At 48.4% G+C, this 57,671-nt stretch carries 34 protein-coding genes (2 of these 34 only partly in view); all 34 read left to right on the forward strand.

Features of this window, described 5'->3' with window-relative positions; all coding sequences use genetic code 11:
* On the forward strand, nt 1-83 hold the final stretch of the coding sequence (locus tag JOE49_RS06075) for an FtsB family cell division protein (RefSeq protein ID WP_013308137.1). 247 nt of this gene lie to the left of the window's left edge; 83 of the gene's 330 nt are visible here — the last part of the coding sequence; the start codon falls outside the window, past its left edge; its stop codon occupies nt 81-83.
* A 123-nt stretch (nt 84-206) separates the two neighbouring features.
* The gene (locus JOE49_RS06080) at nt 207-731 is read left to right on the forward strand and encodes a S1 domain-containing RNA-binding protein (RefSeq protein ID WP_014279051.1); all 525 of its coding nucleotides are present in this window, start codon (nt 207-209) and stop codon (nt 729-731) included.
* Nucleotides 732-737: 6 nt separating this feature from the next.
* Entirely contained in the window at nt 738-944 is a 207-nt protein-coding gene (locus JOE49_RS06085) for a hypothetical protein (RefSeq protein WP_023986442.1), read from the forward strand.
* A 292-nt stretch (nt 945-1,236) separates the two neighbouring features.
* The gene (gene spoIIE / locus JOE49_RS06090) at nt 1,237-3,744 is read left to right on the forward strand and encodes a stage II sporulation protein E (RefSeq protein ID WP_209940734.1); all 2,508 of its coding nucleotides are present in this window, start codon (nt 1,237-1,239) and stop codon (nt 3,742-3,744) included.
* 126 nt (nt 3,745-3,870) lie between these two features.
* Nucleotides 3,871-4,620, forward strand: a complete 750-nt coding sequence (locus tag JOE49_RS06095; RefSeq protein ID WP_023986444.1) for a vWA domain-containing protein — start codon at nt 3,871-3,873, stop codon at nt 4,618-4,620.
* Entirely contained in the window at nt 4,604-5,542 is a 939-nt protein-coding gene (locus tag JOE49_RS06100; protein WP_023986445.1) for a protein kinase domain-containing protein, read from the forward strand. Before JOE49_RS06095 ends, JOE49_RS06100 begins: the two co-directional genes overlap by 17 nt.
* Before the next feature lie 66 nt (nt 5,543-5,608).
* Nucleotides 5,609-7,057 (forward strand): tRNA lysidine(34) synthetase TilS, encoded by a 1,449-nt coding sequence (gene tilS / locus JOE49_RS06105; protein ID WP_023986446.1) that lies wholly within the window; start codon nt 5,609-5,611, stop codon nt 7,055-7,057.
* Between the two features lie 47 nt (nt 7,058-7,104).
* On the forward strand, nt 7,105-7,644 hold the full coding sequence (hpt, locus tag JOE49_RS06110; protein ID WP_023986447.1) for a hypoxanthine phosphoribosyltransferase: 540 nt from the start codon (nt 7,105-7,107) through the stop codon (nt 7,642-7,644).
* Between the two features lie 97 nt (nt 7,645-7,741).
* Complete coding sequence (gene ftsH, locus JOE49_RS06115) at nt 7,742-9,781, forward strand: ATP-dependent zinc metalloprotease FtsH (protein WP_028542511.1); 2,040 nt, start codon at nt 7,742-7,744, stop codon at nt 9,779-9,781.
* Between the two features lie 277 nt (nt 9,782-10,058).
* The gene (nadB, locus tag JOE49_RS06120) at nt 10,059-11,672 is read left to right on the forward strand and encodes an L-aspartate oxidase (protein WP_209940735.1); all 1,614 of its coding nucleotides are present in this window, start codon (nt 10,059-10,061) and stop codon (nt 11,670-11,672) included.
* Nucleotides 11,662-12,552: a carboxylating nicotinate-nucleotide diphosphorylase gene (gene nadC / locus JOE49_RS06125; RefSeq protein WP_209940736.1), complete on the forward strand. Its 891-nt coding sequence runs from the start codon at nt 11,662-11,664 to the stop codon at nt 12,550-12,552. The genes nadB and nadC overlap by 11 nt, the downstream gene beginning before the upstream one ends.
* Nucleotides 12,553-12,558: 6 nt before the next feature.
* Nucleotides 12,559-13,326: a type III pantothenate kinase gene (locus JOE49_RS06130; protein WP_023986451.1), complete on the forward strand. Its 768-nt coding sequence runs from the start codon at nt 12,559-12,561 to the stop codon at nt 13,324-13,326.
* 218 nt (nt 13,327-13,544) lie between these two features.
* A complete protein-coding gene (gene hslO, locus JOE49_RS06135) occupies nt 13,545-14,429 on the forward strand; it encodes an Hsp33 family molecular chaperone HslO (RefSeq protein ID WP_028542509.1) in 885 nt (294 codons plus the stop codon).
* A 20-nt stretch (nt 14,430-14,449) separates the two neighbouring features.
* A complete protein-coding gene (locus JOE49_RS06140) occupies nt 14,450-15,394 on the forward strand; it encodes a peptidyl-prolyl cis-trans isomerase (RefSeq protein ID WP_028542508.1) in 945 nt (314 codons plus the stop codon).
* A gap of 240 nt (nt 15,395-15,634) precedes the next feature.
* Nucleotides 15,635-16,573, forward strand: coding sequence for a cysteine synthase A (gene cysK, locus JOE49_RS06145; protein ID WP_028542507.1), 939 nt, complete (start codon nt 15,635-15,637; stop codon nt 16,571-16,573).
* Nucleotides 16,574-16,699: 126 nt separating this feature from the next.
* Entirely contained in the window at nt 16,700-18,322 is a 1,623-nt protein-coding gene (locus JOE49_RS06150; protein ID WP_209940737.1) for an anthranilate synthase component I family protein, read from the forward strand.
* A 5-nt stretch (nt 18,323-18,327) separates the two neighbouring features.
* Entirely contained in the window at nt 18,328-18,903 is a 576-nt protein-coding gene (pabA, locus tag JOE49_RS06155) for an aminodeoxychorismate/anthranilate synthase component II (protein WP_013308153.1), read from the forward strand.
* Between the two features lie 3 nt (nt 18,904-18,906).
* Nucleotides 18,907-19,803, forward strand: a complete 897-nt coding sequence (locus JOE49_RS06160; protein ID WP_160788571.1) for an aminotransferase class IV — start codon at nt 18,907-18,909, stop codon at nt 19,801-19,803.
* Nucleotides 19,800-20,666, forward strand: coding sequence for a dihydropteroate synthase (folP, locus tag JOE49_RS06165; RefSeq protein ID WP_023986456.1), 867 nt, complete (start codon nt 19,800-19,802; stop codon nt 20,664-20,666). Before JOE49_RS06160 ends, folP begins: the two co-directional genes overlap by 4 nt.
* A 457-nt stretch (nt 20,667-21,123) precedes the next feature.
* Nucleotides 21,124-21,486 (forward strand): dihydroneopterin aldolase, encoded by a 363-nt coding sequence (gene folB, locus JOE49_RS06170; protein WP_023986457.1) that lies wholly within the window; start codon nt 21,124-21,126, stop codon nt 21,484-21,486.
* A 9-nt stretch (nt 21,487-21,495) separates the two neighbouring features.
* On the forward strand, nt 21,496-22,044 hold the full coding sequence (gene folK / locus JOE49_RS06175; protein ID WP_209940738.1) for a 2-amino-4-hydroxy-6-hydroxymethyldihydropteridine diphosphokinase: 549 nt from the start codon (nt 21,496-21,498) through the stop codon (nt 22,042-22,044).
* Entirely contained in the window at nt 21,996-22,196 is a 201-nt protein-coding gene (locus JOE49_RS06180) for a helix-turn-helix domain-containing protein (RefSeq protein ID WP_209940739.1), read from the forward strand. Before folK ends, JOE49_RS06180 begins: the two co-directional genes overlap by 49 nt.
* Nucleotides 22,197-22,241: 45 nt before the next feature.
* On the forward strand, nt 22,242-23,270 hold the full coding sequence (dusB, locus tag JOE49_RS06185) for a tRNA dihydrouridine synthase DusB (RefSeq protein WP_209940740.1): 1,029 nt from the start codon (nt 22,242-22,244) through the stop codon (nt 23,268-23,270).
* Nucleotides 23,271-23,484: 214 nt separating this feature from the next.
* A complete protein-coding gene (gene greA / locus JOE49_RS06190) occupies nt 23,485-23,961 on the forward strand; it encodes a transcription elongation factor GreA (protein WP_013308160.1) in 477 nt (158 codons plus the stop codon).
* Between the two features lie 110 nt (nt 23,962-24,071).
* Nucleotides 24,072-25,592 carry a lysine--tRNA ligase gene (gene lysS / locus JOE49_RS06195; RefSeq protein WP_023986460.1) on the forward strand — a complete coding sequence of 507 codons (1,521 nt, stop codon included), beginning with the start codon at nt 24,072-24,074 and terminating at the stop codon, nt 25,590-25,592.
* 90 nt (nt 25,593-25,682) lie between these two features.
* Nucleotides 25,683-27,020 carry a TrkH family potassium uptake protein gene (locus JOE49_RS06200; protein WP_023986461.1) on the forward strand — a complete coding sequence of 446 codons (1,338 nt, stop codon included), beginning with the start codon at nt 25,683-25,685 and terminating at the stop codon, nt 27,018-27,020.
* A 293-nt stretch (nt 27,021-27,313) separates the two neighbouring features.
* A complete protein-coding gene (locus tag JOE49_RS06205) occupies nt 27,314-27,847 on the forward strand; it encodes a hypothetical protein (protein ID WP_025719307.1) in 534 nt (177 codons plus the stop codon).
* 467 nt (nt 27,848-28,314) lie between these two features.
* Entirely contained in the window at nt 28,315-29,085 is a 771-nt protein-coding gene (fabI, locus tag JOE49_RS06210) for an enoyl-ACP reductase FabI (RefSeq protein WP_209940741.1), read from the forward strand.
* A gap of 12 nt (nt 29,086-29,097) precedes the next feature.
* The gene (locus JOE49_RS06215) at nt 29,098-30,558 is read left to right on the forward strand and encodes a class I adenylate-forming enzyme family protein (RefSeq protein WP_209940742.1); all 1,461 of its coding nucleotides are present in this window, start codon (nt 29,098-29,100) and stop codon (nt 30,556-30,558) included.
* 44 nt (nt 30,559-30,602) lie between these two features.
* On the forward strand, nt 30,603-31,826 hold the full coding sequence (locus JOE49_RS06220; protein ID WP_209940743.1) for an aldehyde dehydrogenase family protein: 1,224 nt from the start codon (nt 30,603-30,605) through the stop codon (nt 31,824-31,826).
* Complete coding sequence (locus JOE49_RS06225) at nt 31,823-33,523, forward strand: thiamine pyrophosphate-binding protein (RefSeq protein WP_209940744.1); 1,701 nt, start codon at nt 31,823-31,825, stop codon at nt 33,521-33,523. Before JOE49_RS06220 ends, JOE49_RS06225 begins: the two co-directional genes overlap by 4 nt.
* Nucleotides 33,524-33,546: 23 nt before the next feature.
* Nucleotides 33,547-34,788: a beta-ketoacyl-ACP synthase II gene (gene fabF, locus JOE49_RS06230; RefSeq protein WP_209940745.1), complete on the forward strand. Its 1,242-nt coding sequence runs from the start codon at nt 33,547-33,549 to the stop codon at nt 34,786-34,788.
* A gap of 4 nt (nt 34,789-34,792) precedes the next feature.
* Nucleotides 34,793-35,200 (forward strand): 3-hydroxyacyl-ACP dehydratase FabZ family protein, encoded by a 408-nt coding sequence (locus JOE49_RS06235; protein WP_071559525.1) that lies wholly within the window; start codon nt 34,793-34,795, stop codon nt 35,198-35,200.
* Between the two features lie 93 nt (nt 35,201-35,293).
* Nucleotides 35,294-57,671, forward strand: partial view of a non-ribosomal peptide synthase/polyketide synthase gene (locus tag JOE49_RS06240; protein ID WP_209940746.1) — the 5' portion only. The gene runs 1,349 nt beyond the window's last position; 22,378 of the gene's 23,727 nt are visible here — the first part of the coding sequence; the start codon lies at nt 35,294-35,296; its stop codon lies off the right edge, out of view.

The raw sequence follows: 57,671 nt of genomic DNA on the forward strand, positions 1-57,671 counted from the left end.
CTGAGTACATTGGCGAGATTGCCAGAAGCAAGTACGGTCTTTACAAACCGGAAGAGACGCCAATCATCGGAGATCAGAAATAGGAACATTATCGGACCAATGCTTAGTTGACCTTGGTTCCGCCATTTTGTATAATCAAATCACCACAGCGGGATTTTTTTGCAAAAAAATCGGTTGTATATTTTAAGGGAGGATCATTTTATTCTATGGCAATTGAAGTGGGCACCAAGTTAGAGGGCAAAGTGACAGGCATCACGCATTTTGGAGCATTTGTGGATTTGTCTGGAGGTGTCACGGGTCTCGTTCACATCTCGGAAATCGCCGATAACTATGTTAAGGATGTTAACGACCACCTGAAGATTAATGATGTTGTGACGGTGAAAGTCATTAATGTTGACAAAGATGGCAAAATCGGACTTTCCATTAAGCAAACGATTGACAAGCCGGCAAGTGAAGCCCGTCCCCCAAGAGCTCCAAGACCGGAGCGTACAGGAGGACCAGGCGGAGGCGACCGTTTCGGCGGTGGAGGTTCAGGTCCAAGTCAAGGACGCGGTGGTGGTGGCGGTGGTTTCAACCGCGATCGTGGAGGCCGTTCTTTCAAGCCTGCACCGGGTAAACCTTCATTTGAGGATAAAATGTCACGCTTCCTGAAAGATAGTGAGGAACGCATTTCGTCGCTGAAAAAGAACACCGAAGGTAAACGCGGAGGACGCGGCGCGAAGCGTGTTTAATTCACTTTGACAACCGTATCAATCATACACGGAAAACCGTACAGTCGAGAGACTGCTACGGTTTTTTTGCGTTCTACCGACAACAGATGCGATAAGCAGCGTCTGTCGGCGCTGAATCCAGTGGTTAGTCGTACGGGCATTTATGAGATTCGCAATTTTGGCGAAGAAGATAAGAGCTACGATGCTGGAAAGTGGATGTTTTTTTTGTCGTGAGGACATAATCGTCCGACAAACTCCAACGGTTTTCCGTCTATCTTCTGTGCGAATCGCTAGTTTGGACATCAGGATGAACGACATCGAGAGGTTATGTAAGGAGTAGCGGGACGTTTCTTTCATCGGCTTCCATACGGGCGTAGCTTGATGTTCAGAGTGATGCTCTGTCCTTTCGCGCAGAACGTTTTTTTGTCGGAAATTTCTTGGAATAAGACGTGAGGTTCTGACAAACTTTCTCAATCGTTCTGGTTTAAGATGGGAACATCAAATTGATGAATGGGGTGCCTGACGCATGATGGAGAAATGGAACGTGGTACATTTTCCGGGGTTAAAATCTAGAAAGTCCAAATCCAAAGAGCGTACGGAAGGTTGGTCTTCCAGACTCAAGAAACGGCTGGATTCACATAAAGTGGTGCAATGGGTAACGGCGCAAAGATGGATGCTGCTATTGTCAGCTATGGGAGTTCTACTGGGACGCGCCACTATTTTGGACGAGCTTTCTCCCTTTGCCCTCGCTTATTTTGCGGTCATAACGTTTCTTCGGCGTGATCTGATGCTGCCTGTAGCTGTATCAGTTGTGTTAGGCAGCCTGTTAGCTCCTTACCCATCGTTATTTATGATTGGTGGTGAGCTACTGGTATTTTATCTCCTGTATCGCGGGCTACGAGCCTTCGACCGTCTGGAATTATCCTATGCCCCGCTTATGGTTTTCTTGTCGGTGTTTATGGTCAATTTATTTAACACCGTGATGGCTCCAACTTTCACATGGTATGAGCTTATCATTGTGGGAACGGATGCGGTTCTCAGCTTTATGCTTACGCTGGTGTTCACGCAGGCCATACCGTTGTTTACGTACCGCAAGAAGACAAGCCAGCTCAAAAATGAGGAAATTTTATGTCTTATTATTTTATTAGCCTCTGTGATGACGGGAGCAGTAGGCTGGACTGTTCATTCATTGTCTGTCGATCATGTGCTGTCGCGATATTTGGTCTTGGTGTTTGCTTTGGTGGGAGGTGCTTCGCTGGGTGCATCAGTCGGTGTAATTACTGGTTTAATTTTAAGCTTGGCCAATATGTCTGCAATTGTGCAGATGAGTTTACTCGCTTTTGCAGGTTTGCTGGCAGGAATGCTGCGTGAAGGGAAAAAAGGCGCTGTTGCGCTTGGGATGCTGCTAGGCTCCTCAATTCTGACGATCTATTTGGACGGGACCGGAGACGTGCTGACGTCAACCTGGGAGAGCTGTGCGGCAATTCTATTATTCTTAATGACCCCAAAAAGTTTCTTTAAAGCGGTTTCTACCTATGTTCCCGGTACGCAGGACCACGCCAAATCTCAGCATGAGTATGCCAAAAGGGTCCGCGACCTCACCGCAGAGCGGGTAACGAAGTTTTCTCGTGTATTCAGTCAGCTATCCCGCAGCTTTCATCAGATATCTGCGAGTGAGAGCACGAAGTCGGATGGTGAAATCGAACACTTTATGAATGCGGTGGCGGAAGGGACATGTGCCTCCTGCTTCAAGTGTGAGCAGTGCTGGGACGGCAAGTTTATGCAAACTCATCAGTATATGACGGAAATGATGAGCGCCATTGAGGATAACCCGGATTTGGAACCAGAGCAGATACCGCCGCAATGGAGCAAGGCATGTGCTAAAACGGGCGCTGTCCTGCAAGTGATGAAGCAGCAGTATAGCCTCTACCAACATAATATGCAGTGGAAGCGCCAAGTATACGATAGTCGTCAGCTTGTTGCTGACCAGCTATCGGGTGTATCACAAATCATGGAGGATTTAGCGCGAGAAATTCAGCGGGAAGGGCAGACCATGCATCGGCAGGAGGAGCAAATACGGGAGGCTCTTGATAGACTGGGCTTGTCCATTCAATCCATTGAGATCATTAACCTGGATGCAGGTCAGGTAGAAATTGAGATTGTCCATGCCTATACAAGGGGATTTGATGAATGTCGGAAAATCATTGCTCCACTTCTGTCGGACATACTGGACGAGCATATAGCTGTGATGCGCGAAACGGAGGCAGATCGCCGCCAAGGCTTGGCTACAGTCATGTTCGGCTCTGCTAAAACGTATGAGATTGCTACAGGAGTAGCTAGTGCCGCCAAAGGAGGCGATTTTTTCTCAGGAGACAGCTACAGCATGATGGAGCTAGGGAACGGGACTTTTGCAGTCTCTTTAAGCGATGGTATGGGGAACGGAGAGCGCGCGCAGCAAGAGAGCAGTGCAGCACTTAACATTTTGGAGGAATTACTGCAGTCGGGTATGGACGAAAAATTGGCGATCAAGTCGGTTAACTCTGTCCTGATGCTGCGATCACCTGAGGAAATGTATGCTACGGTCGATATGGCGCTGATTGATCAGTACACGGCCCAGACAACCTTTATGAAGATTGGGTCTACGCCGAGTTTTATTAAAAGAGGGGAGGAGGTCATTCCCGTATCTGCCAGCAACTTGCCGATTGGCATTATACAGGATATTGAAATTGATCTGGTATCACTGCAGCTCCAGCCGGGTGATATTCTCATTATGATTACAGACGGTATATACGACTCACCGGGTTATGCGGTTAATAAGGAAATATGGATGAAACGCATGATTCAGGAAATTGAAAGCGAAGATCCACAGCAGTTGGCCGACTGCTTACTAGAAAGGGTTATTCGATACCAACAAAATCAAATCTATGATGATATGACAGTAGTCGTTAGTAAAATAGATCACTTCCGCCCAGAATGGGCAACTCTCCATGTACCTGGCATGAGGTGGTTGGAACGTCCACGGACGGTGAGCTAATCCGACATTGCCCGGGAAATTCCTTATTCGTTTTTAAAAATCCGCATCCTTCGTTTGAATCGTTCCGGATTAGGCAAAGATAGAATCTATCGGGATAGATTAAGAGGAAGCGGAGGTCAAAAAACGATGAAGCAAATTTTGATCATTACAGACGGATGCTCTAATGTAGGTGTTAGTCCAGTCATGGCGGCTGCCCAAGCTTTACGAGAAGGTATTACAGTGAACGTCGCCGGAGTCATAGATTATGGAACTATTGGCGAGCTTGGCAGCGCGGAGATTCAAGAAATTGCTAAAGCAGGGGGAGGGTTTAGCCAAATCGTTGGGACGAAGCAGTTGGCTCAGACCATGCAGATGATGACGCGCAAAACGGTGGTTCAAACCATTCAGCAGGCGGTTAATAGAGAGTTAACGCACATTCTGGGTGAGGGTGGCGCCAAACATATCGGTGAACTTCCTCCGGCAAAACGAGCCCAAGTGGTTGAGGTAATGGATGAGCTGACAGAAACAAGCACCCTGGAGATTGCTTTGCTCATTGATGCAAGTGCGAGCATGAAGCCCAAGCTGCCTGCTGTAGAGGACAGCATTCGTGATTTGCTGCTCAGTTTACAGTCCAGAAGCGGACACAGCCGTATATCTGTATTTCATTTTCCGGGCGGAAAAATGGGAGAAGACGCAGTCATGGATATCGGTTGGACCTCTGAGCTTAACCAGATCAAATCGATATTTGGACGCTTGCGGATGAAAGGGGCAACACCGACAGGTCCTGCCATTTTACAAGTGATTGATTATTACCGATATGTTACACTAGGAGAACAGAAAGATCTGGAAGAATCCTATGGCAAAGGAGAAGGGATGCTCGGTGACTACGTCGTCTGATCCCGTTCTTGCACCCGGAACGGTCATCAAGGGCAAGTGGAAGCGGAGCAGCTATGTCATCCAGCGCTTGCTGGGCCGGGGAGCGAACGGAACTGTATATTTGGTAAAAGAAGCACAGGCCGATCGGCAATTTGCTCTGAAAATGGGGAAGAACACGCTTGATCTGCAATCAGAGATTAATGTGCTAACCACATTGCAGTCTCAGGGGACTCAGGCCGCCCTTCAGCGAAATGGAAATCCTTCCTTTTTGTTTGAGGTGGATGATGTAGTGTTACGCAGCGGAGAAATCCCCTTTTATGTTATGCGATATGTTAAGGGTGATCCGCTTCATCGTTTTGTGGCAGCCAAAGGGCCGGAATGGTATGGTGTGGCTGGAACCGGTATACTGAATCGTCTGGCGGATCTCCATCAGGCAGGATGGGTGTTTGGCGACCTGAAGCCGCAGAATATTTTGGTCAATGCCTATGGAGAGGCTGAATTAATTGACTACGGTGGGGTGTCTCTTGCTGGTCGGAGTGTTAAACAATTTACAGAATGGTATGACAGGGGATTCTGGAATGCTGGCAGCCGAAATGCCGATTCCCAGTATGACCTGTTTGCCTTCGCTCTTCTAACGATTCATATATTGGAGAGCGAATCGTTAAAGGCGGCTGCGAGCAGGTTGCCACAGTTGCGTAATACGGCAGAATTGACGGTCATCATTCGCCGCAGCCGTGTATTACGCCCCTATGCCGAATGGCTACTGGGTGCAGTGCGTGGAGAATATTCCGATACTCGTGCAGCGGCCCGATCTTGGTCACGTTTGGCTTCCGCACATGTCAGGCAATCGTCGGTCAAAAGAGGGAACCCACGCTGGCTGGGATATGCTTTTACGGTATCGCTTTTGCTGCTTGCCGGAGCGCTCTGGATTGCGTTAAGGTAGCAGCATGACTTACATAAGATAACAGATGATCATCATTTTTACGGTCGGGAGAAAAGAGGGTCGTGAATGGGAACAACAAAACCGACCGGTGTTGTACAGGAAGTGCTCGCCTTGGCGCGAGATCATTCACTGTGGAGCCCCGGAGACCGCATTGTGGTTGCTGTATCCGGGGGGCCGGATTCGGTGGCCCTTTTGCACATTTTACATGAAATATCCGTTATACATATGCCTTTACAACTCGTCTGCGCTCACGTTCATCATGGCTTCAGACCAGAGGAATCGGATGCGGAGGCTGAAGAGGTACGCAATATTGCCCGAAAGCTTGAACTTCCATTTGAAATGGCTCGGGTGGATGTACCCGCTTATATGAAGGAGAGCGGGAAGGGGCCACAGGAAGCAGCCCGCGAGCTGCGCTACAGCTTTTTACATGATATGGCTACAAAGTGGGAAGCGCAGCATATTGCAATGGCCCACCACGGCGACGATCAAGCCGAAACGGTTCTCTTGCACTTGCTGCGTGGTAGCGGCCCAGCAGGTTTGGCGGGTATGCGTTTGGCGCGCAGGGAAAAAAATGTGCAACTCATTCGCCCGCTACTACGTATGTACAAGGCTGACCTGATTGAGTTTTGTAACTTTTATGGTCTTTCCTATGTGATAGACAGCACTAATTTATCTTCCAAATACCGTCGTAACGCCATTCGCATGGATGTGCTTCCTTTTTTGGGGCAATATAATGAGCGACTGACACCGTCCCTAAACCGGCTGGCCGAAACGATGGCTGACGAAAATGACTTTATGGAGGCATCCACACTGTCGGCATACGAGAAAATGGTGCGCTTGGATAATGGCAGGTACATGTTTCCCATCGCTTCATACCGTAAGCTATCCGTTGCTTTACAACGGAGGTTGATTAAACTAATATTAAATTATCTGCCTTCGGACAGTGAAAATTTTGATTTTCGTAAAATTGAGACCGTTCGACTAAGACTTCTCCAAGAGGCATCGTCTACATGGAGTTTGGATTTGGGAGGCGGTGCGGTTGGAGTCCGCGAATATGACCAGGCGGTTTTGTTTGACCGTACGCAAGTCGTTATGGGCGAATGGTGCTATGGACTAAGTGTATTGCCTATTTCCGGTGAGCTAGAGTTGCCTGAGGCAGGTGGTATACTTCGGTGGCGAAGGGCTTCCTATTCGGATGCGGACCATCCGGTGAATAAGGAGGAAGCGTGGTTCGACGCAGATCAATTGAGTCTGCCTTTGACTGTACGCTCGCGATTACCTGGAGATACCATGTATGTAATGGGATTAAACGGAAGAAAAAAGGTTAAAGATATTTTTATTGATGAAAAAATACCTCCTTCAATGCGTTCCGTTATTCCCATCGTCTGCGACCACTCTGGGGCTATTCTCTGGATTCCGGGCGTACGACGTTCTGTACATGCCGCGGTGCAAAAGCACACGTCTTCGGTTATATATATGTCATGGCAAAGACGAGAGAGTCCGGGGCACCGGTAATTGCGCAGGAACGGCTTTCATAGTATAAACTTAGGAGGTTTACACCGTTGCAGAATGATATTCAGGAAATATTGATCAGCGAAGAAGAAATTCAGAGTAAAATTAAGGAATTGGGTGCACAGCTCAGCGTAAAATATGAAGGGAAAAATCCATTGGTGATTTGCGTGCTGAAAGGTGCGTTTATCTTTATGGCTGATTTGGTTAAATCCATTACAGTGCCGTTGGAGCTTGATTTCATGGCTGTATCAAGTTATGGAGCATCCACAAAATCCTCAGGTATCATCAAAATCATTAAAGATTTGGACGCATCTGTGGAAGGACGCGACGTTCTGATTGTCGAAGATATTATCGACAGCGGCCTGACGCTGACGCATTTGATTGAATTGCTTAAAAACCGTAATGCCAATTCGGTATGTGTCGTAACCTTGTTCGACAAGCCTGCACGCCGGACAGTTAATCTTGAAGCAGATTATACTGGATTTACGCTTCCAGATGCGTTTGTTGTCGGCTACGGTCTGGACTATGCCGAGCACTACCGGAACCTCCCATACATAGGGATTTTAAAGCCGGAAATCTACACCAGCTAATCTCAGCCTCCAGTCCTAGGACTAAATAAGGCCCTTTGTTGAGAAGGACTTACAGGCTATGGTAAAATAACTTAAGTGTCTCGAGAGGAGGTAGGGGATGAATCGGTTCATCCGGAATTCTGGTTTTTATTTGATTCTTTTTTTAGTTGTGGTGGGTATCGTTCAGTTTGTTAGCAACAGTAACGAAGCCTCCGATCTCCCTAGATATGACCAATTACGGCAAGAGGTTAAAGCTAATAACATCTCTAAAGTAACGGTCCAATTTGACGGTTACGCCTATCTTGTAACCGGTGCATATAAGAAGCAGCCGGCTAATGCTAAATCGACCAATTTTTCCGTATATGTTCCACCAACGGATCAAGCACTAAGTGAACTGGTGAATGCCAGCGAAACGAACGGGTTTGAATACGTGCAGAAGAAAATGGAAGGCGAAAGCATTTGGCTGACGTTTTTGACTTCTATCATTCCTTTGGTGATCATGTTCCTGTTGTTCTTCTTCCTGTTTAATCAGGCACAGGGCGGTGGCGGCAAAGTTATGAACTTCGGCAAGAGCAAAGCCCGTCTGTATAACGAAGAGAAGAAGAAGGTTACGTTCGAGGACGTGGCAGGGGCTGACGAAGAGAAGCAGGAGCTTGTCGAAGTCGTAGAATTCTTGAAGGACCCACGCAAGTTTGCAGCTGTGGGCGCTCGTATTCCAAAAGGTGTTCTGTTAGTGGGCCCTCCAGGTACGGGTAAAACACTCTTGGCGAGAGCTGTTGCAGGCGAGGCCGGAGTGCCGTTTTTCAGCATCTCGGGTTCTGATTTTGTAGAAATGTTTGTCGGGGTCGGTGCTTCCCGTGTTCGTGATTTGTTCGAGAACGCGAAGAAGAACGCACCTTGTATCATTTTCATTGATGAGATTGATGCCGTTGGACGTCAACGTGGCGCCGGATTGGGTGGCGGACATGATGAACGTGAGCAGACGCTCAACCAATTGCTCGTAGAGATGGATGGATTTGGCGCAAACGAAGGTATCATCATCGTAGCGGCTACAAACCGTCCTGATATTTTAGACCCGGCGTTGCTTCGTCCAGGACGTTTTGACCGTCAAATTACGGTTGACCGTCCAGATGTTAAAGGCCGTGAAGCAGTATTGTATGTACATGCTCGCAACAAGCCATTAACGAAGGATGTTAAATTGGACGTAATTGCGAAACGTACAACAGGCTTTACAGGCGCTGATCTGGAAAATCTGTTGAACGAAGCTGCCTTGTTGGCGGCTCGTCGTAACCGCAGAGATATTTCGATGCGAGAAGTAGATGAAGCCATCGACCGTGTTATCGTAGGTACAGAAAAACGCAGCCGCGTAATCAGTGACCGCGAGAAACGAATTGTTGCTTATCATGAAGCAGGCCATACGATTATTGGTTTCTTCTTGGAAAATGCCGACATGGTTCACAAGGTAACGATTATTCCACGTGGACGTGCAGGCGGATATGTCATCATGCTTCCGAAGGAAGACCGCATGCTGACTACCAAGCAGGAATTGCTGGACAAAATCACTGGATTGTTGGGTGGACGCGTATCCGAGGAACTGTTCATTGGTGAGATCGGAACGGGAGCCTATAGCGACTTCCAGCAAGCGACAAGCATTGCACGCAGCATGATCGTAGAATATGGTATGAGTGAGAAGCTTGGTCCAATGCAGTTCGGTACTTCACAAGGCCAAGTATTCCTTGGACGCGATATCGGTCATGAGCAGAACTACAGTGATCAGATCGCTTATCAGATTGACCAGGAGATGAATCGCTTCATCACTGAATCTTATGAGCGTGCTAGAGAACTCCTGACCAAGTATTCCAAAGAGGTTCATTTGATTGCTCAAACCTTGCTGGTAGAAGAAACCTTGGAACTTGAACAAATCAAACGTTTGATCGAGACAGGTTCTTTGGATGGTGGCACGACTGAGGGAGAAGGAACACCGGAAAATGGTGAGCCTGTGATCGACAACATTGGAGACGTCCGTGTACGTATTCAAGGTAAGGATGACGAGCCTAAGAATACAACGGATCAACCGAATGATATCCCTAATCTGCAAAAGCCAGAGGATGATAACAATTCGGGCAACTCCGGTGGTACTCCACCGACAACAACCTAATCATCCGATGGATAGTTGAATAAGCGTATATGTAAGCTCCGGGGAACCAGGTATTATGGGTTTTCCGGAGCTTTTTAAATGGAAGATTATTGCTAACGTGATTTGACAGACACCGGAACGTTGTGTACATTTATTGTTAAATAAACGGCTGTCGTCTTCTTAGCTTATAAAAGCCAACAGCCGCTGCAATCGACTTTCTATCATTTTGAACATATACGTGAGCGCATACTGTAGAACCTATGGTGTGCGCTATTCTTCTGTGAAATCAGGTGAAGGCATGATTCCAAGGTATCTAGTTGATTTTGATGTAGCGGAATTGACCCGATTGGAGGCCGACGTGTTAATAATCGGCTCGGGCATTGCGGGCTTATATACGGCGATTAAGGCTGCGGAGAATCGGAAAGTGTTGCTGATTACCAAGAAGACTTTGATGGAAAGCAACACGCGTTATGCTCAAGGCGGCATCGCTGCTGTCACATCGGACGAGGATACACCAGCTTATCATATGGAAGATACCCTGATTGCTGGTGCAGGTCTGTGTGAATCTGAGGCGGTCAGTACGCTTGTCCATGAAGGTCCAGTTGGCATTCAGGAGTTAATACGTTTGGGAACGGCTTTTGATCGTGTGGATGGTGAACTAGCGTTGACACGGGAAGGAGCGCATAGTCATCGGCGTATTTTGCATGCAAATGGAGATGCTACGGGTTATGAAATTGTTCGTGCGTTGTCAAAGCAGGTTGCTGCCCATCCCGGTATCGAAGTATGGGAAGAGTGCATGGTAATTGATCTGCTGACGGAGCATGGTGAGTGTATTGGGGCCCTCGTCCAAAAGCCAGGTGGGGAAAGGTCGTATATAACCGCTAATGCAACGATTTTGTGCTCAGGAGGTAGCGGGCAATTATACCGGTATACGACCAATCCGGATATTGCAACCGGGGATGGTATCGCTATGGCATATCGTGCTGGGGCGATTGTACGGGATATGGAATTCATACAGTTTCATCCTACGGCGTTGTGCCATCCGGGCGCTCCAAGGTTTCTAATTTCCGAAGCCGTACGGGGAGAAGGAGCCGTGTTACGCAATATTCACGGAGAACGCTTCATGGACAAGTATGATTCCCGGCAGGAGCTTGCACCCAGAGACATCGTAGCTCGTGCTATCATTCATGAGATGGAACGCACCCAAGCTGCGTTTGTATACCTGGATATTACACACGAGCCGCCAGAGCGGGTGATGCAACGTTTTCCAACAATTTATCGGACATGTCTCTCATTTGGTTTGGATATGACGACAGACTGGATCCCCATTGCGCCTGCTGCCCATTATATGATGGGTGGTGTCCAGACCAATTTACACGGGGAAAGCTCCATTGCGCGTTTGTTCGCCTGCGGGGAAACCTCTTCTACAGGAGTTCACGGAGCTAATCGTCTGGCGAGCAATTCGTTATCTGAAGCTATTGTATTTGCCAGCAGGATTATTGAGCGACTGCATTCATTGCCACCGCTGGTCGGCCATACATTGATATCTTATAGCGATAACCGTACAGAGTTCCCGGCTTCATCCGTCACGGAGCAGCGGCATAAGCTGCAAGAAGCAATGGTTCGTTATGCTGGAGTTCGTCGGCACGGCGAGGGGCTGAAAGCAGCATTAGACGAGATGCAAGGGCAAATGCCTATTTTTGAGGCTGTGATCGCTAGCCGGGAAGAGATCGAATTTGCCAATTTGCTCACCTGTGCTTTATTAGTAACAGATGGTGCGCTGCTGCGTGAGGAGAGCCGGGGAGCGCATTATCGCGAGGATTTTCCTGAGACAGATGATAGCGTCTGGCGAAAGCATGTTCAGCAGAGACGTGAGCAAGGGATAACGGAGGAGTACGTTCATGACATCTAACAGCGAGCTTTATGGAGAGTTTAGTGGATATCAGGAAGAACTGACAGCACAAATTCGCAGCTGGCTGCGAGAAGATACGGGCTCTGGCGATGTAACCACGCGCTGGACGATTGAGCAGGGCCACCAATCCAAGGCTGTCATTCATGCCAAGGAGAGCGGCGTGGTTGCCGGTTTACCCGTGGCTGCCCTTGTATTTCAGGTAGTGGACCCTTCCTTGTCGTTCACTCCGCTGGTGACGGATGGACAGTGGATTGAAAAGGGAAGCGTTTTGGCGGAAGTGACGGGTAGTACTCATGCAATTCTGACCGGAGAACGACTGGCGTTAAATTTGCTCCAACGGATGTCTGGCATTGCCACGCGGACTCGGGCTTTTATAGATCAATTGCATGGTTTGTCCACTCGCTTGGTGGATACACGTAAAACAACACCGGGACATCGGCTGCTGGAGAAGTATGCTGTGCGTGTAGGCGGTGGCTCGAATCATCGCTTTGGCCTGTACGATGCTGTTATGATTAAGGATAATCATATTAAGGGTGCAGGTGGGATTGAACAGGCTGTAAGTCGAGCGCGCGCTAATATACCGCATACGATGACGATTGAAGTAGAGACGGAAAACATGAAACAAGTTCGGGAAGCCCTGGAAGCTGGGGCGGATATCATTATGCTGGATAACATGTCTGCCCCAGATATGAAGGAAGCCGTTCGGTTCATTCGGGAACGGGCACCACATGTCAAAACAGAAGCCTCGGGCAATGTATCGCTGGATACAGTGCGTGAGATGGCTGAGAGTGGCGTAGATGTGATCTCTGTAGGCAGGCTGACATACTCTTTTCATAACCTGGATATCAGCCTTGACCTTAACGCAAAGAAAGATAGGTGACACCCATTGATTCTTGTAGTGGATGTAGGTAATACCAATATTGTTCTGGGGATATACGAAGGGCGGGAGCTGTTACACCATTACCGGATCAGTACCTCCAGACAGGCAACCGCAGATGAATACGGCGTACTCATACATAATCTTTTTAGTATGGGTGGCGTATTAAAGGATGACATCCAGGGAGTTATTATTTCCTCTGTCGTTCCGCCGTTGGTCCGTGTATTAGAAGAAATGTGCGATAAATACATAGGCAAAACGCCGTTAATCGTCGGACCGGGAATCAAGACTGGTCTTAACCTGCGTTATGAGAATCCGCGTGAAGTAGGTGCGGATCGGATCGTGAACGCTGTTGCGGCTGTCGAACGGTTCGGCGGGCCGCTGGTTGTGGTGGATTTTGGGACAGCGACGACGTTTGATTGTATTGACGATAAGGGAAACTACTTGGGCGGTGTCATTGTGCCGGGTATCGGGATTTCGACGGAGGCACTGTATCAACGGGCTTCCAAGCTACCCCGCATCGAGTTGGAGAAACCCAAAAAGGTTATTGGTCGTAATACGGTTCATGCCATGCAAGCTGGGATTATCTTCGGTTATGCTGGGCAAGTGGATGGCATTGTGCGGCGCATTAAGGAAGAAATGCAGGCGGAGCCTACAGTTATTGCTACCGGAGGTCTTGCAGAGCTAATCGCATCAGAGGCGGAGAGCATTCAAAAAGTGTTGCCGATGTTGACGCTCGAAGGATTGCGCATCATTTACCAACGTAACGCCGAATAAAAAAGTGGGTATAAGCTGCCGCTGAGTCCAACCGAATGATTTTATCGGTTTGGATTAGCGGCGTTTTTCGTCTATACTGAAATATGTTACGTTTTTGAACAATTCGCGTGATCTGTCGATGCAGGTTGTTTATATAATAGGAAATTATGCTTCAATGATGAGCAATACTAACGAAAATAAGCAGCATAGCTGTCCTGGTGAATAGGGAGGATATCAATATGGAAAATAAGCAGGATCGACTTATTCGTGGCACAGCCATGGATGGGAGGGTTAGAGCTTTTGCTGTTCGGACAACTCAATTGGTAGAGGAATTGCGGAGAAGACACGATACGTATCCAACGGCTACCGCTGCTTTGGGGCGAACCCTCACAGCAGGTGCTATTATGGGTTCTATGCTAAAAGGAAAAGAGCGATTGACCATTCAAGTTAAAGGTGATGGACCGATTGGGCAAATCGTCGTTGATGCCAATGCTGTAGGGGAAGTGCGAGGTTATGTTACTGAACCGCATGTGCATTTGCCAAGCAATAGTATGGGCAAACTGGATGTAGCGGGTGCCGTAGGTACAGAGGGGTTCATTCATATCATCAAGGATTTGGGGTTAAAAGAACCGTATCGCGGCAGTACTCCGATTATTTCCGGTGAACTGGGTGAGGATTTTACCTATTATTTTGCCAAATCGGAACAGACCCCGTCAGCGGTGGGCTTGGGTGTGCTGGTAGATACGGATAACACGGTTATTGTGGCCGGTGGATTTATTATTCAGTTGCTTCCAGGCTTGAATGATGATGAGATTACTGCGATCGAAAATGCAGTCAGCTCCATTCCACCCGTTACTGCTTTGCTGGATCAAGGGTTGGAACTTGATGAAATGCTGCGCTGGATGCTGCCGGACGTTCGGATTCTCGATGAATTGGATATCCATTTTCAATGTGAGTGTTCACGTGAGCGCGTGGAAAAAACATTGATCAGTTTGGGAGAAAGCGAATTAGAGCAGTTAATTGAGGAAGAAGGACAGGCTGAGGTCGTATGTCACTTTTGTAATGAGGCTTATCAGTTTAATAAGGATGAATTGCAAAATCTGTTAGATCAAGCCAAATCCTAACCGGATGGGCGGTGCAAGCGATGACTACACGGGAAAAAGGATTATGGACAGCTGTCATTATTCTGACCGTTAGCGTCGCCGCCTTGGGTGGTCTTATCATGCTTCGGGGGCTGTCAAAGCCGGGTGATGTAAGCAAGGATGACGGCGATCATACTGTGGCGGAGATGGGTCAGGAAGGCATATCGGAGGAACAGTGGGTAGCGGAACTGAAAAAGCGATATGGAACCAATACGCTGTTGCAAATGTTGAATCGTAAAGCCGTGCAGGCTGAAACCAAGCGTCTCGGTATCAAGATCACCCAAGAGGATTTACAGCAGGTGCTGGAGCAGGATAGTAAAGGGTATGACTCAGATCATGCCTACTTTGATGAAATGCAGCGACAGTTTGGCTTAGATCCGGTTGACTTGCGGAATGAAGCGGAATACCGGATTGGTTTGGAGAAAATAGCCACGCAGGGTATTCAAGTTCAGGAAGCTGAGATTGACGAGTATTGGGAACAGCACCCTGAGGAATTTGCCGTCGGTAAGCAGATCCAATTGGCAGCTCTTTATGTGGATAATGCGGAGGAAGCAGAAGCGTTGCTAGATCGGGTCAAGCAGGGGGAGAGCTTCGATGTGCTGATTCAAGAGTACTCAGGTAAGCCTTTTGGCAAGGATAGCAGCGGGCAGTTGGGATGGGTGGATGAATATGATCCATTGCAACCGGAGGCGATCATGAAGGCGGCGAGAGAGCTAAGCTCCGGGGATGTTGCAGGTCCGATCTCTGTTAACGATGGCTATGCTGTCATTTATGTACAGGATGTCCGGTTGAAGAATTCTCCGGATAAGCAGCAGATCCGGCAGCAAATTCGCCGATCTCTTGCGCTTGCACAGGCCGCTCCTTTGGAAGAGGTCGAGAAGAGTCTACGTGATAAATATGGAGCGCGTATTTTATCTGGAAAAGACGCATCCTCCGCTGCTCTGTAACGTTAGTGAAAGAATATTGGTTTGAAGGAAGCACGATGCTGATAACGCGGGTTGACAGCATCGCGGCTTACTCACTCGTATTGACATTGGAATTGAAGATTGTTATGATTAGCGTATAAAACCCACTATTTTTATCGGAAATTAAATGAACGGTACAAAATTAAAGTGATTGGCTAAGAATGATCTACAATATGATTTCGCAATTTTTAATATATCATCTACAGTCAGGGAGGAATTATCATGGCTAAAGTTGTTAACAACATCACCGAACTTATCGGGGAAACTCCCCTCGTTCGGCTCAACCGGATCGTACCGGAAGATAGCGCCGAAATTTATTTGAAACTGGAATATCAGAACCCAGGCTCCAGTGTTAAAGATCGTATTGCGATTAGCATGGTAGAAGAGGCTGAACGTGAAGGTCTGCTTAAGCCAGGCGGTACGATTATTGAAGCAACTAGCGGTAATACAGGAATCGGCTTGGCTATGGTTGCTGCTGCGAAGGGCTATAAGGCAGTGATCGTTATGCCAGAAACGATGAGCATAGAGCGTCGTAATTTGTTGCGTGCTTATGGAGCCGAACTTGTGTTAACACCAGGATCAGAAGGCATGAACGGGTCCGTTAAGAAAATGGAAGAATTGCTGAGTGAAAATCCGGAATATTTTGCTGCTGAGCAGTTCAAGAACAAAGCTAATATCAAAATTCACCGTGAAACGACCGGTCCTGAGATTGTGGAAGCCATTCGTTCCATTGGCGGAACTCTGGACGCTTTTATAGCTGGAATAGGTACTGGTGGAACCATTTCTGGTGCCGGAGAAGTGCTTAAGAAAGAATTCCCTGATATTAAAGTTGTGGCTGTAGAGCCTGCCTCTTCCCCACTGTTAGCAGGCGGTAAGCCAGGACCCCACAAAATTCAAGGACTTGGTGCCAACTTTATTCCTGAAATTTTAAACCGCGATATCTATGATGAAATTATTCATGTAGAAAACGATGAAGCTTTCGAGGTAGCACGTAGAGTGGCCAAGGAAGAGGGCATTTTGTCCGGTATTTCATCTGGCGCGGCTGTTCATGCGGCTTTGAAACTTGCTAAGCAATTGGGCAAGGGTAAACGGATCGTTGTCATTGTTCCAAGTAATGGAGAACGTTACCTGAGCACACCACTATACAATTTCGAGCTGTAATTATGTCGTAATTGTGTATACTATACGTAAGGATTCCCTCATTTCCCTGTTGCAGGGGGGTGGGGGTTTCTTTTTAAGGAGAGAATATAGACTTATTGAAAAGTAGGGAAGGGGAAGCACACACGGATGAAATCGACAGCTAGAGTGACGGAGACGCAGTGGCAGGTTTGGCAGGAGGAAGGCTGGAGCATACTTCCCTATATTGCTGAGTACCCATTACCCGTGGGGGGGCTACCGTCATCGTGGCGGAAGGCTTGGGAGGATTCGTCTCCATATGCCTTTTTGCTGGAGAGCGCTAAAGGTGGGAGGTACACCTATCTGGCCTTAAATCCGGTTGCTATATTGGAGGGCAAGGGAGAACATGCAGTTTGGACTGATTTGCAAAGCGGGAAACATGGAGATATGCATGGTCAACCTTTGAAAGTCATGAGCAACTGGATCGCTCCTTACCGTGCGCCGCGTGTACCTGGCATGCCTTTTTTCTCTGGAGGATTTGCGGGTTATCTTGGCTACGATGTAGCTCGCTCGTTGGAGCGTTTGCCATCTCAAGCTGCAGACGATACAGACATACCTGATTATGTATGGATGAGGGTGGATGAGCTATGGATTTACGATCACGAAAAATCCTCCATATATTGTGCTGTTCATATGCCCGCTCCTGCGCATTCCGATAAAGTCAGCAGTGATACCGATTTGACCAATCGCGTTATGCTGGATGGGCCGAATCCTATACTTTGCGAGCATTACGCGGAAGCTGCCCAACGTGCAGAACGTATGCTGACTCAGTGGAATAACATCATAAATGCAGGAGAGATTGATTCTGCGTACTCTCGTCGTTGTGCTAGGCTCGCCGAAGAAGGGTTAGTGGCTGCTCATCTTGAATCTGAAGGCTGGACAGCGGCATTCAACCAACAAGATTTTGAACAAGCCGTGAAACGTGTGCAGGAATACATTGCCCAAGGGGATGTATTCCAGGCCAACTTATCGATTCGTCAGCAACGTGCGCTTACAGCCCTCCCTGAAAATATATATGAATGGCTTCGTCTGCTGAATCCTTCCCCTTATATGGGTATGCTGCGTATGCCAGATTTACGGATCGTTAGTGGCTCGCCGGAATTGTTGGTGAAGCTGGAGGATGGACGTGTGAGCGCCCGACCAATTGCAGGTACGAGAAGAAGAGGGCTAACACCGGATGAAGATGCCGCTATGGCAGCAGAGCTTCTATCAAGCGAAAAAGAACGCGCCGAGCATATTATGCTCGTCGATCTGGAGCGTAACGATATCGGACGGATTGCCGAATACGGATCGGTGCATGTGCCTGAACTGCTGACGGTCGAATACTATTCGCACGTTATGCACCTGGTTTCTCAGGTTGAAGGAAAATTAGCCTCGGGTCGTACAGCTATAGATGTAATTGCTGCTACCTTTCCAGGCGGAACCATTACCGGGGCACCCAAGGTGCGCACCATGGAAATTATTGAAGAATTAGAGCCCGTTCGTCGGGGGCCTTATACAGGGTCCCTTGGATGGATTGACTATAACGGCAATATGGAATTAAATATTATAATAAGAACACTAGCTGTTAAAGGCAGCACTGCCTATTTACAGACAGGTGCGGGGATCGTCATTGATTCAGACCCGTACAGGGAATATCGGGAATGTCGGAACAAGGCTAGAGCTGTCATGAAGGCGGTACAATGTGGTGAAGAAGAAGCCGCTTTGAGCAGAAGCGGTATCACAGGAGGGTGAGTCGTATGATTTTGGTGATTGATAATTATGATTCGTTTACGTACAATCTTGTTCAATATTTAGGTGAACTTGGCGAAGAAGTAACCGTAAAACGGAACGATGAGATTGATGTGAAAGGCATAGAAGAGCTGGCACCAGAGCATATTTTGATCTCGCCGGGTCCATGCACGCCGAATGAGGCAGGGATATCACTGGATGTGATCAGCCATTTTAAAGGTCGCATTCCGATTTTTGGCGTTTGCCTCGGCCACCAGGCCATCGGACAGGCTTTTGGCGGTAAGGTTATCCGGGCTGAACGACTCATGCACGGTAAAACATCACCGATTCTTCATCACAATACGTCAGTATTTGAAGGCTTGCCTTCTCCGTTCACAGCAACCCGGTATCACTCATTGCTGGTGGAGCGCGAGAGTCTGCCTGAGTGTCTAGAGATTACCGCGGAAACCGCAGAAGGTGAAATTATGGGTTTGCGGCATAAAGAATTTGCCGTAGAAGGAGTTCAGTTCCATCCAGAATCCATTATTACGGATTATGGGCATCAACTGTTACGCAATTTCCTAAAACGCAAGGTAGGCGTCTGATTCATGAAATATATCGGAGTCAACGGCGTCCTCACGGAAGCCGCAAAAGCCGTGATTCACGTAAGTGATCACGGCTTTTTATACGGAATGGGCTTGTTTGAAACATTCCGCACCTACAAGGGTGTTCCATTCTTGCTGGATTGGCATCTGCATCGACTGCAGGAAGGTTGCCGAATGCTCGGCATTCCTTTTCAACCGGATGAGGAGCAGCTTACGAGACACATCCAACATCTGATGGTGGCGAATGGACTGGATGAAGCCTATGTTCGTTACACCGTATCAGCGGGCGAAGAGGTGCTAGGATTGCCGACGGGGGACTATACGCGCCCCAACCATATTTTGTTTGCGAAACCGTTGCCCTCTACCAATACACAAACCGGGCAATCCATTTCCACATCGGCGCTTCAGTTGTTGCGAACCCCCAGAAACACTCCAGAGGGTGAGGTTCGTTTAAAGTCGCTCCATTATATGAATAATATTCTTGCGAAGCGGGAACTTCAGCAGTATGCCGAGGCTGTCCGTTATAAGGCTGAAGGAATGATGCTTACGGCGGATGGTTTTCTGGCAGAAGGAATGGTCAGCAATCTGTTTTTTGTGCGGAATAATACGCTGTATACCCCTGACTTGTCTACAGGAATTCTGCCAGGCATTACGCGTGAATTCATTTTGGAGCTGGCGCATCTGCGAGACATTCCTTGTGAGCAAGGTTTGTACCGCTGGGACGAGCTGAAACAGGCTGATGAAATTTTTATGACCAACTCTATACAAGAAATACGGCCCGTGGATTTGTTGTTGGAGCCGGGTGGAGCAACGAACCATGTATCGGTTCCCTTGACACAGCCCAGGTCCATAACAGCTTTGCTGTTGCACGATTATAGACAGAAAGCAGGGATCAAGTGAACATACCGACCCTTTATCAACGTAGTTACCGAATGGGGGATGCCGAGCTTACGCTCGGACATTCCACACAGATCATGGGCATACTGAATGTGACCCCGGATTCATTTTCCGATGGAGGATTACATTATAGTCCCGAGATTGCTGTTTTACATGCATTGAAGCTGGTGGAAGATGGAGCCGATATCATTGACATTGGTGGGGAGTCTACCCGCCCGGGTCATGACCCAGTAGGTGTGGAAGAGGAACTGGCACGGGTCATTCCGGTCGTCCAAGCCATCCATCGTATTGCACCGCACATTCCGTTATCTGTAGATACTTACAAAGCCGAAGTAGCCAGGCAGGCGCTTGAAGCTGGTGCACATATCATTAATGATGTCTGGGGGTTTAAGGCAGACCCCGATATGGCACGTGTAGCTTCGGAATTCGATTGCCCGGTCATTTTGATGCATAATCGTCATGATCGTAATTATAGTGATTTGGTTTCTGATATGCTGTCTGATTTAAAAGAGAGTATCCGATTAGCGCTGGATGCGGGGGTACGTGAGGAACAGATCATTTTAGACCCAGGTATCGGTTTTGCCAAGGATTACGATGAAAATATTCATGCCATGACTTCTCTCGATACATTGAGTCAGCTGGGCTTTCCGCTGTTATTGGCTACGTCGCGCAAAAGGTTTATTCGTACAGCACTGGATTTGCCTGTGAATGATGTGGTGGAGGGCACGGCGGCTACCGTTGCCTTTGGCATTGCTCAAGGGTGCCAGATTGTGCGTGTACACGATGTGGCGCAAATCAAGCGCACCGTACGTATGTGTGATGCGATGGTGTACGGGTCTAAAAATGCACTGAGTTATGGTGGTTAGAAGACGCTTCATGAATGATTTGATCCTGCGATCGCTGTTGCAACGGGATTCTTTTGAATTGGTAAACATATGACTGTTAGAATCCCGTTGCAAAGGCGAGCGCTTCGCTTCTCCGGATTCAAATCCTTCATTCCGCTACAACGCGCCATAAAGTCACTGTATTTTTAGGGAGTTATTTATTGTGTAAGGTGAACAGAAGAATAGATCAAGTAGAACGAGAACGGAGTAGGCGGAATGGTGCTGTACAAGCAAAGCGGTCGCTTTAAAAGCTTTCCGTAGGAAAGCTCGCTTCGGAAGCATCACTTCCCCGAATTTCTACCTTTATTATAGGTTTTATTCAAGAAATCTGGGGCAGTGGCGATGGGGAGCACCATCCGACTGCGCAATGGCACGATACGAAACTTTTAAGTTGAGCTTATTGAGAAAATCTAATAAAAAACAGGGGGGGATACCCACGATGGATAAAATGGTTTTGCATCGTATGGAGTATTACGGATATCATGGCGTTTTTCCAGAGGAGCGCAAGCTGGGACAACGTTTCTATATTGATTTGGAACTGGAGCTTGATCTGCGTGAAGCGGGTGAGCAGGATGCCTTGGACAAAACGGTTAATTACGCCGAGGTGCATTACACCGTTAAAGATATTGTAGAAAAGGAATCTTACCAATTGATTGAAGCTTTGGGCGAACGTATTGCATCTTCCCTACTGGACACTTATACTAGTGTCAATGCACTGACTGTCAAAGTCACGAAGCCGCATCCGCCGTTTGATATTCATTTTCAGGGCGTGACGGTTGAGCTTTATCGCGCAAGAAAGTAGGAACGATACATGAATGCACATTCGACCTCTGAGGCATCAGAGGCTTATATTGCTTTAGGGGCTAATTTGGGGGAGCGCGAGCATACCCTGTATGAAGCCATTACGGCGCTGGACGAACATCCGGGTATACGGGTGCTTCGGTGCTCCAGCCTGTACGAAACAGAGCCTGTTGGGTATCTGGATCAACCTTCTTTTTTGAACATGACGGTAGCCGTATCCACAACACTTGCTCCAGAGGAGCTTCTGGTATATATGCTGGAGGTGGAGAGTCGTCTGGGGAGAGTAAGACATATTCCTAATGGTCCACGAACCATTGATCTGGACTTGTTATGGATGGGAGCGGCGCAACTGGCTACACCGGATTTGGAGCTTCCTCACCCTCGTATGTTGGAGCGTGCTTTTGTGCTGGTTCCTTTGGCTGACATCGTTCCGAACCAAGATCCGTCCGGTCTGTACAGTATCGTGCATACTGCATTGAATTCTGTGGATGGAAAGGACGGCATACAGCTTTGGAAAACTTGCAGCTGGCGCAACGGCTCCGCGCCTTTCGGAAGCTAAAAGGGTTCACCCAGCAGGAGTTGGCAAACCGAACCGGCATATCTTTGACTGTATTAGGTGCTGTGGAGCGAGGTAATCGTGCAGTAGACCCAGACATGCTGAACATCATCGCCCAAACGCTAGAGATTGAAGTCCGGGAATTGACGGATTGACGATAAGTATACGATATAAAAGAAGGAATAAAGGGGTGAACAGATATGTTGAAAATCGGCGATATTGAAATGAAAAACCAAGTCGTCTTGGCACCCATGGCAGGCGTGTGCAATCCTGCTTTTCGCTTGATCGCCAAGGAATTCGGTACAGGCTTGGTATGTGCAGAGATGGTTAGTGATAAGGCCATCATTCACGGCAACAAGCGTACACGTGAGATGCTGTTTGTAGATGAGCGCGAGAAGCCGCTTAGCTTGCAAATTTTTGGAGGCGACCGCAAATCTTTGGTGGAAGCGGCGAAAGTCGTAGACCAGGAGACGAATGCAGATATTATTGACATCAATATGGGCTGCCCGGTTCCCAAAGTGACCAAATGTGATGCAGGTGCTCGTTGGCTGCTCGATCCAAACAAGATTTATGAAATGGTATCGGCGGTAGTGGAATCGGTAAGCAAGCCGGTTACCGTGAAAATGCGTATTGGTTGGGATAGCGAGCATATTTATGCCGTAGAGAACGCTCGCGCTGTTGAACGTGCCGGAGGTCAGGCCGTTAGCGTACATGGCCGTACACGGGAGCAACTGTATACGGGACATGCGAATTGGGATATTATAAAAGAAGTTAAAGAAGCAGTTTCCATTCCTGTAATTGGAAACGGTGATGTGGCATCACCGGAAGATGCCCGCCGCATGCTGGATCTGACCAATTGTGATGGCGTTATGATCGGACGCGGTGCTCTGGGGAATCCGTGGATGCTCTACCGTACGATTGAGTACTTGCAATCAGGTGAGCTGTTGCCCGATCCTTCACCGGAAGAAAAAATCCGCATTGCCATTCTGCATATGGATCGTCTGGTTGCATTGAAGGGTGAAGCGGTAGCTGTCCGTGAAATGCGCAAGCATCTGGCTTGGTACCTCAAGGGGTTTAAAGGTTCTGCACGTATTAAGGATGTCATTATGGAAGAAACAAAGCGCGACGATATGGTACGTATTTTGGATCAATTTGTATCTCAATTGCACATGGTAGATAACGATGAGCCTTCTACAAGTGCTGCTTCTCCTGCTGCTGTTGCGCAATAAGGAAGCTATTCCGGCCTGCGCACGCGATTGACTTTTCCAATTGCTTGCCCTATAATCGTTCAGTATAAAATCTTGATGTTTGCTACAAATTGTGTGCAGCTCTCAAGACAACAGCAGGAAATGTTCTCATTCCCTCAGAGTGGCATATTATGTTTTGAAAGCGTGCATTCCGATGCACTTTTAAACTTTTCCCATGACAGGAGAATCGGTTAAGATGAGCGATAAAGAAGTCATTCTGACACAGGAAGGTCTTAGAAAGCTCGAAGATGAGCTTGAGAACTTAAAGTCTGTCAAACGCCGCGAAGTGGCTGAACGGATTAAGGTAGCCATCGGATACGGAGATATTAGTGAAAACTCCGAATATGAGGATGCGAAGAATGAGCAGGCCTTTATTGAAGGCCGTGTAATTACGTTGGAAAAGATGCTACGCAATGCCCGCATTATCAATAGTGATGAAATTGACACCGATGTTGTGGGAGTAGGTGCAACTGTGACCGTTGAAGATTTGGAATTCGGAGATATTACAGAGTATGCTATCGTAGGTTCCGCCGAATCCGACCCGCTACAGAATAAGATTTCGAATGAAAGTCCGGTTGGCAAGGCAATTCTCGGTAAGAAAAAGGGAACTGTTGTGGATGTCACCGTTCCAGCAGGCGTTATTCAATATAAAATCGTGGATATCAAGAAATAAGACACGGACTTTGGAATTTAATGTAAAAGCTTCCTTGTGGAAGCTTTTTTTCTCTACACCCGGACGGACCCCGGCCCGTCTATTCATATTGAAGGAGCTGATTTAGCACCATGTCGGATGAAACTACTAACCAGGAAACACAAGAAAATCGCGAGGAATTAAGTGAACTATTACAAATTCGTCGTGCCAAATTGGACGAGCTTCGCGCATTGGGCATTGATCCTTTTGGACGCAAATACATACGCACGGCTGAAGCGGGCGTACTACTGAGCAAGTATGACAGTTTGACTAAGGAAGAACTGGAAGAAAAGAATATTGAAGTTAGCATAGCAGGCCGTATTATGGCTAAACGTGTGATGGGAAAAGCCAGCTTTGCTCATATACAGGATCTTAGCGGACGTATTCAAATTTATGTTCGTCAAGACACAGTACCTGAATCCAAATATAAAGCATTTGGTATTTTGGATCTGGGTGATATTGTTGGTGTTAAGGGTGTGCTCTTCAAGACCAAAACGGGCGAAACGACAATCAAAGTGCTGGATATTGAGGTCTTGTCCAAATCCTTGTATCCATTACCAGAGAAATATCATGGCCTGAAGGATGTTGAATTGCGTTACCGTCAGCGGTATGTCGATTTGGTTATGAACCCTGAAGTACAAAAAACGTTCATTACACGGTCCCGTATTATTCAATCCATGCGTCGTTATCTCGATTCGCTCGGCTATTTGGAAGTTGAAACCCCAACATTACATTCCATTGCTGGCGGGGCGGCGGCGAAGCCATTTGTTACGCACCATAATGCATTGGACATGCAGCTTTATATGCGTATTGCTATTGAACTCCATTTGAAACGACTAATTGTCGGCGGAATGGAGAAAGTATATGAGATCGGTCGTGTTTACCGTAATGAAGGTATTTCGACCCGCCATAACCCTGAGTTTACGATGATTGAGCTGTATGAAGCGTATGCTGATTATAAAGATATCATGCAATTGACGGAAAACATGGTTGCACATATTGCGCAGGAAGTACTGGGCACACAACACATTCAATATCAAGGCCAGGAAGTGGATCTGACGCCGCAATGGCGCAGAGTCTCCATGGTTGATGCTGTTAAAGAAGTAACAGGTGTAGACTTTAGCGTGCAGATGAGTAATGAAGAAGCTCATCGCCTTGCGAAAGAGCATAAAGTTTCGGTTGAACCGCATATGACATTTGGCCATATCCTGAATGCATTCTTTGAGCAGTTCGTAGAGGAAACGCTTATTCAACCTACCTTTATTACTGGACATCCGGTTGAAATTTCGCCGTTGGCCAAGAAAAACGAACAAGATCCGCGGTTTACGGATCGCTTCGAGCTGTTCGTGGTTGCTCGTGAGCATGCGAATGCGTTCACTGAGCTGAATGATCCAATCGACCAGCGCCAACGTTTTGAAGCACAATTGCTGGAACGTGAGCACGGTAACGACGAGGCGCATGAAATGGATGATGACTTTATCCGCGCCTTGGAATACGGGATGCCACCAACAGGTGGACTGGGCATCGGCATCGATCGTTTGGTTATGTTGCTGACAGATGCGCCTTCCATTCGCGATGTGCTGCTTTTCCCGCATATGCGTAACCAACAGTAGAATAACATAACATTATGAATATAGAGGATCAGCCGGGCTTCCCGTGTCTTGTTCCTCTTTTTCATAAGAACGGATGGAGAGAATACTCTAATGAAACGCAGCGTCAAGCTTAGTCGGTTCGCATCGCCTCCTTTTATATTGGTCATCGGATATTTATTGATTATTGCATTGGGTACTTTGCTACTGATGCTTCCTGTTGCCAATCATAGTGGTCATGCTCCGCATTGGATTGATTCGCTTTTTACGTCCGTCTCAGCCGCTTGCGTCACAGGACTGGTCGTTGTTGACGTCGATTCAACGTATACGATGTTTGGCGAAACCGTCATTTTGGTGCTGATGCAGCTAGGCGGGCTGGGGTTTATGACCTTAGCGACCTTGTTTGCGCTGTTGTTGGGGCGGCGATTATCGTTAAAGGATCGGTTGCTGCTTAAGGAGGCTATTAATGCCGATAGCATGGAAGGGATCGTACGTATTATTCGCAAGGTGCTGATCTTTTCTTTTACCATTGAGGCGATAGCTGCCGTCGTCTTAGCTTTGCGGTGGATGCGAGAGATGCCTGTCGGACAAGCGATATATTATGGAATATTCCATTCCGTATCCCTCTTTAATAACGGGGGATTCGATCTGTTCGGGACTAGCTTCCAACAGTACGCTGGAGATTTTGTTTTCAATATGATTGCATCTGTGCTCGTTATATCAGGAGGCTTGGGTTTCCTTGTACTTAGCGATTTGTTCGATTTTCGCCGTACCCGGAGACTGTCTCTACACTCCAAAATGGTGCTTAGCGTGTCGGGAGTGCTCATTGTGGTTGGTGCGCTGGTTTTATTTGTTTTTGAGTTTACCAATGCACGAACCTTGGGTGCGCTGAACTGGGAAGGCAAAGTATATGGAGCTGTCTTTCAATCGGTCTCCACGAGATCATCAGGTACGAGCACAGTCGATATCAGCGGGTTAAGGCAGGCAAGTCAGTTTTTTATTATGTTGCTGATGATTATCGGTGCTTCTCCGGGCTCCACGGGAGGAGGAATTAAAACGACTACGTTTCTGCTTATGGTAGGTGCCCTAATCGCCGTCATGCGAGGACAGAAGGAAATTGTGTTTTTCCGTCATAGGGTCCCCAAAGATATCATGATGCGGGCGCTGACCATTATTGTACTGGCCCTATTTATATTCTCGATTGTGGTTATACTGCTCTTAATGACAGAGGATGCGCCATTTCTCTCCCTTGCATTTGAGGCTGCTTCCGCAATCGGAACGGTAGGGTTGTCTGTAGGAGTGACGCCAGGATTGTCTGACGCAGGCAAGCTGATTATTTGTGTGACTATGTTTATTGGTCGGATTGGTCCTCTTACGATTGCCTATGCCATTCGCCCACGCTCGACCAAGACATTGTACCGTCGTCCCGAAGGTCATATTGTAATTGGATAGTGTATCTGTAAAAAAAGATGTACCCGTGCTGATTAGCATAGGTACATCTTTTTTCATTTCAGATCATCATAATTCTTTATGGGTAGCATATCATGTAAAATGCCCATTTTGAGAACAAGACGAAATGGGCTGAACAGATACTGATTTTCGCAGAAAAAACGGCTATTTGTTTCCTTTTATGTAATTATAGACAAAATACTAGGAATATTATGTATAATATTGTATGATAGTGGGCATGAAAGGGGGATAGTTGAGGTGAATACCAATTTCTAATTTGAAAGGAATCATCTATTATGTATTTATTTATTATTAGTGCTGAAGTTTTATTTTGGGTTTTTGTTGTTGCAGGCTTGATCGCAAGGTATATGTTTGGCTTGAAGAAATTAGGCGGTCTTCTTTTACTATTTACCCCCATTATTGATATCCTGCTACTGATTGCGGTGTTCATCACGGTGAAAAGTGGCATGGAGATTACGACTGCTACTGGCTTGGCGGCCTGTTATTTTGGTATTACAGTAGCATTTGGTCATAGGTTAATTAAGTGGGCGGATGTACGGTTCTCCCATTGGTTTGGTAAGGGACCCAAGCCTGAACGCAAGTATGGTGCTGCTCATGCAAAAGAGGAACGGATAGGTTGGTTGCTTCACCTTTTGGGCTGGGCTATAGGTAATGCTTTGTTGCTCGCCATCATTGTGTATGTTGATGATCCGCAGCGTACGGTGTCTTTGGAGGGCATTATGCAAACATGGGCGATCGTTCTGGCAATCGACTTTGTTGTCTCCTTTAGCTATACTTTAGCTCCCAAAAAACAAAAGCGTAGTCTATAGAGGTTAAGGCTTTACACTTAGATTAGATAAAATCTGGCTGGTCACTCAGGATGTTCAAATCGGAAGACTCATTGTTGTTGAAAATGAAGTGGTTACTTCCGGTAGTGGGGTGAGTCCGTCGTCGAAATGTAAATATTTACAAAAATATGAGGATTTTATGTTTAACTCACTTTGACAGTCACCTTATTTTTGCCTCGCTATCTTTTTTCACACACATGTATCCCTTTCGATTTGAACACAGACCAACAGAAGCAACACAACTATTTTTTGTGAGATGACAGACAGCATGCAAGATGTGTTACACAAATTTTAAAATAAATTTTGTGATTTGCCTAAAACGTCGCCTATCCAAGTTTGGCAATTAACGCGATAATATTCCAGGAAAGATTACATATGTCTATAAATGTAGACATACGCAGTTAAGTTGTTATTTTGTTTAAAAATGTAAAAAAAGAAAGGTGGTTTCTGTGGCAGTACTACTGAGCGGTAAGAACATTTTGATTATGGGCGTGGCTAATAACAGGAGTATTGCCTGGGGGACAGCTCAATCTTTAGCTGCTGAAGGAGCACAGCTCATTTTTACTTACGAAAATGAGAGGGTTGCAGAGCGGGTACTACAGCTCGTTGAAACCATTCCAGGAGCACTGGTCTGTCCTTGTAATGTTCAAAGCAATGAAGAGCTTGATGCATTGGCGGATTTTCTAAAAGAAAAAGTAGGCGTATTACATGGTTATTTTCACAGTGTCGCCTATGCTAAGGCTGAGGATTTGGATGGCTTGTTCGTTGACACTTCTCGTGAGGGATTCGCCGTTGCACAAGAAATCAGTGCCTATTCTCTGGCTGCTGTCTCCCGTCGAGTATACCCACTGATGACAGAGGGTGGAAGTATCGTCACCATGACGTATATTGGCGCAGAACGAGCGATCAAAAATTACAACGTTATGGGTGTGGCGAAGGCTTCACTGGAAGCCAGCATGCGCTATCTGTCGAATGATCTGGGCACATATGGCATTCGCGTAAATGCGATTTCCGCTGGTCCGATACGGACCTTGGCTGCCTATGGCATTAAAGATTTTAACACAATGCTCAAACATATTGAAGAAACTACGCCCCTACGCAAGACGGTTGATACGTCGGAAGTCGGAGATACGGCGTTATTCCTATTTTCCCATTTATCGAGAGGCATTACGGGTGAAGTTATCCATGTAGATGCTGGATACCATATTACGGGGATGTAAGGAGGGAACGTTGTGCTTATTACGCATACGGATTGCCGTATTATCTCACCTGAAGGAGTTATGACTAGGGAGCGTCTGGAGCGAGACGTTACGATCTTCTCCCGGATGTTGACGCTCAGAGGAATTCCCGAAGACGGTAGAGTGATTCTGAAAGCGGCCAATTCCTATTGGTTTGTTGTGTCTCTGTTCTCCCTGTGCAATATTGCTGTTTCGGTGACTGTGGTGGACGAGCAGACTGTGCTCGATGAGGTGGCCCAAATCTATGATGAAGCGGGTGCCTGTTGCATCCTTACGGATTCCGATTTAGAACTTCCTCATGCTCTCGTTATTCTGATTCAAGATCTGATTCAAGAAGAAGCAGTACACCCGGATTGGGTGGGAGAGCCAAAGCTTGAAGCCCTCGACTTTAGCAAGTGGTGCGAGAGGTCAGATGCGCTCATTCTGTATTCTTCAGGTACGACGGGCAAACCCAAGGGAATCGTGAAAGCTGGTTCAGCTTTTATGGAGAATATCAGGCATTCCATACACGCCATGAACTACCTACCGTCTGACCACATGCTCCCCGTTGTGCCTTTTTCTCATTTTTATGGAATCTCACTTATCTTCTCCTGGTGGTTAACTTCATGTTCTCTCATCATCTGCAATCCAAAAAACCTCTGGAGCGTCATTGCAAGTATTACGAAAGACCGGGCGACGGTCGTAGACGCTAACCCCTCTGCTTTTTACACCTTGTTGCGTATGCTAAACCGAAAACCCGAACAACTGGAAATGGTCAAGGAAGCTCCGGTGCGCATGTGGTGCGTAGGCGGTTCCCCACTTACCCAAGACCTTGAAGAGAAATTTAACAACATATTTGGACAGCCCCTGCTGAATGGTTACGGCCTTTCTGAACTGGGCAACGTTACACTGGGGACGCTAGAATGTCCGAAGGGTTGTGGTCTACCCTTACCTGGTGTGGATCTGAAAATACTAGATTCTACAGGCAACCAGCAGGCGGACGGTATCGTAGGCGAAGTGTGGATACACAGTGCTGGACGCATGGAAGGTTACTTGAATCGTCCAGACCTGACGCAATCGGTTCTACAGGACGGCTGGTTCAAGACGGGGGATCTGGGCTATCTGGATGACGGAATGCTGTATGTCATTGGTCGCAGCGGTAAGACGGTCAACCGGATGGGCTATATGGTATCTCCTGTCTATATTGAGGATCGGATTGGTTCGCTAGGTTACCGATCCTGCGTGATCACCTTGGAGGATGAGGCTAAAGGGACATTGCTTGTTGCATTCATCGAAAGTGATTCCTCACAGGTCGTGCCTGTGCTCCGCAAAGAGATGAGTCAGGTACTCCCTTCATACATGTTTCCCGATCTTTTGCTTCCGCTCGATCATTTTCCTTTAAATCGCAATGGAAAAGTAGATCGTCTGGAGATGGAGCGTGTTGCTCTAGAGAAAGCTGCTTCTCGCAAAGCATAACAAGATATATACCAAAACTGCATACAGGAAAGGGAGAATGTGCCATGAGTATAAATCCAGAACTGGCAGAAAACACACTGTTTCTGAAAAGGCATGAATCTATTCTGAAATGCCTCAATTATTTGATTGAAAATCGGCAGGAAGTGATGGATATTCTCACACAATTTTCATCCTATCGGGCTGCCAATGCAGAAATTGACTCCACGATCCTCACACTTCAAGGTGCTCTGCAAGAAGTGCAGACCTATCAGCCAAGCTGGCAACGATCTATGGCTGTATTCATGCCTTCCAACGTCATTTTGTACTCCTATGCATTATACCTCTTGATTCCGTCCCTGTACGTTGAAAATATAGACTTTCGCCCTTCTTCTCACGTAAACGAGTACGTCAACATGCTGCATGAAAAGCTTCAGGCTGTACACGGATTACCCATCTATATTCGTAAGGTCAGTCAAAGGGTTTTTATGGAAAATTCGGTTATGCCAGCTGATATTGTGGTGTTCACCGGGAGCTATGTCAATGCGGAGAAGATCAAAAAACAAATCCGAAAAGACCAACTCTACATCTTCTATGGACAAGGGATCAATCCTTTCGTCATCGGACCCGATGCTGATCTGGAACTGGCGGTTACCGATGTAATCCGAATGAGACTGTTCAACTCAGGACAGGACTGCCTGGGACCCGACATCATTCTGGTACATCAAGATGTGACAGAGAGCTTCAAAAACCTGCTGATTATGCGGCTTGACCAACTTGTGTTTGGAGCCAACGATGATCCGAACGCAAACTATTCCCCTATTTTCTATAAAGATGCGCTGAACTCGGTTTCTGAATATTTTAATACGAACGATAAGTTTATTATTTACGGCGGTGGCATTGATTTCCGTACGAAAAAGATGGAGCCAACGATTGTATATAGCGAGCTAGATCAGGATTTGGAGATTATTGAGTATTTTTCACCGGTCTTCAACGTGGTTAGCTACCGAGACGACGAGCAGCTGATCAAGCGTATTTCCTCCAGTTATTTCAGTGAACGAGCAATGGGTTGCAGCTTATACGGGTCTAGTCACCTGGCGGACGTTCTGCGGAAGAAGCACACGCTGACCATTAATCAGACGCTTGAGGATGTGGATCAAGGCAATAAGCCTTTTGGTGGCTATGGCACGATGTCGAACTATATTTTTTACGATTTCAAGCTCATTTCGAAGCCGATCTTGATTTCAGAAATTGTCGCAGAATATTTGTCGGAAAAGAGGAGTTTGGTATGACTGCGAGTTTATTCCCTTGGGATGCCATCATTGGCTACTTAAAATCGGCTGGGGTTCAGCATCTCTTTGGATTACCAAGTGATGATCTCAAAATCGTATCGTCACTCCCCTCATCCGGTATGGATTTTATTCTGTGCAAAGATCAACGTAATGCTGTGTTCATGGCAGCAGGTTATGCGCTCACCACCAACCAGATGTCCGTATGCGTTGTGGGGAAAGGCCCTGCGCTCAGTAATACACTTACAGGGCTACTGGAGGCCAAGAACCTGGGCGCTCCGCTCCTGCTTTTGGCGCTTGGCACTGGCGGAGACAAGCTGGGTACCCGATCCTTTCAGGAAGCCGATCAAATCTCACTCGTGAAGCCGCTCGTAAAATGGGCTTATCGTGTCGAGCATGTGGATCGGCTTGTATGGGCGATGGAGCGGGCTGCCTTTTTGGCTTTCAATGGAGCACCGGGTCCCGTCTATATCGAACTCCCTGAAAACCTGATGGACCAGCCTGTGCCAACAGGGCTTCAGTTTACCCCACCAGAAAAGCTGTCGTGCTCTCCGTCTCGTCGGGAGTTGGATGCATCGTGGGAAATTATTGAGAACGCCCGCAGACCACTCATTCTAGTCGGAGGCGGCATGAAGTCAGGTACAGGTGATGTGATTGAGCGGTTCGCTAACCAACATGGAGCGGCCTTGTTCGCAACCGCCTCGGGACGGGGTGTAGTTGATGAAGACCACGAACTCTTCTGTGGTGTTGCAGGACTCTATACAGATCTCAGTCTAAGACAAATCTGGAAGGAATCTGATGTGGTAATCACACTGGGCAGTCGATTGGAAGAAACGGCTACTTTTGAGTGGGATATTTTGCTACAGGATACACCTTTGATTCAAGTCAATGTAAATCTGGAGGATTTTGCACACGAGTACAAGGGTATCAAGGTGCTCGGTGATGGATATGCAGCGGTGGAGCAGTGGCTTGAACGGCGCGGGCAGGAGCCTGATGGAGTGTGGCTTGAAACGATGAGGAGCTGTAAACAGGAGGCTTTTTCTCACAGGGCTATTTATCTGGAAGAGCTGAAAAAGACCCCTGGAATCCACGTTCCTGAGCTGTTGGACATGATTCAGACGGAGTTCCCTGAAAATCTGGTGCTTCTTCAAGAGAATGGATTGCAGGATATGTGGTCCTATTTTTATCCATATTTTCGCTTTGCCCACGGTTCTCTTTCGATTGTTCCTAGTGATCAGACGAGTCTTGGATTCGGTGCGGCTGCTGCTCTGGGAGCAAGCGTGGCAACACAACGTCCAGTAGTAGCACTCGTAGGTGACGGTGCGTTCAATCTCTTCTGTTCGGATTTTATGACGGCGGTGGAGTATCAAATACCGTTAATCTATATCGTACTAAATAATGGTGGCTATGGTTGGTTGCAGAATCAGATGAATTATAAACATCTCACAGGGCAGTCCCTCCCGTTTGTTTCTGAGGCGGCCAAGACAGGAATTCAAATTCCTCAGTATGAGTTTGTGGAAAGCCTTGCAATTCGGAGTAAGGGAGAGGCACGGGAACAGCTTCAGCTTGCTTGGCAAAAGTATCAGGAGAACAAGCTTGTGGTCGTCGAGGTATATGCTGATCTTGCGGATGTGCATGAAAAAATCAGTCATGTGTATGGCGACTTTCCTCTCTACGAGCAACAGGCTTCCAAGAATTAATTTCAACGAAGGACGTGGATACAGTGAGAAGACGTGTTGTAGTGACTGGACAGGGAGTCGTAACGCCGGTCGGGCTTAATCTTACGGATTTCTGGAATTCACTGTTGGAAGGAAAAAGCGGAATCGGACCTGTCACTGCTTTCGATACAGCGGACATTCCGACAAAGATCGGTGCACAGGTTACGGGCTTTGACCCATTGCAATATATGAGCAAGAAGGAAGCTAATAAAGTCGCACAGTTCACTCAGTTTGCTTTGGCGGCTGCCCGGCAGGCAGTGGAGCAATCAAAATTAGTGATTGATGAGCGGAATGCAAGTCGCGTGGGGGTTATTGTCGGTTCTGGAGCAGGCGGCCTCGACGTTATAGAGGAGAACTATGGGAAATTAACAAAGCTTGGTCCCAAAAGAGTTTCTCCTTATTTTGTTTCCTCGATGATGATTAATTCAGCACCTGGTGAAATCTCCATTGCTATTGGAGCCAAGGGGCCTTCTTTTGCTGTGGTTACGGCTTGTGCCACAGGAAGTAATGCCATTGGTGAGGCATTACGTACGATCCAGTACGGCACGGCTGATGTCGTGGTTGCTGGTGGAGCAGAAGCCAATTTTAGTCAGCTTGATCTGGCATCTTTTGCGAATATCCATGCTCTCTCCAGACGTAATGAAGAGCCGCAGAAGGCTAGTCGTCCGTTTGATGTGGATCGTGATGGATTCGTCATAGGTGGAGGAGCAGGAGTTTTGGTGCTGGAGGAGTTGGAGTATGCTTTGAGCCGCGGAGCCACCATTCTGGCCGAAGTTGTGGGTTACGGATGCACAACTGATGCGTATCATATCACGGCTCCAGATCCCTCTGGCTCCGGCCCGGCAGAAGCGATCAACATCGCACTGCAGGATGGCGGCTTAACACCGCAGGAAATCGACTATGTCAATGCCCACGGTACGAGTACGCCATTTAATGATCGTATGGAGATTAACGCTATTCAAAAAGTATTCGGGGAGCATGCCACCCAATTGGCGATATCGTCTATTAAATCCATGACTGGCCATTTAATGGGCGGTGCAGGGGCAGTCGAATTAATTGCGACTGTGCAGAGTATGATTCACAGCAAAGTACCACCGACACTCAATTGCGACAATCCTGAAGCTCCTGAATTGAATTTTGTGCCGCATGTATATCAGGAACGCGAGGTCCGCGCGGCGATTAGCAATTCATTTGGTTTCGGAGGGCACAACGTCTGCCTTGCTGTTCGCAAGTGGGAAGGGGAATAAGCCTGTGAGCGAAGAGCTAATCCATATCCCGGATGTGCTTCCGCACCGGTACCCATTTCTTCTGTTGGATGGCGTGACCGGGTACGAAACGTCGCAATGGGCGAAGGGATACAAGCTTGTCACCTGGAGTGAGTGGTTCATTACTGACACTAACCCATACATGCCTCCTATGTTGATTGTGGAGTCGCTTGCACAATTAGCGGCATTCGCTGCGATTGATAAAAAAGGCATTTCATACCTGACTAACCTCAATGGAATTCGATTCCACAGCTTGGCCAAGCCTGGGGACCGAATTGATCTCTATTTTGAAGTGATCAAGCGTCGGCGGGGCTATATTCTTGGTAGCGGTCGGGCTTCCGTGGACGATCGATTGGTGGTTGAGGCGGAAGAAATTGTTTCACTGGATCAATGACGGGGTGGAAGCGCACGTTAAACTGTCCTTTTGTCCTCCTGACTGCCAGGTGCAGCGGGAGGATATTCACATCATGGAATAGGAGTGAATGAGATGAATGACATGCAGTTATATGATTTAACAAATGCGCAGAAGCGTATATGGTATACCGAATTACTCTACCCAGATACGTCAGTGTCACAGCTTTCCGGTACAGCTAAGATGAAGGGGCATATCAATATTGCTGCCTTTATGCAGTCCATTAATTTGATTATCAAACAGTATGATGCGTTCCGCATCCGTATTACCTCAGTGGATGGAGTGCCTCAGCAGTACGTCGTTCCTTATGAAGAGAGACAGCTGGAGTGCCTGGATCTTAGCCACTATGAAAGTGTATCTGAGGTGGAAGCCTTACTTGAGCAACACAAAAGCAAACCTTTGCCCCTGCTGGATTCTGAGCTCTTCCAGTTTTTAATTGTGAAGATTAGCGAGGAAGAGTATTGGATTAATATCAAGATGCACCATATTATTTCTGACGGAATATCAATGGTGGTCTATGGCAATCAGCTGACAACATTTTACATGGAGTTAATTCAAGGAAATGAACCGAAGCTGGGCGACGATTGCTCGTATATTCAATATATTGCAGATGAGAATGCATACGAACTTTCTGACAGATACCAAAAGGATAAGGCTTACTGGCTGGATAAATTTTCTGATTTGCCTGAGCTTACGGGTTGGAAGTCATATAATCCGTTATCTTTAAGCACCCACGCCGTTCGGGAGCATTTTACCGTACCAGAAGTGCTATATCACGAGCTGCAAGCATTTTGCCAACAGAACAGGATTTCTTTGTTCCAGTTCTTCATGGGTGCGATGTATATCTACATACACAAAATGACGAATCAGCCGGATGTGGTGATTGGCACTTCGTTCGCTAACCGGGGGAACAAAAAAGAGAAGCAAAAGATAGGTATGTTTGTCAGCACCGCTGCTGCCAGAACATACGTCAAAAAGGATATGGATGTGTTGAGCTTCCTGCAGGATGTAGCCAGAGATCAGATGTCAGTCCTGCGGCATCAGAAGTATCCGTACAATCAGTTAATTCAGGATCTTAGAGAAATGCATGGTAACAAGGATATTCAGCGGCTTTTTGGCGTTTCAATGGAATATCGTCTTATCAATTGGGTTGATTTGGATGATGTGCGCATTTTGACGGATTATGATTTCTGCGGGGACGAAGTGAACGATTTCGTGCTTCATATCGTGGAGATCCTGGATGAAGGCGAACTGGTACTGGATGTCGATTATCGGACGGAGCTGTTTGAACGCAGTGAAGTTAAGGACATGGTTTCCCAGTTGCTTACGATCGCCGAGCAGATCATTCATTCACCTCAGCTTTCTATCGCAGAGGTAAACTTATTGGGTGAACCAGAAGAGCAATCCATTTTGGCTCTTTCGGAAGGCGCTGCAGTCGATTATCCACGTGAGAAGACCATCCATGGCTTATTCGAGGAACAAGCCGAGCGCACGCCAGATCACGTAGCCGTTCAGATGGACGAACAGAGCATTACATACCTAGCTCTAAACGAGCAGGCTAACCAGCTTGCGAGATATTTGCGCTCCGAGGGAGTAGTTGCAGATACGCTCGTAGGGATTATGGCTGACCGTTCCTTGGAGATGGTCATTGGGATGTTGGCCATTTTGAAAGCAGGTGGTGCCTATGTACCGATTGACCCCGATTATCCCGAGGAACGTATCCATTATATGCTGGAGGATTCAGGGGTCCGTCTGTTGCTCACCCAAAGTCATCTATGGGAGAGCACCACTTTTGACGGAAAGCTTGTGAGTTTGGACGAAGCTACAACGTATACAGGAGATGCTTCCAATCTGGAGAGTATTTCGGGACCAAGCCATCTAGCCTATGTTATCTACACGTCGGGTACGACCGGCAAGCCGAAGGGCACGCTGATTGAACACAAAAATGTGGTTCGACTGCTCTTTAACGATAAAAATCTATTTGATTTCAGCTCTCAGGATACGTGGACGCTATTCCATTCGTTCTGCTTCGATTTCTCCGTTTGGGAGATGTACGGAGCGCTTCTTTACGGAGGGAAATTGGTGATTGTTCCATCTCTCACAGCCAAGAGCCCAGCAGCTTTCCTGGAGTTGTTGAAAGGCAACCAAGTCACCATTTTAAATCAGACGCCAACGTATTTTTATCAGGTGCTACAGGAAGAGTTAACGCACTCTTCGACAGAGCTTGGCCTTAGAAAAATCATTTTTGGTGGAGAGGCCTTAAGTCCATCTCTTCTGAGAAACTGGCGGGTCAAGTATCCTGATGTGCAGCTGATTAATATGTACGGAATTACGGAAACAACAGTCCATGTCACCTACAAGGAAATCACGGAACATGAGATTGAAGCGGGGAAAAGCAATATTGGCAGAACGATCCCCACACTTAGCGCTTATATTCTCGATGAGCAAAGACGGCTGCAGCCTGTTGGGGTTCCGGGAGAGCTATACATTGCAGGGGACGGTCTTGCCCGTGGGTATTTGAATCGGCCGGATTTGACGTCTGAGAAATTCGTTGAGCATCCGTATCGGGCGGGAGAGCGGCTGTACCGAACTGGGGATCTTGCTCGTTGGTTGCCTGATGGCAATATTGAATATTTGGGACGGATCGACCATCAGGTCAAAATTCGCGGCTACCGAATTGAGCTTGGCGAGGTAGAAGCCCAAATTCTCAAGGCTCCGAACGTACGAGAAACGATTGTCCTCGCACGGGATGACGAACAGGGCCAAAAATTGCTGTGCGCCTACTATGTAGCCTCCAGTGATCTTTCGCCGGGGGAATTGCGGTCTCAGCTGGCAGCGGAACTCCCCGCTTACATGATTCCTTCTTATTTTGTCCGGCTGGAGCAAATGCCGCTTACGCCAAATGGCAAACTGGATCGCCGTGCGTTGCCGGCTCCTGAAAGCAGCGTACAATCCGGCGAGGCTTATTTGGCTCCGAGAACTGCTGTGGAAGCTCAGATGGTACTCATCTGGCAAGATATCTTGGGAGTTGCCCGCGTCGGTGTCAGAGATAATTTCTTTGAAATTGGTGGTCACTCTTTGCGGGCAACAGTGCTCGTTTCACGGATTCACAAAGAATTGGGATGTAGCATTTCGCTGCGTGAGGTGTTTCAGTCACCTACGGTCGAATCCTTGGCGCAACTTGTGAAAAAACACATTCCGACCCTGTACGAATCCATCCCACAGGCAACGGAAAGCGAAGCTTACCCAGTGTCCTCAGCGCAAAAGCGGTTATACGTGCTGAGACAGATGGATGGGGGAGAGCTTAGCTACAATATGCCAGGGGCCTTCACAGTGGATGGACCGTTGGATCGCACGCGGCTGGAGTCCGCGTTCCAGGCACTGATCCAGCGTCATGAATCCCTAAGAACCGGCTTTTATATGCAGGATGGAGAGCTTGTTCAGCGTGTGCATAGGAATGTGCCGTTCGCGTTGAACTATACAGAGGCTTCGGTGGAGGAGACGGATACGCTCATTCACAACTTTATTCGTGCCTTTGATCTGAGCCAGGCTCCATTACTGCGTGTTAGCTTGGTGAAGCTCCAGGAGGAGCGTCATCTGTTGCTGTTTGATATGCATCACATCATTTCAGATGGGGTTTCTATTCAAATATTGATACAGGAACTTACTCATTTGTATCAAGGAGAACAGCTACCAGAACTGCACATCCAATACAAGGATTATGCCGTATGGCAACGAGAACAGTCAGAGAACCAATGGCAAGATCTTGAGAAATATTGGCTGCAATCCTTTGAAGGAGAGTTGCCGGTATTGGATTTGCCTACAGACTTCCAACGACCTTCGGTTCGGAGCTTCGAGGGTAGCCGAATTGATTTTACATTGGATGAGTCTGGAAATAAGGCGATACAAGAGCTTGCATCCCGTACAGGTACTACACTGTATATGGTATTGCTGGCCGCTTATTCGGTACTACTGCACAAATATACAGGACAGGAGGACATCGTCGTAGGTTCTCCAGTAGCCGGAAGACCGCAGGCTGAGCTTGAGGGCATCATCGGAATGTTTGTCAACACACTGGCCTTGCGCAGCTACCCGGCAGGAGATAAAACCTTTCAGGATTATCTTCTGGAAATCAAGGAAACGGCGCTCAAGGCGTTTGAGCATCAGGATTACCCTTTTGAAAAATTGGTCGAAAAGCTGGGCGTAGGACGTGATGTCAGCCGCAATCCGCTCTTTGACACCTTATTGGTATTACAAAATACCGAGCAGGAAGAGCAGGATATGGACGGAGTGCACTTTACTCCTTACTTGATGGACACCGTCACAGCCAAGTTTGACCTGTCCCTCAATGTAGAGGAGAAGGGATCAAAATTAGCCTTTGGCCTCGAGTATAGTACGGCTTTATATCGGCGTGAAAGTGTAGAGCGACTTGCAACGCACTTGCTCCGGGTTCTGCACGCAGTCTCGGCCAATCCTCAGTTGCAACTGGCCGAGATTGAAATGATCACACCGGAGGAGAAAGTACAGATCGTTGAAGTATTTAATGCGACATCGGCTCCTTATCCAAGGGACAAGACCATTCATGAGCTGTTCGCAGAACAAGTCAAGCGTACACCAGAGCAGACGGCGCTTGTATTCGGCGATGTCCAGCTAACGTACCTTGAATTGGAAGACAAGGCGAGCCGACTGGCCCAAACACTGCGTCGTTTGGGAACGTTGAGGGAGCAGCCTGTGGCCGTGATGGGCGGACGAAGCATTGAGATGGTCATTGGTATGCTCGCGGTGCTTCAGGCAGGTGGAGCCTATGTGCCGATTGATCCTGATTACCCGGAAGATCGGGTACGTTATATGCTTGATGATTCCGACGCCAAGCTATTATTGGTGCAAAAGGGCGAGCTTATAAGTGTAGACTACGGTATACCAATTGTCGATCTTAGCAGTGAAGAGGCTTATGCTGCTGAGCCTGCCCAGCCGGAGACGGCTCAGGGATCGCAGGGGCTTGCTTATGTCATCTATACATCGGGTACGACGGGTAGACCGAAGGGCGTTATGGTTGAACACCGGAACGTGGTCCGTCTGGTCAAAGAGACCAACTATGTGGAGCTGAATGAATCCACACGAATTTTGCAAACAGGAGCCGTGGCCTTTGATGCTTCTACATTTGAGATATGGGGAGCGTTGCTTAACGGTGGGCAGCTCTATTTCGTAGAGAATGACGACATTCTGATTGCTGATAGGCTCAAAGCGGCTATTGCCAAGTACGGGATTACAACATTGTGGCTTACTTCACCCCTTTTCAATCAGCTTTCCCTGCAGGATGAGTACCTGTTCAGAGGGCTAAAAGCATTGTTAGTCGGCGGTGACGTACTGTCTCTATCTCATATGAATCGTGTAATCGAGGCTAATCCTGATCTTGTCCCTATCAATTGCTATGGTCCGACAGAGAATACGACCTTCTCCACCACCTACAAGATTCCAGGTCGTGCCGAAGGGGGTGTGCCGATTGGTCGCCCAATTAGTAATTCGACCGCTTATGTGGTCAATGGATCGCTGCAATTACAGCCTATTGGTGCTTGGGGTGAACTCATTGTCGGCGGTGAAGGTGTAGCACGCGGATATCTCAATCGTCCTGATCTCACAGCAGAGAAATTTGTTCCTAGTCCTGTTAAGGACGGAGAACCCTGCTACCGAACTGGGGATTTGGTACGCTGGCTTCCAGATGGGAATTTGGAGTTTAAAGGAAGAATTGATGAGCAGGTCAAAATACGTGGTTACCGCATCGAACTCCCTGAAATCGAGGCCCAACTGGCCAAGGTGGAGTCGGTAATCGACGCCGTAGTGGTCGTTCGCGCGGATGAGCTTGGAGAGAAGCAGCTTTGCGCTTATTATGTGGCGGATCGTACGCTCACGGCAGGCGAAGTACGTCTTTCCCTATCGCAGGTACTTCCGGGCTATATGATTCCATCCTACTTTATCCAGATGGACCGTATACCATTAACGTCAAACGGAAAAGTGGACCGCAGGTCTCTGCCGGCTCCTCAAGTAGGCGCGCATACAGGACGGAAGTATACAGCTCCTCGTACACCGGCTGAAGAAGCTTTGGCATCTGTCTGGCAAGGGGTACTGGGTGCCGAACAGGTGGGTATCCATGACAATTTCTTTGAATTGGGTGGAGACTCCATAAAAGCTATTCAGGTGTCGTCACGGTTACTGCAGGCCGGCTATCGGTTAGAGATGAAACAGCTGTTCAAATCGCCAACCATTGCCGAGCTAGGCGCTGAAATACAAACGGCTGTGCATATGGCTGAACAGGGAGTTGTGCGTGGAACGACTCGCTTGACTCCAGTCCAACAGTGGTTCTTTGGACGGAAGCAGGCAGAGCCTCATCACTTCAATCAAGCGGTTATGCTGTATCGTGAACAGGGATTTGAGGAAAAGGCCTTGCATCAGGTGCTAAGAAAACTCGCTGAGCATCATGACGTCCTTCGCATGGTTTTCCGTCAGACAGAGCATGGCTACGAAGCTTGGAATCGTGATCTTGAAGAAGGAGAGCTTTATAGCCTGTTCACCGCTGATTTACGGAATGAATCCGATCCGGCTGCAGCCATTACATCGCTGTCGGATGACATTCAGCGCAGTATCAATCTGGCAGAAGGTCCGCTGCTGAAGTTAGGACTTTTCCATTGTCAGGATGGAGACCATCTTCTGATCGTGATCCACCATTTGGTGGTGGACGGAGTATCCTGGCGGATTTTGTTCGAGGATATTGCAGCAGGCTATGAGCAGGTGATTCAAGGACAAGCGCTGACATTCCCGCAGAAGACGGATTCCTTCCGTGACTGGGGAGACGCCCTTGCTCGTTATTCGGAAGGTCCTGAAATGGAGACTCATCGGGCGTATTGGAGGGAGCTGGAGAATCAGCCACTCGAACAGTTGCCGAAGGATGAGGCTGTGGAAAGCCTTCTTTTACAGGATAGCAAAGTAATAACAGCACAATGGACTATAGAAGAAACCGACCAATTGTTGAGAAAAGCCCATCGTGCTTATCAAACAGAGACGAATGATCTGCTATTGACTGCTCTGGGCATGGCGGTATCCAAATGGTCTGGCATCGGAAAGGTTGCTGTGAATCTGGAAGGACACGGTCGTGAGCCGATTATACCGAATATCGACATCACCCGTACCGTAGGCTGGTTTACAAGTCAATACCCGGTGATTTTAGACTTGGGGGATGACCCAGAAGTGGCCTCCTTGATCAAGTCTGTGAAAGAAGGGCTGCGCCGAATTCCGAACAAAGGTATTGGCTACGGGTTGCTTAAAACGATGGCAAGTCAGTTGGATGAAGACAGCTTCAGCTTGCAGCCTGAGATTTCTTTTAACTATTTGGGGCAATTTGATCAGGATTTGCAAGGCAGCTCGTTGCAGATTTCTCCTTATCCGACCGGAAGCGCCCAAAGCTTGTTGGAGGAACCAGCCTATACGCTAGATATCAATGGCATGGTGACGGACGGAGCCCTGACTCTGACGATTACTTATAACGGAAAACAGTATAAGTTATCTACGATGGAACAGCTCGCTGGATATATTGAAGAAAGCCTGCGAGAGCTTCTCCAGCATTGCGTAACCCAAGAGAAAACCGTATTGACACCAAGCGACGTGCTTGCGAAGGGTCTAAGCATTGCCGATCTGGAGGAGCTTTCTAAGCAGACCAGCCACATAGGCGATATTGAGAATGTATATAGTCTGACGCCGATGCAGAAGGGCATGCTGTTCCATGATATGTTTGAGCCGCATACAGGTGCTTATTTTGAGCAGGCTGCCTTTGACTTTAAGGGTAGCTTTGATCCGACTGCATTCGGACACAGTCTGGATGCCGTGGTGGAGCGTCATGCCATCCTGCGCACGAACTTTTACAGCGGATGGGGCAGCGAGCCTTTGCAGGTTGTATTTCGACACAGAGGCGCTAAATTGGTGTACGAAGACCTGCGTGAGATGAATGCATCGCAGCGCGAAGCTTACCTGAAGACATTTGGTGCTAAGGACAAAGCACAGGGCTTCAACCTAGCTGAAGACGAGCTTCTCCGTGTATCCATTTTACAAACAGATGAAGAGAGCTTCCGCCTCTTATGGAGCTTTCACCACATCGTCATGGATGGCTGGTGTGTTCCGTTAATTACGCAGGAGGTATTTGAACACTATTTTGCCCTCCTGGAAGGAAGAGAGCCGCAGCTGGCAGAGGTCCATCCGTACAGTCGATATATCGAATGGCTGGAACAGCAGGATGAAGCAGTTGCGTCCAACTATTGGAGCCGATATCTGGCCGGTTACGAGCAGCAGACGCTTTTACCTCAAGTCGGTGGAGCAAGTAAGGGAGAAGGCTATGTAGCAGAAAAGCTGAATTATCCTCTCAGCAGGGAATTGACTGAGCGCCTTGAAAAGGTGGCTAGGGATGCTCATGTCACGATGAATATATTGCTGCAGTCCCTCTGGGGCATTGCGCTTCAACGCTATAACGGTAGCCGGGATGTCGTGTACGGAAGTGTAGTATCAGGCCGACCAGCAGAAATTCCGGGCATTGACCGGATGATCGGTTTGTTCATCAATACGATTCCCGTTCGTGTGAAGACAGAGGAGAATCTCCCCTTCACCGTTCTGATGAAGCAGCAGCAGGAACAATATATGGCTTCTCATATGTATGACACCTACCCGTTGTTTGAGATTCAGGCTCAGACGGATCAGAAGCAGGATCTAATCTCCCATATTATGGTGTTTGAGAACTATCCTGTGGAGGAGGAGGTAGAGCGTCTGGGTGGTGGCGAGGCTGCCTTTGAGATTGAGGAAGCGGAGCTTCTTGAGCAAACGAATTATGATTTTAATTTAATTGTCCTCCCTGGCGAAGAGATGAGATTGCTGTTCCAGTACAATGCACTTGTTTATGACCAAGTGACAATTGGGCAAATCAAGGGCCATCTGGTTCACCTTATGGAACAAATTGTAGAGAACCCTGCTATTTCCGTGGATGCACTAGAATTAGTCACGCCGCAGGAGAGAGAACAGATTCTGAACGTATGGGGAAATACAAAAGGCATTTACGAGCACTGTAACACGTTCCACGGGCTGTTGGAGGAACAGGCGGGACGAACGCCGGATGCGACTGCCATTTGGTTCGAGGACGAGAGTTTGACCTATGCCGAGCTCAATGCAAAAGCCAATGGACTGGCGAGAAGGCTCCGTACTCAGGGAATCAAGACGGGAGATCTGGTGGGACTGATTGCTGAACGGTCGCTCGAAATGATCGTTGGGATCTACGGCATTATGAAAGCCGGGGGTGCCTATGTTCCAATCGATCCAGAGTATCCGAAAGAACGAATCAGTTACATGCTTGAAGATTCCGGGGCGAAGCTGATCCTTACACAGGCCCATCTCTTGGAGCATCTCGGATGGACGGAAAATGTTTTGCTGCTGGATGAATCATCGACCTATGATGCCGACACCTCGAATTTGGAGGATACTGCTGGCCCGGATGATCTGGCTTACGTGATCTATACTTCAGGTACGACCGGTCATCCTAAGGGCGTATTAGTCGAGCATCGGGGACTACCAAATCTTTCGGACGTATATGGGGCACACTTTGAAGTTACACCGCAGGATCGGATCGTTCAGTTTGCAAGCCTGTCGTTTGATGCATCGGTTTCGGAAATTTTAACGGCGCTGAGCCATGGGGGTGTTCTGTGCATCCCTTCTACACAAGATATTTTAGATCATGCCCTGTTCGAGCAGTTCATGAACGATAAGGGGATTACGGTAGCGACTTTGCCACCCGCTTACGCTATCCACCTTGATCCAGAGCGTTTGCCAACACTGCGGTGCCTGCTAACCGCTGGATCGGCCGCATCGGTCGAGTTGATCGAAGAGTGGAGGAAGCATGTACGTTACTCTAATGGCTATGGCCCAACGGAGGACTCCGTATGCACCACAATCTGGTCTGTCCCGGACAGTGAGGAAGCAACGGATATTGTATCTATTGGACGTCCTATTGCTAACCATAGTGTGTACATCTTGGATGACCATTTTAGATTGCAACCTGTCGGTGTAGCTGGAGAGCTATGCATTTCGAGTATCGGATTAGCACGGGGGTATCATAACCGGCCTGAGTTAATGGATGAGAAGTTCGTGGACAATCCGTTTGCTCCAGGAGAGCGTATGTATCGGACGGGTGACCTGGTTCGCTGGTTACCGAATGGAACCATCGAGTACTTAGGCCGAATAGATCACCAAGTCAAAATCCGCGGCTACCGTATCGAGCTAGGCGAGGTAGAAGCACAAATGCTCAGAGTGCCGTCCGTTCAGGAAGTCGTAGCCATGGCTGTAGAGGGCGATGACGGCTACAAAGATCTAGTCGCTTATTTCGTAGCTGCTCAGAAACTTGAGGTATCCGAGCTTCGGGCCGTCCTGTCGGAGATATTACCTGGATATATGATCCCTTCCCGCTTCATACAACTGGAGGATATGCCTCTGACGTCGAACGGAAAAATCGATCGAAAAGCGCTGCAGGGCGAGCGTGGATGGGCAGCGGCTTCATCTGAGGCTCCAAGGACACCTGTGGAAATTCAATTAGCCGAAATCTGGCAAGAGGTGCTGGGTGTAGAGAGCGCGGGAGTGAAGGATAATTTCTTCCATTTTGGAGGTCATTCACTGCGTGCAGCCCTGCTAGTCTCACGAATTCGCAAGGAAATGAATCGCGAGATTAGTCTGAGAGCAGTGTTCGAGTCTCCTACTATTGAAGGATTGGCTCGTGCCATTGAGGGCTATACACCGCTGAATTTCGAAGAAATTCCTACAGCGGGAGCGAGAGAGCATTATCCATTGTCCTCGGCCCAAAAACGACTGTTTATTCTAAGTCAGCTGGAAGGTGGAGAGCTGAGCTACAATATGCCGGGTATCCTTACCGTTGAGGGAGCTTTGGATCGGGAACGGCTAGAGCAGGCATTCCGTCGTCTAATTCATCGTCATGGTTCGCTGCGTACTCGTTTTGTGACCGTGAACGGTGAACCTGTACAGCAGCTCCTGACGGATGTTCCGTTTACTGTGGAATATGCGGAGTTGAGCGAGGAAGAGGCAGGAGCTACCCTTCAGCAGTTTGTCCGTCCTTTTGATTTAGGTGTAGCTCCATTGCTGCGGGTCGGCCTTATTCGAATTGCACATGAGCGCCATTTACTATTGTTTGACATGCATCATATTGTCTCAGATGGGGTTTCTATGAATATTCTCATAGAAGAGTTTCTCCGCTTCTACCAAGAGGAGGACGTATTCCCTGAACTACAGATCCAGTACACAGACTATGCTGTATGGCAGCAAGAGCAGCTCGGAAGCGAGCGTCTTAAGGCCCAGGAAGCTTACTGGCTGGATGCTTTCCGCGGAAGCTTGCCAGTGCTGGATTTGCCAGGGGATGAAGTTCGTCCTGCGGTGCGAAGCTTTGCGGGCGATCGAATCGACTTCCAAATTGATTCTTCTCTGAGTGCTTCGCTTCAGGAGCTGGCTACCCGAACGGGTTCCACTCTGTTCATGGTACTGCTGGCAGCCTATACAGCGCTCTTGCACAAGTACACAGGTCAGGAAGATGTCATTGTCGGTTCACCTGTGGCAGGAAGATCCCATGCGACACTCGAAGGCCTCATCGGTATGTTCGTCGGCACAGTGGCACTTCGTACTTATCCAGAAGGAGAAAAGCCTTTCGAGGCTTATCTGCAGGAAGTGAAGGAAACAGCGCTGCGGGCCTATGAAAACCAGGATTACCCGTTCGAGGAGCTGGTAGAAAAGCTGGAGCTTCAGCGTGATTTGAGCCGTAACCCGCTATTTGATACCATGTTTGTCCTGCAAAATATTGAGCAGGGAGAACAAGAAATAGAAGGATTGCGCTTCACTCCTTACGATAATGTACATCCGGCTGCCAAGTTCGATCTCACGCTGACCGTGAGTGAAGCAGACGGGGTATTGAACTGCACGCTTGAGTACGCGACTGCGATCTACAAGCAAGAGACTGCCCAGCGGATGGCAGGCCACTTTGTACAGCTTATTCGGGAAGCCGTCTCCAATCCGGGAATGCCGTTGTCATCCCTTGATATCGTGACACCTCAGGAAAAATCAAGGCTGATGAAAGCGCCGGACGAAGCCAAGGCAGATTATCCTCGTGACAAGACGATCCATGCGCTGTTCGAGGAACAGGCTGCACGTACTCCGAATGCGGTGGCAGTCGTATGTGAAAATGCAGCCCTGTCCTACAGCGAGCTGAACGAGCGGGCCAATGGACTTGCCAGAACGCTGAGGGAACGTGGTTTGCAACCAGACGGTTTGGCTGGAATCATGGCGGATCGTTCTCTTGAAATGGTGGTTGGAATTTTAGCCATCTTGAAGGCAGGCGGGGCCTATGTCCCTGTAGACCCTGAATATCCAGAGGACCGCATTCGCTTTATGCTTGAGGATTCGGGAGCCAAGCTACTGCTGACACAAGCGCATCTGGAGCAACGTGTCTCCTTCGCTGGGGACATCGTAAGTCTGGATAAAACGGCTTCCTATAAGGAAGATGTCTCAAACCTGCAGCCTGCAGCCGGACCGGAGCATCTTGCCTACGTCATCTACACATCGGGCACGACAGGCAAGCCAAAGGGAACACTGATCGAGCATAAAAATGTAGTTCGCTTGCTCTTTAATGATAAAAATATGTTTGATTTTGGTCCTCAGGATACGTGGACACTGTTCCATTCATTCTGTTTTGACTTCTCTGTATGGGAAATGTACGGAGCATTGCTGAACGGAGGACGGTTGGTCATCGTTCCATCGCTTACAGCGAAGAGTCCAGATCGTTTCTTGCAATTGCTTAAGGATCAGAAGGTCACCGTTTTGAACCAGACACCGACGTACTTCTATCAGTTGCTACAGGAAGAGCTCGGTCATCAGGCGGTAGAACTGAGCCTCCGTATGATTATCTTCGGTGGAGAGGCATTAGCCCCGGCCCTGCTCAAGGACTGGAGAACGAAGTATCCGCAAGTGCAGCTCATTAACATGTACGGCATTACCGAAACGACCGTGCATGTAACATACAAGGAAATTACAGAGTTGGAAATTGAACAGGGCCGCAGCAATATCGGCACCACGATTCCGACGCTGCGGGCGTACATTTTGGATGAACAACGTCGTCCACAGCCGATTGGCATTCCGGGTGAACTCTATGTGGCGGGCGTAGGCCTGGCGCGAGGTTATCTGAACCGACCGGAATTGACGGAAGAGAAGTTTGTCGCTCATCCGTTTGAAGCGGGCGAGCGTATGTACCGCTCGGGTGACTTGGCACGCTGGTTGCCGGATGGCAGCATGGAGTATTTGGGACGGATTGACCATCAGGTAAAAATCCGTGGTTACCGTATCGAGCTGGGCGAAGTGGAAGCGAAGCTGCTCCATGCTCCGTCTGTAAGGGAGGCCGTTGTGCTCGCCCGGGAGGATGGAAGTGGACAAAAAGTGCTTGTCGGCTATTTCACTGCCGATCAGATGCTGACGGTAGGCGAGTTGAGAAAAGCCTTGGCTGCCGAACTGCCGACTTATATGATTCCATCTTACTTTATGCAATTGGAACAGATGCCTTTGACACCCAATGGCAAGCTGGATCGCAAAGCGCTTCCGGCTCCAGAGGCCAATGTGCAGACGGGGGCGGTTTATGAAGCGCCGAGAAACGCAGCTGAGGAAGCTTTGGCTTCCGTATGGCAAGGTGTGCTGGGAGCGCAGCAGGTTGGCATCCATGATCATTTCTTCGATCTGGGTGGTGACTCCATCAAGGCGATCCAAGTGTCCTCGAGATTGTTCCAAGCTGGATATAAATTAGAGATGAAGGATCTCTTCAAATATCCGACAATTGCCGAGCTAAGCCCGTATCTTCAGGCAGCTGGACGTATAGCGGAACAGGGCGAAATTAAAGGTGCAGCAGAGTTAATGCCAATTCAGCGTTGGTTCTTTGAACGCCATACAGCGGAGCCGCACCATTATAATCATGCCGTCATGCTCTATCGGAAAGACGGCTTTGATGAGGCTGCACTCCGGTTGACAATGGACCAAATTGCGATCCATCATGACGCGCTGCGCATGGTTTTCCGGCCTACAGAAGCTGGATACGCAGCTTGGAATCGGGGAACGGACGAAGGCGAGCTCTACACATTGGACATTGCCGATATGCGGCAGGCGGAAGACCAGACAGCTGCGGTTCAGGCCCAAGCCGATGCCATTCAGGCAAGCTTTGACTTGGAAGGTGGCCCACTGTTCAAGCTAGGCCTGTTCCATTGTGACGATGGCGATCATTTGTTGATTGTCATTCATCACCTCTTGGTTGACGGCGTATCTTGGCGCATCCTGTTTGAGGACATTGCAGCGGGGTACGAGCAGGCATGGAATGGACAAGCAATCGTCCTTCCACAAAAGACCGATTCGTATCTTGTATGGTCTGAGCAAGCGACGAAGTATGCAGCAGGGCCTGCTCTGGACAAGGAGCGTGCATACTGGCAGCTGATTGAGGAGGCGATTTTGGCCCCACTGCCGAAGGATGAGGATCAGAAGCCGGGCACCATTCGGGATACTGAATCGGTTACGGTAACGTGGTCTGCGCAGGAAACTGACCTGCTGTTGCGACAAGCGAACCGGGCATATCATACGGAGACGAATGACTTGCTCTTGACTGCTCTGGGGGCAGCCATTCAGCGCTGGACAGGCATGGAGCAGATTTTGGTCAATCTTGAAGGACATGGACGGGAAATGATCGTACCAGACCTGGATATTACCCGTACCGTGGGTTGGTTCACAACCCAGTATCCAGTTCTGCTGAACCTGCAAGGCAGACAGGAAGTATCTGCGCGAATCAAGCGCATCAAGGAGAATTTGCGAGAGGTTCCGCATAAAGGAATCGGCTACGGTCTTCTGAAGTATATGGCACCGGAGAAAAGTGTCGGATTCGGCGTGGAGCCGGAAATTTCCTTCAATTATCTTGGGCAGTTTGATCAGGATTTGGAGGGTAATGCCCTAAGCCTATCCACACATTCAGTTGGTAAAGCGCTCAGCGATCTCACACCACAGCAATATGCTCTGGATGTGAATGGCATGATTGCCGAAGGCCAGCTATCACTGACGATTACGTACAGCAGCAGGCAGTATCGTAAGGAGACGGTGAGTCATTTTGCTGAATTATTACAGTCAAGCCTTAGTGAGGTCATCCGTCATTGTGTGGCTCAGGAGCGTTCACAGCTTACACCAAGTGATGTTCTGTTCCAAGGATTAACATTGGAGCAGCTTGATCGACTCACGGCGCAGACGGCTCACATCGGAGAGATTGAGGATGTGTACAAGCTGACGCCAATGCAGAAGGGAATGCTGTTTCACAGCCTACTGGAGCCGGGCTCCTCTTCATACTTCGAACAGGCAACGTTTGAGCTGCGTGGCAGCTTCGATGTAGATACCTTCTTCGAGAGCTTCCAGGCTCTGGTGCAACGACATGCCATACTACGTACCGGCTTTTACAACAACATTGCTGATGTACCGCTGCAAGTTGTCTTTAAGCAACGGTTAATCCCTCTGCACTACGTAGATTTGCGCGACGAATCTATGCAGGAACAAGAAGCCCGAATCAAGACTTACACGGCTGAAGATATGGTTAAGGGGTTTAGCCTGTCAGAAGATCCGCTGATGCGGGTGACCGTCTTGCAGAAGGATCAAAGCTGTCTTGTATTGTGGAGCTTCCACCATATTGTCATGGATGGCTGGTGTATCCCGATCATTACACAGGAGCTGTTCGATTATTATTCTGCCAAGAAACAGCAAGTACAGCCTGTCCTACCGCCAGCTCAGCCCTATAGCCGTTATATCGAGTGGCTTGATGCACAGGATGATCAAGAAGCTTCAACGTATTGGAGCCAATATCTTGAAGATTATGACGGGAACACCGTATTGCCGGAAGGTAAAACGAAATCTCAAGCCAAAGAGGCGGGCTATGTTCTGAATGAGCATGTTCTCCATCTGGGTGCATCCTTGACCGGTAAAATGGATGTTGTCGCGAAGCGCAATCACGTGACTGTCAACACACTCATGCAGACAGCTTGGGGACTGATTCTTCAACGTTATAATGCCAGCTCGGATGTCGTTTTCGGCGGCGTTGTGTCGGGTAGACCCGCTGAGATTGCAGGGATCGAAAATATGGTGGGTCTGTTCATTAATACAGTACCTATCCGTGTACAGTCATCCAAAGACGAAGCCTTTGTCGAAGTGATGAAACGTACACAGGCACAGTCATTGGCTGGTCGTGCCTACGACACCTATCCACTGTATGAGATTCAGGGGAAAACAACCCAAAAGCAGGACCTGATTTCTCATATTATGATCTTTGAAAATTACCCGCTCGACGAGCAGGTGGAGCAATCGGGTAATCAAACGGAGGACAATCTCGAAGTTGCCAACTTCACCATGTTTGAACAAACCAACTATGACTTTAATCTGGTTGTAATTCCAGGCGAAGACATCAAGGTCTGCATTCGCTATAATGCTTCGGTTTACGAGCAAGAAAGCATTGCACGAATCGGAGGACACTTGTTGCAGATGCTCGATCAGGTGGCTGCTCGTCCGCAGGCGACGATACAGGAACTGGAGATTGTAACATCTGAGGAACGGATGAACCTGCTTGACTGGGGCGGCAAGGCCCATACCTATCCAAGTGATCAGGGTCTGCATACCTTGTTTGAAGAACAGGTTGTCCGTACGCCGGATAAGATTGCGGCAGTAAACGGCGACATCCAGATCACGTATCGGGAGCTGAACGAGCAGGCGAACAGACTAGCTTCCACCTTGATAGACCAAGGACTACGGAGTGAACAAGTGGTAGGTCTGTTGGCAGATCGGTCTGTAGAGCTGCTTGTCGCCATCATGGGTGTACTCAAAGCGGGTGGAGCCTATGTACCTATTGATCCTGAATATCCGCAGGAGCGGATTCAGTATATTCTGAAGGATTCTGGCGCTGAAATTCTGCTCACACAGAGCCACCTGACGGAGTTGGCCTCTTTTGAGGGAACGGTTATGGAATTGGATTCCCCGCACATCTACGGAACCGAGGTGGATAATCCCAATATTCCTGTTGGAGGAAACGATCTGGTGTACTTAATCTATACCTCGGGTACAACCGGAAATCCGAAGGGAACCATGATTAACCACAAAGGGATCGTGAACTACATCTGGTGGGCCAATAAGGTCTATTGTGCTGGGAAACCAACGGATTTCCCGTTGTATTCATCCATTTCGTTTGACTTGACGATGACATCAATGTTTACTCCGTTAATAAACGGAGGAATAGTACGGATTTATGATGGTATAGATAAGGCAGAGGTCGTTCAGCATATTTTGCGCGAAAATGCGGTCGATATTCTCAAGCTGACGCCGACGCATCTCAGTCTCATAAAAGACATGACCATTCCAGCGGAAAGTCGCATTCAACAGCTCATTGTGGGTGGAGAGAATTTGACCACACATTTGTCCAAAACGATTACCGATCTCTTTGGTGGCAACATCAAAATCTACAATGAATACGGTCCGACCGAAACCGTCGTCGGCTGCATGATTCACCTGTACGATCCTGCGAAGGATACACGGGAATCCGTACCGATTGGGTTGCCGTCCGACAACATATACATTCATATCCTGGATGAACAGCTTCGTCTCGTACCGTTAGGTGTGGAGGGCGAAATGTACATTGCCGGGGACGGAGTAGCCCGTGGATATCTGAACCGTCCTGAGCTTACCGCAGATAAATTCATTAGAAATCCGTTCGCTTCGGAAGGAAATATGTATCGCACCGGGGATTTGGCTCGTCGCCTTCCTAATGGAGATATTGAGTACATTGGACGCATTGACCATCAAGTTAAAATACGGGGCTATCGTATTGAGCTTGGTGAGATTGAGGCCAAGCTGCTGGACATTCCACTTGTCGAGGAAGCTCTCGTTGTTGCGTGGGCAGATGCTCATGGGCAGAAATCGCTGTGTGCTTACTTAGTAGCTGATCGCGAAATGTCTGTCAGCGAGCTGAGAGACGAACTGTCTGCCGGACTGCCTGCATATATGATTCCGTCTTACTTCGTCCAACTGGAGGTGATGCCTCTGACACCGAATGGTAAGCTGGATCGCAAGGCACTGCCTGAACCGAACTCGGGTATAAAGGCGGGAGCAGACTTTACCGCTCCGCGGACGGATGTGGAGAACATTTTGGCTTCAATCTGGCAAGGTGTACTCGGCGTGCCGCTTGTCGGCATTCATGATAATTTCTTTGAGCTTGGAGGTGACTCGATCAAATCCATTCAAGTATCCTCAAGGCTTCTTCAAGCAGGCTATAAGCTTGAAATGAAGGATTTGTTCGGTTATCCGACAATTGCAGAGTTGGCGCAGCGCGTTAGTGTGGTCAGCCGAATTGCGGATCAAAGCGAGGTACACGGAGCGGTAAGACTGGGACCTGCCCAGCACAGATTCTTCCATGAACAGTCAATGGATCTGCATCACTTTAATCAGTCGGTCATGTTGTACCGACGGGATGGCTTCAATACCGATGCGCTCGCCGAGGTTGTTCGGAAAATTGCAGAGCATCATGATGCTTTACGACTGGTGTTCCGCCAAGGAGAGCAGGGGTTGGAGGCCTGGAACCGGAGCGTGGGTGAGGGTGAACTCTATAGCCTCCAAATCCACGACCTGCGGGCTGAAACAGACCCGGCTTCAGCAATAGAAGCAGGTGCGGAAGCCATTCAGCGCAGCATCTCTCTGGAGGATGGACCTCTCTTTAGACTGGGTCTGTTCCGCTGTGTGGAAGGCGAACATCTGTTGATCGTTATTCATCATCTGGCTGTGGATGGCGTATCCTGGCGTATTCTCTTTGAGGACCTGCAGGAAGGCTACGAGCAGGCAGTACGTGGAGAAGCGGTCAAGCTTCCACAGAAGACAGATTCGTACCGTGCATGGGTTGAGGGAATCACACAATTTGCGAACAGTCTGGCGGCTGAACAAGAACGCAGCTATTGGGCAGAGGTAGAGGGAGATGGCTTTGTCCCTCTTCCCAAAGACAAGGTAGACGGCGCTCTTCTCATCAAAGACAGTGAGGCTGTCACGGTGAGATGGTCACCAGAAGAGACAGAGCAGTTCCTGAAAGAAGCGAACCGCACTTACAATACGGAGGTCAACGATCTGCTCCTGACGGCTCTGGGTATGGCTGTTCACGAGTGGACGGGAATCGAACGTGTAGGCATCCTTCTGGAGGGACATGGACGGGAGCCTGTTGTGCCGGAACTGGATATTACTCGTACAATAGGCTGGTTTACAAGTCAATACCCTGTCGCCCTTGAGATGGGAGGGGAATTGGAGATCGGCGCCAGAATCAAGCACGTCAAGGAAGGCTTGCGTCGTATCCCGAACAAAGGTGTCGGATATGGTATTTTGAAATATTTAAGCGGCGGTTCCGATGTCTCCTCCTTCTCGGCTGAACCTGAGATTACCTTCAACTACTTGGGACAGTTCGACCAGGATCTTGCAGGAGGGACGATGGAAGTATCGCCTTACTCAGTAGGACCTGAGGTCAGTGAGCAGATGGTGCAGCATCAGACATTGAACATTAATGGACTGATTGCCGAAGGACAGCTTCAACTTTCGGTCAGCTATAACCGTCATCAGTTCCACGGGGAGTCTGTGGCTAAGTTTGTTGGCATTCTGAAGAACCGTCTCAGCGAAGTTATTGGACATTGCGTAAGTAAGAAAAGAACAGAACTTACACCAAGCGATGTACTCCTCAAAGATATCAGCTTGGAAAAGATTGAGGAGTTAGAAGAGCAGACACGGCATATCGGCAGTATTGAAAATATGTATAAACTGACGCCGATGCAAAAAGGAATGTTGTTCCACAGCTTGCTGGAGCCTCATTCGGAAGTCTACTTTGAGCAGGCCAAGTTTGAAATTCAGGGAGCATTCTATCCTGAGGATTTCAAACGCAGCTTAAAATATCTGATGAAACGGCATGCCATATTGAGAACCAATTTCCATGCCGGGTGGGGCGATTTCCCTATTCAGATTGTGTTCAAAGAAAGAGCGTGTGACTTCGTATACGAGGATCTGCACGAGCTGGAAGCCGATGAAATTCAAGCGCGTCTTGCAGCTTATACTGCTCAGGACAAAGCAAGAGGCTTTAATCTTGCTGAAGAAGCATTGCTGCGTGTTGCTATTCTACGTACAGCAGAAGAGGCTTACCATTTGCTGTGGAGCTCTCATCACATCATTTTGGATGGCTGGTGTATGCCGCTTGTGCTCCAGGAAGTGTTTGAGACGTATGGGGTTCTGCGTGAGCAAAGGGAACCTGAGCTTCCTGCAGCTGTATCGTACAGCCAGTATATTCAATGGTTGGAGAAGCAAGGCGAGGAAGAGGCATCCTCTTACTGGAGAGGGTACCTGGAAGGCTACGAGCAGCAGACGAAGCTGCCACAAGCCATCACACAGCCATCGGCAAAAGCAGAAGCCTACGTGTCGGAGAAGCTGGTATTCACGTTGGATGCGGAACTGACCGATCGCCTGGAACAGGTGGCCAAACAGCATCAGGTGACGATGAATACGCTGATGCAAGCAGCCTGGGGAATCGTGCTGCAGCGCTACAATAGAAGCCAGGATATCGTCTTCGGAAGTGTGGTATCGGGAAGACCTGCCGAGATTCCGGGTATCGAAAGCATGATCGGTCTCTTCATTAATACAGTTCCGGTTCGGGTACAGGCCGAGGGAAGCGATTCGTTCTCCCATGTGATGAAAAGACAGCAGGAATTATATTTGGCAGGACATGCTTATGATTCCTATCCGCTCTATGAGATTCAAGCACAGAGCGAACAAAAGCAAGATTTGATTTCTCATATTATGGTGTTCGAAAATTACCCAGTAGAAGAGCATTTGGAAGAGAAAATTGCCAGTGAAGAGGCTGAATACAAAATTACGGATGTTCAGATGTTTGAACAGACGAATTATGATTTTAACCTCATTGTGCTGCCGGGTCGTAATCTGGAGTTCTTGTACCGTTACAATGCCCGCGTCTATGATCGGGAGAGCGTGGAACGAATTCAAGGACACTTGACGAGAATTCTGACAAGCGTTGCTGTTCAACCTGCTATCCGTATTGATGAGCTGGAGCTGATCACGCCAGAAGAGAAATCGCAGATTATAGAGGTGTGGGGCGATACAGCAGCTCCTTATCCGCGTGAGCAGACCCTTCACGGTATATTTGAGGAAAAAGCAGCACTCACACCGGATTGTACAGCACTTATTTACGGTGAAACGGAGCTTACCTATGGAGAACTTCATCAGCAGGCGAACCGCCTTGCACGTACGCTGCGTGCCCAAGGGGTCAGACCGGACCAACCAGTCGGCATCATGGTCGAGCGTTCGCTTGAGATGATCATTGGCATTCATGCCATTCTAAAAGCTGGCGGGGCCTATGTACCGATTGATCCGGAGTTCCCAGAAGATCGTATTCGCCACATGCTGGAGGATTCGGGAGCGAAGCTTCTGCTGACGAAGAACCATCTCAAAGATCGTTTTCCGTTCACTGGCACGATCCTGGCACTTGATGATCCGCAGGCGTATCATGCGGATAGCTCGAATCTGGAGCCAATTGCGGGGCCGGAGCATCTGGCGTATATCATTTACACGTCAGGTTCAACCGGCAAGCCGAAAGGGGTAATGATTGAACATCGCGCTGCCGTCCATACGCTGAGTCAGTTGGAAGCTGAATATCCGATGTTGGCAGGCGACCGTTTCCTGCTCAAAACGACATTTACCTTTGACTTCTCCGTGCCGGAGCTGTTCTGCTGGTTCTTTGGAGAGGGGACTCTCGTGATCCTGCCACAAGGCGTGGACAAAGACCCGATGGCACTGCTAGGGGCCGTGGATACGAACCGTATCACGCATCTCAATTTGGTGCCGTCGATGCTCAGTGTGCTCGTTCAATACTTGAAAGAAAGCGGCACCCAAGGATTCCTTACTCTGAAATACCTGTTTGCCTGCGGCGAGACGCTGCCTGCCAAACTTGTGGAAGAGTATTATAAAGTATCTCCTTACGCAGTACTGGAAAACATCTACGGTCCTACGGAAGCAGCCGTATATGCGACTCGGTATACAACGAACCTTGAAACTGCGGCCCTAATGCATGTGCCGATCGGCAAACCGTACGCTAACGTCCAAGTATGGATGATGGACAGCGCTTCTCAGGTATCACCTGTGGGGGTACCGGGAGAACTCTGCATTGCGGGCGAAGGGGTAGCGCGGGGGTATTTCAACCAGCCGGACCTGACGGCAGAGAAGTTCATTCCTCACCCGTACAAACCGGGAGCGCGAATTTACCGAACGGGCGATTTGGCCCGATGGCTGC

The organism is Paenibacillus sp. PvR133 (assembly GCF_017833155.1).
GTDB lineage: Bacteria > Bacillota > Bacilli > Paenibacillales > Paenibacillaceae > Paenibacillus > Paenibacillus polymyxa_B.

What these genes read in the sequence shown, in the direction of transcription:
- spoIIE (WP_209940734.1), top strand. Translation starts at nt 1,237, where the DNA reads ATGATGGAGAAATGGAACGTGGTACATTTTCCGGGGTTAAAATCTAGA.
- nadB (WP_209940735.1), top strand. Translation starts at nt 10,059, where the DNA reads ATGATTCCAAGGTATCTAGTTGATTTTGATGTAGCGGAATTGACCCGA.
- ftsH (WP_028542511.1), top strand. Translation starts at nt 7,742, where the DNA reads ATGAATCGGTTCATCCGGAATTCTGGTTTTTATTTGATTCTTTTTTTA.
- nadC (WP_209940736.1), top strand. Translation starts at nt 11,662, where the DNA reads ATGACATCTAACAGCGAGCTTTATGGAGAGTTTAGTGGATATCAGGAA.
- greA (WP_013308160.1), top strand. Translation starts at nt 23,485, where the DNA reads ATGAGCGATAAAGAAGTCATTCTGACACAGGAAGGTCTTAGAAAGCTC.
- hslO (WP_028542509.1), top strand. Translation starts at nt 13,545, where the DNA reads ATGGAAAATAAGCAGGATCGACTTATTCGTGGCACAGCCATGGATGGG.
- JOE49_RS06150 (WP_209940737.1), top strand. Translation starts at nt 16,700, where the DNA reads ATGAAATCGACAGCTAGAGTGACGGAGACGCAGTGGCAGGTTTGGCAG.
- pabA (WP_013308153.1), top strand. Translation starts at nt 18,328, where the DNA reads ATGATTTTGGTGATTGATAATTATGATTCGTTTACGTACAATCTTGTT.
- dusB (WP_209940740.1), top strand. Translation starts at nt 22,242, where the DNA reads ATGTTGAAAATCGGCGATATTGAAATGAAAAACCAAGTCGTCTTGGCA.
- JOE49_RS06095 (WP_023986444.1), top strand. Translation starts at nt 3,871, where the DNA reads ATGAAGCAAATTTTGATCATTACAGACGGATGCTCTAATGTAGGTGTT.
- folB (WP_023986457.1), top strand. Translation starts at nt 21,124, where the DNA reads ATGGATAAAATGGTTTTGCATCGTATGGAGTATTACGGATATCATGGC.
- JOE49_RS06080 (WP_014279051.1), top strand. Translation starts at nt 207, where the DNA reads ATGGCAATTGAAGTGGGCACCAAGTTAGAGGGCAAAGTGACAGGCATC.
- cysK (WP_028542507.1), top strand. Translation starts at nt 15,635, where the DNA reads ATGGCTAAAGTTGTTAACAACATCACCGAACTTATCGGGGAAACTCCC.
- JOE49_RS06205 (WP_025719307.1), top strand. Translation starts at nt 27,314, where the DNA reads ATGTATTTATTTATTATTAGTGCTGAAGTTTTATTTTGGGTTTTTGTT.
- JOE49_RS06220 (WP_209940743.1), top strand. Translation starts at nt 30,603, where the DNA reads ATGAGTATAAATCCAGAACTGGCAGAAAACACACTGTTTCTGAAAAGG.
- JOE49_RS06160 (WP_160788571.1), top strand. Translation starts at nt 18,907, where the DNA reads ATGAAATATATCGGAGTCAACGGCGTCCTCACGGAAGCCGCAAAAGCC.
- JOE49_RS06200 (WP_023986461.1), top strand. Translation starts at nt 25,683, where the DNA reads ATGAAACGCAGCGTCAAGCTTAGTCGGTTCGCATCGCCTCCTTTTATA.
- lysS (WP_023986460.1), top strand. Translation starts at nt 24,072, where the DNA reads ATGTCGGATGAAACTACTAACCAGGAAACACAAGAAAATCGCGAGGAA.
- folK (WP_209940738.1), top strand. Translation starts at nt 21,496, where the DNA reads ATGAATGCACATTCGACCTCTGAGGCATCAGAGGCTTATATTGCTTTA.
- JOE49_RS06140 (WP_028542508.1), top strand. Translation starts at nt 14,450, where the DNA reads ATGACTACACGGGAAAAAGGATTATGGACAGCTGTCATTATTCTGACC.
- tilS (WP_023986446.1), top strand. Translation starts at nt 5,609, where the DNA reads ATGGGAACAACAAAACCGACCGGTGTTGTACAGGAAGTGCTCGCCTTG.
- JOE49_RS06225 (WP_209940744.1), top strand. Translation starts at nt 31,823, where the DNA reads ATGACTGCGAGTTTATTCCCTTGGGATGCCATCATTGGCTACTTAAAA.